This is a genomic window from Myxococcus dinghuensis (assembly GCF_024198235.1).
Taxonomy (GTDB): domain Bacteria; phylum Myxococcota; class Myxococcia; order Myxococcales; family Myxococcaceae; genus Myxococcus; species Myxococcus dinghuensis.
The window spans coordinates 1-57,671 of record NZ_JAKCFB010000010.1 but is presented as its reverse complement, the minus strand read 5'-3'; the positions used below and the strand labels follow the sequence as shown (position 1 = coordinate 57,671).

The following is a 57,671-nucleotide window of genomic DNA, read 5'->3' as shown; positions in this document are numbered from 1 at the left end:
CGTGTTCGACCTGGAGTTCACCCCGGACGACCTGAGGCACGGAGGGACCCGCACGGACATCGCGGGCAACGGCACGTTCTTCAACCACGGGAACCTGCCCACGCTCGGCTACCAGGAAGACGCGGAGTTGGAGAACGACGGCGACCGCAAGGAGTACGGCCTCGCGCCCAAGGAGCGCCTGCCGGACCGCGACGACCCGAAGGCCCGGGAGAAGAACTACATCGCCACGGACGCGGACTTCGTCTCGTTCCAGGCCACCGTGAGCACGTCGGCGGATCAGATCGCCGTGGCGCCGGGCTACCTGGAGAAGGAGTGGACGGAGAACGGGCGGCGCTTCTTCCGCTACAAGATGGACCAGCCCATCCTCAAGTTCTTCTCCGTGCTGTCCGCCCGCTACGAGGTGAAGCGCGACCAGTGGAACGACGTCCGGCTGGAGATCTACCACCACCCCACGCACACGTTCGCGCTGGACCGGATGATGCGGGGCATGAAGGACGCGCTGACGTACTGCTCGGAGAACTTCGGTCCCTACCAGCACCGCCAGGCGCGCATCCTGGAGTTCCCCCGCTACGCGACGTTCGCGCAGGCGTTCCCCAACACCATCCCGTACTCGGAGGCCCTGGGCTTCATCGCGCGCGTGCGTGACGACAAGCCCGACGACGTGGACTACCCCTACTACGTCACCGCGCACGAGATCGCCCACCAGTGGTGGGCCCACCAGGTCGTCGGCGCGCGGGCCCAGGGCGGCACCATGACGTCGGAGACGATGGCGCAGTACTCCGCGTTGATGGTGCTGAAGCACACCTATGGGGCGACGAAGATGAAGCGCTTCCTGCGCTTCGAGCTGGACCGCTACCTCATGGGCCGCGCGATGGAGCGCAAGAAGGAGGTCCCCCTGTCGCGCGTGGAGAACCAGCCGTACATCCACTACAACAAGGGCAGCCTCGCGATGTACGCGCTCCAGGACTTCATCGGCGAGGACCGCGTCAACCACGCGCTGAAGCGCTACGTGGAGAAGGTGCGCTTCCAGGGGCCGCCGTACACCGGCTCCGCGGAGCTGCTCGGCTTCCTGCGGGAGGAGACGCCTCCGGAGTACCAGTACCTGCTCGAGGACCTCTTCGAGACCATCACCCTCTACGACAACCGCGCCGTGTCGGCGACCGTGCGGGACGACGGCAAGGGCGCCTGGGAGGTCACGCTCGAGGTCCTCGCCAAGAAGTACCGCAGCGACGACAAGGGCAACCAGACGGAGCTGGAGTTCGACGACTGGATGGACGTCGGGGCGCTCGACGAGCAGGGCGAGGCCGTGTTCCTGGAGAAGCGCCGCATCCCCAAGGGCGAGTCCAAGGTCACCTTCACGGTGCCGACGAAGCCCGCCCAGGTGGGGATCGATCCGCTCAACAAGCTCATCGACCGCACGCCCCAGGACAACGTGACGTCCCCCTCGACGGAGGCGCCGCTCGCGCTGGGGACGCCCACCCAGCCCTGAGGCGTCCGCGAGCTACCAGCGGATGCGCAGGTCGAAGTCCTCCGCCGAGGTGGAGCGCTCCACTTCGACGGAAGGGTTCTCCGCGCCCGCCTGGCGAAGGGCGCCCTCGCAGGTGCCCGCCGCGGACTCATGCGGGAAGGGGTAGTTGCGGAACTCGACGCGCCAATCGCTCGGCGCCAGCATGAGGGTCTGGATGTAGACCGGCTCGAACACGGACTTGAAGCTGAGCGCGACCCGCTTCATCGCCCGCTCCGGTCCCGCCACCTTGAGCGCCATGCCCACCACGCGCCCCACCAGCGTCTCGAAGTACGAGCGCACCAGGTCCCGCCCCATCTGACGCTGGGCGGCCTTCGGCCCGAGGTGCGAGTACGCCGCGCGCTGCACCACCGTCTGGCAGGCGATGAACACGGAGCCCGGATAGAGCGCGCGCGGCCGGTCCACGTCGTATCCCGCGGCGAGGAGGTCGGCACGGAGCGCACCATCCATGGGCGCGCAGCGGACCAACGAGTCGAACAGGGTGGCCTGCACGATGACTTCGGTTGCCATGTGGAGGGCCACCCTAGGAGGTTCGTCGTCATGAGGGAAGCTGGCGAGCGCGACAGCCCATGACGCACCTGCTCACTCGCCCTCCCCCATCGTTCGTCGAGCCGGGAATGAAACAAATTTCCGTCCCGTCTGCGCCCAGGCGACCTCGGTCGCCCTCGACTCCCGTGAGACATCTGTACTCATGTCTCACGGGCCGTCACGTGTCGACGCGCTCCTCGACGTCGAAGCGCCCGGCCGTCACCTGGTGCTTGTCGACCACGAGCGAGTCCGCGCGCAGCGTGCCGCGAACCTCCAGTCCATAGTCGTTGCCGGACGCCTCGACCCGTGTGGCCTGGAGGTCGCCACCGATGACGACCGGGCCCACCGTCTTGAAGGTCTCGCACGTGAAGTGGCCCCCGACGAACAGCGGCGCCCCCTCGAAGTTGGTCGCGAGGCCCTTCACCGTCAGGTTGCCCGTCACCAGCAGCGAGCCGACGGTCAGCTTGCCGTCGAGCTCCAGGTTGCCGTGGTGGCACAGCATGGGGTTGGAGAGCTTCTTGACCTTCTTGTCCTTGGGCGCGCGCGTGGACACGGCCTGGATGAGGCCCACGGCGGCGAACACGAGGTCCGGGTGGAACGAGGCATGCTCGTGGATGCCCTCGTAGAACTCGTCGAGGTTGACCGAGTGCGCCTCCACGAAGACGCCCTCCATGAGCAACCGGAGCTTGTCCCACGACTGGGCGCGCACTCCCGCGGGGGGCTCGGCGGAGAGGTAGCGCAGGACGGCCTCCTCCGAAAGGTCCTTCGCCTTCTTGGGTGGGGGCGGACGCTGGGACTTGGTCGGCTTGAGCAATTCCACCAACAGCGACACCACTCTCCGGCTGTGCCGCGAACCGCGCGCGGTGGAGAGGACGGTGCGGCCCCCCGGGAGAGGCACACGTGGGTCCACGCCCTGCTCGATGAGGAAGCGGACGACGCGGTCCGCGCCGAACTCGGCGGCGCGGTGCAGCGGGGTGTCGTAGTGGTGGGGCGCGCGGATGTCCGCGCCATGCGCCATCAGGAGCTGGATCAGCTCGACGTTGTTGTGGGTGACGGCGTTGAGCAGCGGCGTGTGGTGGTTCATGTCCTCGAAGTCCAATTGCACGCCCGAGTCCAGGAGCTGGCGGATGCTGGCCAGCGTCACCGCGTTCTCCGCCTGTTCCTCCGTCAGGCGCTCGACGTACTCCGCCTCGCGCACCGGCTTGACGTAGGTCTCGATGAAATGATGGCTCTGGATCTTGCGGATCAGCGTGAGCAGGTCGTCTTGCTGCTGGGTCATGGGTGGCCGCGCTCCGAGTGCATCGCGAGACATCTCTCGGCCCCACCACGGATGCAACCGCTTCCCTGCCCGGCACGTGGTGAGAACCGCAGCCCCCGCCCCGACGGACGCACCGGCTTGTTGGCAGGCCTCTCCTCCCCGCCGCGCCCCCGCCCCCACCCTCCTCCGAAAGAGGGCCCCGGGCTTATTGGCAGGGCTGGGTGGCGTGCGCACCACGTTTACCGCCATCTCGCCATTGCCCCGACGCCTCTTTACGCCTAAGGGAACGGGAAAACGGCCCGCCCCTGGCGGCGCCTCCCCCATTCGCGAGGACACAGCATGTCGCAGGTGCCTCTTCACATCGCCCAGGAGTTCAAGGCCCCCTCGGTGGACGAGTGGCGCCGGCTCGTGGACAAGGACCTGAAGGGCAAGCCCTTCACGGTGCTCCAGTCCGCTCTCGAGGGCGGGCTGACGCTCCAGCCGCTCTACACGCAGGCCGACGCCGCCCAGGCGACCCCGGAGTCCCCGGGTGTCGCGCCGTATGTGCGGGGCACGCAGCCGCTCGGACAGACCGAGGGTGGCTGGCTCGTCTGCCAGGAGTACGCCGAGCCCGACGTCGTCGCCGCCGCGGAGGCGCTCCGCGTGGACCTGGACAAGGGCGCCCTCGCCGTCTGGCTGTGCCTGGGTGAGGCCCAGGGCATCCCCGTGCGGAGCCAGGGCGACCTGGAGCGACTGCTCGCCCCCGTCCGGCTCGCGGAGACGCCGGTCCACCTGGAGCCGGAGGCGACGCCCCTCGTGTTCGCCCCGCAGTTGCTGGCGGTCGCCGAGAAGGTGGGCGTCCCGCGCAAGGCGCTCCAGGGGTCGCTCGGCATCGACCCGCTCGGCATCCTCGCGCGCTCCGGCGCGCTGCCGGGCGGGGCCGCCACCACGCTCGCGGAGGCGGCGCCCCTGGTGACGAGCCTGCGGGAGACCGCTCCGAACCTGCGCCCCGTGCTCGTGTCCACGCGCGCCTACGCGGACGCGGGCGCCACGTCGGTGCACGAGCTCGCATGGGCCATGGCCACGGGCGTGGAGTATCTGCGTGGCCTGGAGCGCGCGGGCGTGGCGCCGGAGACCGGAGCGCGCGCCATCCAGTTCGCCCTGTCGGTGGGAGGCCAGTTCTTCCCGGAGATCGCCAAGCTGCGCGCGGCGCGGCTCCTGTGGTCCAAGGTCGTCGCGGCGTCGGGCGGCTCGCCCGAGGCGCAGGCCATGGTGCTGCACGCGCGGACCGCGAGCGCGACGAAGACGCAGCGCGACCCGTGGGTCAACATCCTGCGCGCCACCTCGGAGTCGTTCGCCGCCGTCGTCGCGGGCGCGGACAGCGTCAGCACGTCCCCTTTCGACGCGCCCCTGGGGACACCGGACGAGATGGGGCGTCGGCTCGCGCGCAACACGCAGCTCATCCTGCGCGACGAGTCCAGCCTCAACCGCGTCGCGGACCCGGCGGGCGGCAGCTACTACCTGGAGCAGCTCACCTCCGACATCGCCCGCGCGGCGTGGACGGAGCTGCGCCGCATCGAAGCGCTCGGGGGCATGGAGAAGGCCCTGGCCCAGGGTGACATCGCCCGGGTCCTCGCGGAGACGCGCGCCGCGCGCGACAAGGCGGTGCGCTCGCGCAGGCAGCCCATCGTCGGCGTCAGTGAGTTCCCCCACCTGGGCGAGGCGCCGGTGAAGCGGCCCTCCCGCCCGGCGGCGCCCTCCGGCGCGGGCCTCGCACCCACGCGCGTGGCCGAGGCCTTCGAGTCGCTGCGCGACGCGAGCGACCGCTACCTCGCGGCGAAGGGCACCCGCCCGTTCGCCTTCATGGCGAGCCTGGGCACCGTGGCCGAGCACACCGCCCGCTCCACGTGGGTCGTCAACGCGCTCGCCTCCGGCGGCATCGAGGCGCGCGAGCAGCACGGCTTCGCGGACGTGGCGGAGACGGCCCAGCGCTTCGCCGAGTCCGGCGCCTCGCTCGCGGTCATCTCCGGCCCGGACGCGCTCTATCCGGAGTGGGTGCCCGCGCTGACCGCGGCGCTCGAGGCGAAGGGCGCGCGCGCCGTCGTGGTGGCGGGCCGCCCCGGCGACCAGGAGGCCGCGTTCCGCGCGGCCGGAGTGGACCTGTTCATCTTCGCGGGCGCGGACCTGTTCGCGCTCCTGTCCTCGCTGCACGCGCAGCTCGGAGTGGCCTGATGCGCACGCACGTTCCCGACTTCGCCGGACTCGACTTCGACGCCCCCCAGACGCAGCCCACCGCCGCCACGCGCGACACCCAGCGCGCGAGCGCCACCGCCAGCACGCGCCAGGCCGAGCGCTGGGACACGCCGGAGGGCATCCCCGTCAAGCCGGTGTACACGGCCGAGGACCTGGCGGACGTCGAGCACCTGGGCTCGCTGCCGGGCCTGCCGCCCTTCGTGCGCGGCCCCTACGCCACCATGTACGTGCAGCAGCCGTGGACGGTGCGCCAGTACGCGGGCTTCTCCACGGCCGAGGCCTCCAACGCCTTCTACCGCCGCAACCTCGCGGCCGGACAGAAGGGCCTGTCCATCGCGTTCGATCTGGCCACGCACCGGGGCTACGACAGCGACCACCCGCGTGTCGCGGGCGACGTGGGCATGGCGGGCGTGGCGATCGACTCCATCAAGGACATGCGCATCCTGTTCGACCGCATCCCGCTCGACCAGATGAGCGTGTCGATGACGATGAACGGCGCGGTGCTCCCCGTGCTCGCGCTCTACGTGGTCGCGGCCGAGGAGCAGGGCGTGCGCCCCGAGCAGCTCAGCGGGACCATCCAGAACGACATCCTCAAGGAGTTCATGGTCCGCAACACGTACATCTACCCGCCGGGCCCGTCGATGCGCATCATCGGCGACATCTTCCGCTTCACGGCGGAGAAGATGCCGCGCTTCAACAGCATCAGCATCAGCGGCTACCACATGCAGGAGGCGGGGGCGACGCAGGACCTGGAGCTGGGCTACACGCTCGCGGACGGCGTGGAGTACGTGCGCGCGGGGCTCGCGGCGGGGCTGGGCGTGGACGCGTTCGCGCCCCGGCTGTCGTTCTTCTGGGCCATCGGCATGAACTTCTTCATGGAGGTGGCGAAGATGCGCGCGGCCCGGATGATCTGGGCCCGGCTCATCAAGGGGTTCAACCCCAAGAGCGACAAGAGCCTGGCGCTGCGCACCCACTCCCAGACGTCCGGGTGGAGCCTCACCGCGCAGGACGTGTTCAACAACGTGGTGCGCACGTGCGTGGAGGCGATGGCCGCCACCCAGGGCCACACGCAGAGCCTGCACACCAACTCGCTCGACGAGGCGATCGCCCTGCCCACGGACTTCTCCGCGCGCATCGCCCGCAACACCCAGCTCTACCTCCAGTTGGAGAGCGGCACCACGCGCGTCATCGACCCGTGGGGCGGCAGCTACTACGTGGAGCGCCTCACCCACGAGCTGGCCCAGAAGGCCTGGGGCCACATCCAGGAGGTGGAGGCGCTGGGCGGCATGACGAAGGCCATCGAGGCGGGCCTGCCCAAGCTGCGCATCGAGGAGGCCTCCGCGCGCACCCAGGCGCGCATCGACTCGGGCCGGCAGGCCATCATCGGCGTGAACAAGTACCCGCCCGAGCGAGAGGACCAGATCGACATCCTCAAGGTGGACAACACCGCGGTGCGCGAGGCGCAGATCGCCCGGCTCAAGCAGCTTCGCGCCGAGCGCGACGCGGCCGAGGTGCGCCGGCGGCTGGACGCGCTCACGGAGGCGGGCCGCCGCAACGAGGGCAACCTGCTGGCGCTGGCCATCGACGCGGCGCGGGCGAAGGCCACGGTGGGGGAGATCAGCGACGCGCTCGAGAAGGTGTTCGGGCGCTACGAGGCCACGGTGCGAAGCGTCTCCGGCGTGTATTCGAGCGAGGCGGGCAAGGACGCCCAGGGCATCACCGAGGCGCGCGCGGCGGCGGACGACTTCCTCGCCCGCTTCGGCCGCCGGCCCCGCATCCTCATCGCGAAGATGGGCCAGGACGGACATGACCGCGGGCAGAAGGTCATCGCCACGGCGTTCGCGGACCTGGGCTTCGACGTGGACATCGGGCCGCTGTTCCAGACGCCCGAGGAGTCCGCGCGGCAGGCGGTGGAGAACGACGTCCACGTGGTGGGCGCCAGCTCGCTCGCGGCCGGCCACCTCACCCTGGTGCCCCAGCTCAAGCAGGCCCTGCGCGAGCTGGGCCGCGAGGACATCATGGTCGTCGTGGGCGGCGTCATCCCCCCGCAGGACTACGACGCGCTGCGCGCCGCGGGCGCCGCCGCCATCTTCGGCCCCGGCACCGTCATCTCCAAGGCGGCCATCGAGCTGCTCGGCAAGCTGGCCGCCGCGCAGGAGGAGGAGGCGTGAAGCTGCTGACGGCGGACGCCTACGTCGACGGCGTCCGCGCGGGAGACCGGGCCGTGCTCGCCCGGGCCATCACCCTGGTGGAGAGTGGCCACCCGCGCCACCAGGCGTTGGCCCAGGAGGTGCTCACGCGCCTGCTCCCCCACACGGGCGGCAGCCGGCGCGTGGGCATCAGCGGCGTGCCGGGCGTGGGCAAGAGCACGTTCATCGACGCGCTGGGCATGCACCTGGTGGGCGCGGGACGGCGCGTCGCGGTGCTCGCCATCGACCCGTCGAGCACCGTGTCCGGCGGCAGCATCCTGGGGGACAAGACGCGCATGGCGCGGCTGTCCCGTGAGGAGGCCGCGTACATCCGGCCGAGCCCCTCCAGCGGCACGCTGGGCGGGGTCGCGCGCAAGACGCGCGAGACGCTGCTGTTGTGCGAGGCCGCGGGCTTCGACGTGGTGCTGGTGGAGACGGTGGGCGTGGGCCAGTCGGAGACGGTGGTCGCCGACATGGTGGACTTCTACCTGGTGTTGATGCTCGCCGGTGCGGGCGACGAGCTGCAGGGCATCAAGCGCGGCATCCTCGAGGTCGCGGACATGCTCGTCGTCAACAAGGCGGATGGCGACAACCAGACGAAGGCCGAGCGGGCCCGCGCGGAGCTGCGCGCGGCGCTGCACCTGATGCGGCCGGGCTCGGAGCCCGAGGTGACGACCTGCAGCGCGCTCCAGAACCTGGGCATCGACCGGCTGTGGACGTCCGTGGAGGCCCAGTTGGGCAAGCGCGAGGCGTCCGGCGTGTTGACGCGTCGACGCACGGAGCAGCAGATCGGCTGGATGTGGGCCATGGTGCAGGACGGCCTGCGGGCGGCCCTGCATGCGAACCCCACCGTGGCCGCCCTCGTCCCCACGCTGGAGGCGGAAGTGCGCGCCGGACGCGCCACGCCGACGTCCGCCGCACTGCGCGTGCTGGGCGCATTCCTCCCGGAATCGAGGGCTTGACAGCCCGCGTCGTGTGACGGGCGGGCCCGCTTCAATCGCTTGCCCGTCCCCCACCGCGCTCCTACTGTACGCGGCGTGCGAAACGTCCAGTTGACCTCCGTTCCCATGCCCTACAAGCCGCGATTCCACGTGCGAATCGTGACGGCCGCCTCCCTGTTCGACGGGCACGACGCGGCCATCAACGTCATGCGCCGCCTGATGCAGGCCTCTGGCGCGGAGATCATCCACCTGGGGCACAACCGCTCCGTGGCGGAGATCGTCGACTGCGCCATCCAGGAGGATGCCCAGGGCATCGCCATCACCTCCTACCAGGGCGGCCACGTCGAGTTCTTCAAGTACATGATCGACCTGCTGAAGCAGCGCGGGGCGAACATCAAGGTCTTCGGCGGTGGTGGCGGCACCATCCTCCCGAGCGAGATTGAAGAGCTGCACGCGTACGGCGTCACGCGCATCTACTCCCCGGACGACGGGCGGGCCATGGGCCTGCAGGGGATGATCGACCACCTCATCGCCGAGTGCGACTTCGAGAAGCGCCCCGCGGACTTCGCGCAGGCGCTCGCGGCCCGGCCGGCGCGCGAGCCCTCGCGCATCGCGTCGCTCATCACCGTCGCGGAGAACTTCTCCGCCGTGGGTGATGCCCTGCGCGACGCGCTCCAGAAGGCGCGCGCCCAGGGACCGCGCGTCCCCGTGCTCGGCATCACCGGCACCGGCGGCGCGGGCAAGTCCAGCCTCGTCGACGAGCTGGTGCGCCGCTTCCTGGCGGACTTCCCGGACAAGACGCTCGCGGTGCTGTCCGTGGACCCGTCCAAGCGCAAGTCGGGCGGCGCGCTCCTGGGCGACCGCATCCGCATGAACGCCATCGACAACTCGCGCGTGTACATGCGCTCCATGGCGACCCGACAGAGCAACCTCGCCCTGTCCAAGCACGTGGGTGAGTCCATCGAGGTCTGCAAGGCCGCGGGCTTCGACCTCATCATCGTGGAGACCTCCGGTATCGGTCAGTCCGACACGGAGATCACCGAGCACTCGGACGCCTCGCTCTACGTGATGACGGCGGAGTACGGCGCCGCCACGCAGCTCGAGAAGATCGACATGCTCGACTTCGCGGACATCATCGCCATCAACAAGTTCGACAAGCGCGGCTCGCTGGACGCGCTGCGCGACGTGCGCAAGCAGTGGAAGCGCAACCACAACGCCTTCACCACCGCGGATGACGCGGTGCCCGTGTTCGGGACCATCGCGTCGCAGTTCAACGACCCGGGGATGAACCAGCTCTACCGGTCCATCATGGACACCGTGGCGCGCAAGACGGGCGCCCCGCTCGAGTCGAAGCTGGCCGCCACGCCCGGCATGAGCGAGAAGAAGTGGATCATCCCGCCCGAGCGCACCCGCTACCTGGCGGAGATCGTCGAGACGTGCGAGGCGTACGACAAGTTCGCCCGCGCGCAGGCGGCCATCGCCCGGCGGATGTACCAGTTGCACGGCACCATCGAGGCGCTGCGCGCCAACGTGGGGAAGAAGCGGCTGGAGATCGTCGAGCCCAAGGACACGTCGGACGTGGTGCACGTCACCGAGCGCGTCGAGGGCGAGCCCGCGTACCTCACCGAGCTGGTGGAGCTGTACAAGGACCTGGAGACGCGGCTCGACCCGGAGTGCCGGCGGCTGCTGGCCGAGTGGCCGGCGACGAAGCGCCGCTACGCGGCGGCGAAGTACCAGTATCAGGTTCGCGACAAGGTCATCGAGCTGGACCTCTTCACGGAGTCGCTCTCCCACCTGCGCATCCCGAAGATCGCCCTGCCCCGCTACGAGGACTGGGGCGACATCCTCCTGTGGTTGCTGCGTGAGAATGCCCCGGGCGCCTTCCCGTTCACCGCGGGCGTCTTCCCGCTCAAGCGCGAGGGAGAGGACCCCGCGCGCATGTTCGCCGGCGAGGGCGGCCCGGAGCGCACCAACAAGCGCTTCCACTACGTCTCGCGCGGGCTGCCCGCCAAGCGCCTGTCCACGGCGTTCGACTCCGTGACGCTGTACGGCGAGGACCCGGACCACCGGCCGGACATCTACGGCAAGGTGGGCAACTCGGGCGTGTCCATCGCCAACGTGGACGACGCGAAGAAGCTCTACTCCGGCTTCGACCTGGCGGACCCGTCCACGTCGGTGTCGATGACCATCAACGGCCCCGCGCCGATGCTGCTGGGCTTCTTCCTCAACGCCGCGGTGGACCAGCAGTGCGAGAAGTGGATCCGCGCCAACGGCAAGGTGGAGGAGGTCGAGAAGAAGATCGACGCGCTCTACCAGGAGCGGGGCCTGCCGCGTCCGCGCTACCAGGGTGACCTGCCGCAGGGCAACGACGGGCTGGGCCTGCTGCTGCTGGGCGTGTCCGGCGACGAGGTGCTGCCCCGGGACGTGTACGAGAAGATCCGCGCGTCGACGCTGCAGCAGGTGCGCGGCACGGTGCAGGCGGACATCCTCAAGGAGGACCAGGCGCAGAACACCTGCATCTTCTCCACCGAGTTCGCCCTGCGGCTGATGGGCGACATCCAGCAGTACTTCACCGACAAGAAGGTGCGGAACTTCTACTCGGTGTCCATCTCCGGCTACCACATCGCGGAGGCCGGGGCGAACCCCATCTCCCAGCTGGCCTTCACGCTGGCCAACGGCTTCACCTTCGTCGAGTACTACCTGTCGCGCGGGATGCACATCGACGACTTCGCGCCCAACCTCTCGTTCTTCTTCTCGAACGGGATGGACCCCGAGTACACGGTGCTCGGCCGCGTGGCGCGCCGCATCTGGGCGAAGACCCTCCGCGACAAGTACGGCGCCAACGACCGCTCGCAGAAGTTGAAGTACCACATCCAGACGTCGGGCCGGTCCCTGCACGCGCAGGAGATCGCCTTCAACGACATCCGGACCACGCTCCAGGCGCTGCTGGCGCTCAACGACAACTGCAACTCGTTGCACACCAACGCGTACGACGAGGCCATCACCACGCCGACGGAGGAGAGCGTGCGGCGTGCGCTCGCCATCCAGCTCATCATCAACAAGGAGTTCGGCCTCTCCAAGAACGAGAACCCCAACCAGGGCTCGTTCATCGTGGAGGAGCTGACGGACCTGGTGGAGGCGGCGGTGCTGGCGGAGTTCCGCGCCATCTCCGAGCGCGGCGGCGTGCTGGGCGCCATGGAGCGCATGTACCAGCGGTCGAAGATCCAGGAGGAGTCGCTCTACTACGAGACGCTCAAGCACGATGGCTCGCTGCCCATCATCGGCGTGAACACCTTCCTCGACCCGAAGGGCTCGCCCACGGTGCAGCCGCCCGAGGTGATTCGCGCCACGACGGAGGAGAAGGACTACGCCATCTCCGCGCGCGACGCCTTCTGGAAGCGCAACGCCCAGACGACGCCGGCGGCGCTGGAGGCCGTCAAGCGCGCGGCGCTGGACAACGGCAACATCTTCGCCGCGCTGATGGACGCCTGTAAGGTCTGCACGCTCGGCCAGCTCTCCCGCGCCCTGTACGAGGTGGGCGGGCAGTACCGTCGCAACATGTAGTGCGGCGACGAGGCCCTTCGCGCGCCACCGCGCGGAGGGCCCGCGTCACTTCCCCGGGCGCGGAGCCCCGCCGCGCTCCACGCCTCGCCAGGCGGCGCGCGACAGCACGGAGATGGACGCCTTCGGGTCCGACTTCGCGCGCCCGGTGAGCCACTCGCGCAGCAGCTCCTGCGCGGGCGAGTAGACGATGGCCAGGAAGACGTCGAGCGACATCGGCTCGATGGCCCCGGCCTGGACGTGCCCTTGCAGCCACTCACGAAGCCGCCCGAAGGTGCCGCGGTTCTGGTCGCGGATGCCGGGCTCGGAGCCGGAGATGGCGGAGATGCGGCGCGCGACCAACAGGAAGCGGGCCTGCTTCGGGTGTGCGAGCGCCCACTCCAGGTGGAAGCGGACGAGCGCCTCGACACCCTCCTTCGCGCCCGGCAGCCGCTGCAGCTCCCGCAACGCCCCCTCGTGGTACTCCTCCAGGACCTCCAGGTAGAGCGCCGTGGCGATGGCGTCCTTGCTCTCGAACAGGTGGTAGATGCTCCCCGTGCTGGCTCCGGAACGGGCGCGGATGGCCGCCATCGTCGTGCCCTCGAAGCCCGCCTCCAGGAAGCACTCGAGCGCGGCCTTGAGGACGTCTTCCTTCCGGCTCCCCGGGTTGCGCATGCCCTCACCCTACTATAGAACGTCATTCTAGAACGATGTTCTAATCATGATGGGAGGAGCCATGGAGTCCTTCATGGAGCTGGGCAACGCGGTGCTGGCGCAGCAGTCCTTCAGCCAGATGATGGGGACGAAGCTGACACGCCTGACGCTGAGCGAGGCGGTGCTGGAGCTGCCCTTGCGCGAGGACATGAAGCAGCAGCACGGCTTCGCCCACGGGGGCGTGCTGAGCTACATGGCGGACAACGCCCTCACCTTCGCCGGTGGCATCGCGATGAAGGGGGCGCCGGTGGTGACGTCGGAGTTCAAGATCAACTACGTGCGCCCCGCCGTCGGCACGCGCCTCATCGCCCGGGCGCGCCCCGTCCACGTGGGGCGGCGCCAGGCGGTGTGCCAGTGCGACGTGTTCGCCGTGGATTCCGAACGGGAGACGCTGGTCGCCGTGGCCCAGGGCACCATCAGCGCCATGGGCGGCCGGGAGGAGTGAGCCTCCCGGTCAGCGGATCAGCGTCACATTGCCGTACGGCAGACTGCCACCCGACGAGCCGTTGATGATGTTGTCGTGGCAGTCGCTGAGCTGCACGCGCCAGACATACGTACCAACGGGCTGGTGTTCGCCCTGGTAGGTGCCGTCCCACGAGAAGTCCAGGAGCGTGCGTCCCTCGGAGTAGAAGATGTTCTCGCCCCATCGGTTGAAGACCCAGAACCTGGACCCGGGATAGTCCTCGATGTTGAGGGGCCTGAAGAGGTCGTTGATGCCATTGCCGTCCGGCGAGAACGCGCTGGGAACGGCGACCTTGCGCGGGTTGCGCTGCTCGATGATCTGCGGCGCAGCGCCAGAGCACCCCGAGACGCTGTCCGCCACCGTCAACATGTACTCGTGGACGACGGCGGGGGCGGGAGGGTCGGTCGGTGCAGGCGGGGCACCGAGCGCTGGCAGGGAGAGGGTCGGCACCTGCGCCGTCGTCGAGCTGAGGTACGTCCCCGGCGACCAGTTGAAGCTCGGGCTCTGGGGGCGGAACGGGTCCGCGAATTCCAAGGAGAACTTCGGGATGAGGAGGCGGGAGATGCTGCTGCCATTGCAGGAGAGCCACGGCTCCCGCATGGGCTCCACCACCATCCGCTGTACGAAGTGGGTCAGCGAATTCGACACCATGGACTGGTACGGATTCGCGGCCTCGAACGCCTTCAATCGATACTGGAAGATGCCCGCCGACGGCTCCGAGTACGAAGCCGCGAGTGACGTGGCACCAGGGATGTCGTGCCAGCTGTCACCCTTGTCGTAGCTCCGTTGCCATTGAAAGGCTGGAGAGGAATACGGGCTGGAGGATGGCCACCATCCGTGGAGACTCACCGAGCCACGCGTGCAGACGTGCGCCTTGTCCACCACGATGCCGCTCTGGAATGACGCGACGATGGGCGGCAAGCACGGCGCGAAGGCGATGTCATCGAGCACCAGGTCGTTGCCGTTGTGTTCTCCGTGGCGATTCACGACCACGACGTCAAGCGACGTCACGCCGACCGGGAGGTCGAACATGAAGCCCACCTTCCGCCACGCGAACTGCGAGGTGAACGGCACGGTGATGTTCGCGCTGCTCGCGATGACGGTTCCTCCGCTGTGCAGCTCGAATTGAATGGAGGGGTCTTGCCAATCAGCCACCTCCACGTTGACCAGGTTTCCCACCCAGGCGGAGAACTCATACCGGAACGAAGAGGTCAGCCCCTGGACCGTGGTCCGATAGAACTCCCCCAGGGACTCGTTCGCGTCGACCATCAGGAAGTAGCCGTTCGAATCGCCCGGCGTGTGGTCGCTCGGGATTCCGTGCCAGTTGGCCCTGCACGCCACGGAGCTGTTGGTGCGCGTGTACTCGTTCGGACTGATCGCGCAACTCGGGTTGTAGAGATACGTGGTGGCCCCCACAGGCAACGCAGGCCCTGGATTGGGGCCACTGCCGAAGTCCACCAAGGCGGCAGGCTGTCCGAGCGCGCCCTCGCAGAACTTCGACGAACTGGCGTTGGGGTTCACGACGTCCAGCGCGGCGGAGCCGGACTGTCCACCCAGGTCCTCGTAGACTTCGATGCCCCCGACGATGTCCTGGTTGTTGGGGGCCGTGTCCCACAGGATGACCACGGAGTGCTTGTCCGCGCCGACGAGCGTCCCGCCCGCGACGCTCCAGCTGACGTTGGCGTAGTTGTCGTGGGCCTGGGTCCACGACTCCCATTCGACGAGATAGGTCTCGATGGAGCCCTGCACGGGTCGCAGGTTTCCGACGATGGCGTTGTCCGCGAGCGCCACGAGGGGCAGCAGACACGCCACCAACGACACGAGCTTTTTCATGGGTCAGGCACCGGCATGGGGTGGCACTCGAGAGACTGCACGCGGCGGCGCGCTCACGGACTCGAGCACACGGCACCGCGCCATGGAGTCACCCGACTCCATGAGCCTTCGATACACCCACACGCTACGCCTGATTTACTTGAATTACAACACTCGCACGTTCACAGCCGCCCGGTGACGACCGATGTGTCACCGGGCGGGGATGTACACGCGAGCTACAGCCACTTCGGCGCCTGACGGCGCGCGGGAGGCGGCTCGGCGCGAGGTGGCACGGAGGCCTGCGGCGCCGCATTGGCACCCGCCGGACGTGGCGCGGCGCTCGGACCGCGAGGGGCCTGTGCGTTGCCGCGACCCGCCCCCGACCCACCCGGACGCGCCGAGCGGTTCCCCTCGGAGCGCCCCTGGCCGCCGGGGCCGCGGCCGCCACGACGACGCCGGGAGCCGTTCCCCGGGGCGTTGCCACGACCACCACCACCGTCCTGCTGGCCCTGTCGCCCGCCGCGAGCCTGGGCCGCGGGCGCCGGCCCCCGCGAGGGCGCCTGCACCGAGGCAGAGGCCGCGGGACGCGGCGCCGGGCTACCGGAGCGGTACGGATGCTCCTCGACCACCGGCACGGACCGACGGATGGTCTTCTCGATGTCGCGCAGGTACGCGCGCTCCTCGGCGTCGCAGAAGGACACGGCCGTCCCGGTCGCGCCCGCGCGGCCCGTGCGGCCGATGCGGTGCACGTACTGCTCCGGCACGTTGGGCAGGTCGTAGTTGATGACGAAGCTCAGCCCGTCGATGTCGATGCCGCGCGCCGCGATGTCCGTGGCGACCAGGACGCGGATGTCCCCCGAGCGGAAGTCATCCAGCGCGCGCTCGCGCGCGTTCTGGCTCTTGTTGCCGTGAATCGCGGCGGCGTACACCCCGGCCTGCTCGAGCTGCTTCGCCACGCGGTTGGCGCCGTGCTTGGTGCGCGTGAAGACCAGCGCGCGCGGAATCCGCGCCTCGTCCTTCAGCAGGTGCGTCAACAGGCCGCGCTTCTGCTCGCGCTCCACGAAGTACACCTGCTGCGTCACCGTCTCCGCCGTGCTGGAGACGGGCGTCACCTCCACGCGGATGGGGTCCGTGAGGATGTTGCGCGACAGGTCGACGATCTCCGGCGGCATCGTCGCGCTGAAGAAGAGCGTCTGACGCTTGAGCGGCAGCGCCTTGATGACCTTGCGCACGTCGTGGATGAACCCCATGTCCAGCATGCGGTCCGCCTCGTCGAGCACGAACACCTCGAGCGAGCGCAGCGACACGAAGCCCTGGTCCATCAAGTCCAGCAGACGACCCGGCGTCGCCACCAGCACGTCCACGCCGTTGCGCAGCGACTGCACCTGCGCCGCCTGCCCCACGCCGCCGAAAATCACCGCGTGCCGCAGCGGCAGGTTCCGGCCGTAGGTCATGAAGCTCTCCCCCACCTGCCCGGCCAGCTCGCGCGTCGGCGTGAGCACCAGGCAGCGCACCGGCCGCGCCCCGCCCGCCGGCGCCTTCGCCGACAACCGCTGGAGGATGGGCAGCGCGAACGCCGCCGTCTTGCCCGTGCCCGTCTGGGCCACGCCCAGCACGTCCTTGCCCAGCAGGGCGTGGGGAATCGCCTTCTCCTGGATGGGCGTGGGGGTGGTGTAGCCCTCTGCATTGACGGCTCGCAGAAGGGTCTCGTGAAGCTGAAGTTCGTCGAAAGTCATGTCGTCCTGGGAAACGGTAAGCCCGCCTCCTCGCCACGAGGAGGCCCGCGCAGCGCGCTCTTCCGACTCGAAGCCGGAGGCGCCTGGCGGTGCGCGGCCAGACCCGAATGGCCGAACCGCTTGGGAACGTGAAGGAACAGGAGGGCCCCCCCGCCCATTCCGGAATCACGGCGGGAGACCCTGCCCGCTCCTCGCCCCAAAGTCCCGCGGAATCAACGGGGTGCCGTACGTTTTACCCCACGGCCGTGCCACCGGGAGCCTGCCCGCCTACTCCTCGACCCGGGACACCGCGGGCGACTCCACGACGCTCGCGTGCAGATACACGGTGCGTGCGTTGAGCGGCTGGATGGCCCGGTTGTTGGGGTTGATGTGGGGCAGCCGCTGGAAGCTGGCCAGTTGGACATCCGACAACGTGACCGGGTGCTTCATCACGTACCACTCGACGCCCTCCGTGCAAGGCGGCGTGGTCAACGAGCCCTGGTAGTGGAAATACGTCGGGTCCTTGGGGAGCAGCGCGGAGGCCTGGATGAGCGCGCCCTGGGGGTCGCTGTGCTCGCCCTCGCCCCAGGGCAGGTGGCTGAAGGCCGTGTCGAGCACCGCGTTGTGGGCCCCGACCTCGAAGAACACGCCCATCACCACGAGCCGGCCCTTCGCGTCCTTGTGCACCAGGTGCATCTCCAAGGGGAAGTGCTTGCCGTCCTCGGTGTGCTCACTGGGGGTGTGGAAGTGGAACTGCGCGAGCGTGTAGTCCTTCCCGTTCACCCGCAGCGTGCTGCCACCGTCGTACTGGAACTCCACGGTGTGGCCATTGTTCACCATCCGCACACGGCTGGAGGCGTAACGGAAGACCGGCGCCGGCTGCGGGTCGACGGCCGCGGAGGACGTCACCAACGCGACGGGCGTCTCCTCCTTGCCGTTCGCGCAGGTGCGGGCGCCGGGCAGCTCGCCCCAGTGCGTGGGCCCGAGCGTGTCGACGTAGCCCCAGTGAGGACTCCCCTCCGGAGCATGTGCCGGAGGAGGCGCCTTCGCCTCCGAGCGCGCCTCATCGGCGAGTGACAGGGACGAGGAGACCACGAAACCAGTCAGGAGCGCGCGACGAAGCCCCTGGGAGAACGAGCGAGGAGGATGGGCCATGGCGATATGGGGAGGCTCCGGAGGGGCCTCGGATGTCGCCTCCGTTCTAGCGCGTCGCCCGGGGGCGCGCACGTCACGCGCGTCCCCGCCGGACGGAGGGGGCCCCGTGGCCAACCGGGGCCCCCCACCTCCTACCTCACCTCACGCACGCGCCTCCGTCAGGGCGGCCTGGAGGGCCTCCGACAGCGGCTCGTACGTCCCCAGGCGCATGCTCGCCTGGGCCCTGCCCTGCGTGCGGCCGCGCAGGCCCGTCACGTAGCCGAAGAGGCTGGCCATGGGCACGCGCGCCGACACCAGCCGCGCGTTGCCCCGGGTCTCCATCCCCAGCACCCGCCCCCGCCGCGCCGCGAGGTCCCCCAGGACGTCGCCCAGGTACTCCTCCGGCGTGGTGACCTCCACGTCCATCACGGGCTCCAACACCTGCACGCCCGCGGCCTTCACCGCCTCCTGCAGCGCGAGCGAGCCCGCCATGGCGAACGCCTGGGGGGTCGAGTCACGCACGTGCGTGTCCCCGTCCACCAGCCGCACCTCCACGTCGACCAACGCCACGCCGTCCCGCACGCCGCGCGCCATGGCGCCCGTCACGCCCTTCTGGATGGCCGGCACCAGCTCCTTCGGGATGGAGCCACCCTTGGTGTCGTCCACGAAGACGAGCCCCGCGCCGCGCGCCGCCGGAGCCACGTCCAGCACCACGCGCGCATACTGTCCGGGCCCGCCCGACTGGCGGGCGTGGCGGTACTCCTGGCGCACCGCGCGCTTGAGCGTGTCGCGGTAGGCCACCTCGGGCTGCCCCACGCGCGCCTCCACGCCGTACTCCGTCCTCAGTCGATCCACGACGACCTCCAGGTGCAGCTCACCCATGCCGGACAGCAGCACCTGGCCGCTCTCCGGATCCACCCCCACCTTCAGCGACGGATCCTCCGCCGCCAGCCGGTGCAGGCCCTCCTCCAACTTCGGCAGCTCCGCGGTCGAGCGCGCCTCCACGGCGAGCTGCACCACGGGCTCCGGGACGCCGAGCGACTCGAGCACCAGCGGTGCCTCCGGGTCGCTCAGTGTGTCGCCGGTGCGCACGCCCTTGAGGCCGAGCGCCGCCGCGATGTCTCCCGCATGGACTTCCGAGACCTCCTCCCTGCGATTGGCATGCATGAACATCAGCCGTCCCACCCGCTCGCGCTTGCCGGTGGCCGCGTTGACCAGCACCGTGCCCGCGCGCAGCGTGCCCGAATAGACGCGCAGGAAGACGATGCTCCCCACGGACTTGTCGCTCATCAGCTTGAAGACGAGCGCGGTCGGCGTCTCCTCGTCGGAGGGGACGCGCGAGGCGCGCCGCTGCGTGCCGGGCACGAGCCCCTCGACCGCCGGCAGGTCCGACGGCGCGGGGAGGTAGTCGACGATGGCGTCCAGCAGCATCTGCACTCCCTTCTTCTTGAACGCCGAGCCGGCCAGCACCGGCACCAACGTCCGGGCCAGCGTCCCCGCGCGCAGCGCACGCACGAGGTCCTCCTCGGTGATGTCCTCCAACCGCCCGTCCACGAACTTCTCCAGCACCCGTTCGTCCACGTCCGCCGCCGCCTCGATGAGTCGTTGGCGCATCGCCTCCGCCAGCTCACGCGCCTGCGGCGCGATGGGCAGGCCTTCGCGATACACCCCGTCCTCGCCGTCGAAGAGGACCGTCTTCATGCGGACCAGATCCACGAGCCCGTGGAAGTCCGCGCCGTCGCCCAGCGGGAGCTGGACCGCCACGGGCCGCGCCCCGAGCCGCTCCTCGATGGACTCCACGCTCATCGCGAAGTCGGCCCCCACCTTGTCCATCTTGTTGATGAACGCGATGCGGGGCACGCCGTACCGGTCCGCCTGCCGCCACACGGCCTCCGACTGGGGCTCCACGCCCTGGCTCGCGTCGAACACGGCCACCGCGCCGTCGAGGACGCGCAGGGAGCGCTCCACCTCGATGGTGAAGTCCACGTGTCCCGGCGTGTCCAGGATGTTGATGCGGTGGGCCGCGCCCGCGTTGGGGCCCTGCCTGGGCGTCCAGAACGCCGTCGTGGCCGCGGAGGTGATGGTGATGCCACGCTGCTTCTCCTGCGGCAGCCAGTCCATCTCCGTGTCGCCCGCGTGCACCTCGCCCGTGGAGTGGATGCGACCGGTGAAGAACAGGACGCGCTCGGTGAGCGTCGTCTTGCCCGCGTCGATGTGCGCCATGATGCCGATGTTGCGATACCGCTCGATACGCGTGCTGCGGGACATAGGAACTCCGTTCCCGTCGGGCAGCGAGGCCCACGGGTTGGAATGGGTGAAGGCGCGGGTTGAGAGGGATTGCCGACACGGGACGCCCCAGGCACACGCACGCGCGACACGCCGGAGGAGCGCGGAAGGCTCGCTCAGGGACGCATGCGGGCACACGAGGGCTCCCTCGGAGCCTGGGCGGAACCGGACTTCACGGCACACGGGAACCAGCGGACCCGCGCGCCGGAAGGACTCCGGCCCGCCTGCTCAAATGTCGAGCAGAACCTCGTGACGGGGGGCGAGGCACACGTCCGCCGCCGGCGCGGACGGGCGCGCAATCAGCAGGGCTGTGAAGGAGACGGTCCTCATGATGCGGAATAGATAAGACAGACACCCGCCATTGTCAACACGGCGCCCGCCCCGCGAGCCCTTGCGCGCGACGCGCAACGCCCCGGGGCCCCGCGCATCACCGCAGCTCGGCGGCGAATTCTTCACGGTAGCGCGTCTGGAGCTGCTTCAGCGCCTCCGCCATCCCCACGGCGCGGTACTGGTCCGCCAGGAGCCGCCAGGCCTCCATGTGACGGGGCTCGAGCGTGACGACGCGCTCCAGGTGCTCGCGGGCCTCCGCGCGCCGGCCCGCGTTGGTCGCCAACCACCCCAGGATGAAGTGCGCCTGCACCGCCTCGTCATGCGCGGCCACGGCCTCCCGACACGCGGCGCGCGCCGGTCCCAGGCGCCCCGCGCGCAGATGCACCTCACAGTCGAACACGTGCAGGATCGCCGCGCGTGGGAACTCCCGCTTCATCCAAGCCAGGCGCGACTGGACCTTCGACGTGGGCCCCTTGTCGAAAGCCACCTCCACCTCCTTGGCGGCGCGCACCAGCTCCCCTTCGCGCTCCATCGCCACGCCGCTCCGCGACACATCCGTCGGAAGTGCCAACCACCGCCGCGTCTGCGAGGTCCAGCTCCGCAGCGCCTCGAAGTCCCGGCCACCGGCGGCCCGCTCCAGGGCCTGCTCGGTGTACGTCACCGCGCCGGTCTCCTTGAAGAACGCGGCCAGGTCGTTCCACAGCGCCGCGGGCGTCGCGGGCTGGGCCGCCATGCGCTGACGGGCGCGGAGCAGTTGCGCCTGCGCCTCGAGGGGACGCCCCCCCCGGAGGTCCAACGCCGCCAGATGCAAGGGCGCCTGCGGCGCGTCCCGGAAGTGCTCCGCGGTGGCCTCGCACTGCTCGCGCGTGGCGGGCAGCGTGGGCGCCGCGCGCGTGCCCAGGTAGCAGACGATGCCCTGCACACGCGCGTCCTCCGGGTAGCGCCGCGCGAGGGGCTCCACCTGCTGCGCGGCCATCTCGACGCGCCCCTGCTGGTCCAGCGAGAGGATCTCCTCCAATCGCTTCTGGTCATCTCTCGCCATGGGCGGAGCCTGGTGGCGCGGCCCCAGCGGGACCTTGCCCTCGCGCACCTTCGCGAGCCAGTCGACGACGGCGTCTTTCTCCGGGCCCTCCCAGTCCGGCCACGTGGTGGAGCTGATCCACGTCCCCAGTTCGGTGGCCCAGGCCTTCGCCGCCGCCGCGTCGCGGCGTCCATTCGAAGCATGCCGGAGGCTGGTGGCCAGCAGCTCCATCGTCTGGGGCGCGAACGCGCCCTGGTTGGGCGCATAGGAGGGGAACATCATCCAGTGCGAGTTGCCGACATGGAACGCCCCGAGCGTGTGGGCCCACTCGTGCAGCAACACGGAGGTCTCCTTGTGCAGCTTGCGCTCGTGATAGAGCGACTCCCGCTCCGCCTCCGGCAGGTGCGTCAGCACGCCCATGATGGCGCGGACCTCCTCCGGATTGCCCATCTCCCGCAGCACGCAGTGGCGCCCGAACATCCGCGCCATGCCCAGCTCGTGCTGCGACGAGGAGAAGAACTTGAGCGACGACACGAAGCCGATGACGAGGTCCACGTCCTCGCCCGGGTCGAGGGTCTCCAGCTCCACGAGGGACTTCTCCAGCTCCCCCTCGACACCGCGATGCGCCCACTCCCGGGTCGATTCGAGCTCGAAGACGACGCCGAGCGGGCCCCGGACCACCGCGCTCGCGCGCTGGAGCTGGGCGACGACGGTGCTGCGCCAGCGCAGCACCTGGTCTCGATAGTCCGAGTCGGCATAGACCCGGACCCGGAGCGGCCTGAGGGATTGGGAGGCCGAAGGCGTCTGCGTCTCCAGCTTCGTCGGCGCGAGGGTCCGCGCGAACTCCCGTTCGTAGTCCACGGGGCGCTTCACGCACGACACCACGGCCCCCAACAACACGGACAGCGCCACCCAACAGGTGACGCTCCGCAACTCCAGACGGCCGTTCATGGCTTCCCCCACGCGCGTCGAGGCTCCGTGGCAGGCCGCACTCGACCGAAGGCTCGAGCATCTCATGCCCCGGCGACAGGAAGCCAACCGGAGCCGACGACCGCCGACGCGAGAGCCGAGGCCCGCCTGACGACCGAAGTACGCCGAGCGCTAGATGCTCAGGGCCCGCACCCGCGCCGCGAGGTTCTGGGTGAACAGCCGGTAGATGCGCAGCGCCGCGGCCTCGTGCGTGTCCAGGTAGTGCTGGAACCCCGCGCGGGTGATGCGCAGCGCCCGCACCGTCGTGCGCGCCTTCGCCCGGGCGGACACGGGCGCGTCCTGGACGAGGGAGATCTCCCCCAGGTAGGCCCCCGGCCCCAGGGTGTTCAGGTGCCGGGCGTCCGGCTCCGCGCCGCTGAACACGTCGACGCTGCCCTCCAGGAGCACGAAGAGGCCCACGCCCAGCGTCCCCTTCTCCAGCAGGACACTCCCCGCGGGGAGGAGCACCTGCCGTGCCACGCGGTGGAGGTCCTTCATGTCCGCCAGCGACAGCTCGCCGAAGATGGGGATGGCCTTGAGGTAGTCGTAGCCACTCGCGTCCTGCTCGGGGGTGGGCGCGGGGAGGCGCGCGATGACGGCCTCCGCCTCCGCGTCCATGCCCATGCGCCGCAAGAGCCTCGCCTTCTCCGCGACCAGCGCCGGGTCCCCCCGGGCGCCCTCCGAGCCACGCACCGTGTCCGCCAGGAGCGCCAGAGCCCGGCGCGTGTACCCCTCCGCGTCGAGCAGCTTGCACATGCGCAGCACGGACTCCACGTGCCGCACGTCGCCCACGGGGACACACCCCAGCGCGTCCACCTCCGCGTGGAGCTGCCCCAGCTCTCGGTAGAGCTGCGCGCCCTCGAAGGGCCTCCCCAGGCGGACCAGGCAGTTCGCCACCGACTCACGCGCGCCCAGGCCCCGGTACACCTCCAGCGCCCGCTCCAGCGCGCCGCCGCGCTCGAAGGCCGCCGCCGCGCGCTCCACGTCACCCGCGCGCAGGAACGCCTCCGCCGCCTCCACGTATTGCCCGTCCAGGAGGTAGAGCTCCGCGACACGCGCGTCCATGTCGCAGCCCTGCAGGAGCGACGCGGCCCCGGAGAAGTCCCGCGCCCACCGCAGCACCTCCGCGAGCCGCTGGCGATCCCTCGGCGACACCTGCGCGGCGTCCCGCAGGAGCCGCTCCCGCTGCGCCGCGCTCAGCTCCTCGTAGAACCGCGCCGCCATGTCGGGCGACTCCATCAGCAACAGCGCCTGGAGCGCCTGGAGCGTCCCCCCGCCCTCCTCCACCACTTCCGGCTCGGCCCGTGACATCGCGCGTCTCCCCCGTTCCGGGCCGTGGGGCTGTCCCACGCGAGGCACTCGAGACGGGCCCCTGGGTCCCGGAAGACGTGACTCCCCGTATATCATCCCTCTCCCCACATCGAAGGCGAGGAAGCCGCTACGGGGCGGGCCGTGCGCTCAGCGGACCGACACCAGCTCCGTGTCGAAGATGAGCACCGAGTACGCGGGGATGGCGCCCGGGACGCCGGACGCTCCGTACGCCAGCGACGAGGGGATGACGAGGCGGCGCTTGCCCCCCACGCGCATGCCGGCGATGCCCTGGTCCCACCCCTTGATGACCGAACCCCGCCCGAGCACGAAGGACAGCGCCGGTCCGTCGCCGGAGCCGTCGAACTCCGCGCCGTCCGGGAGCCACCCCGTGTAACGGACCGCGACGACGGTCCCGTTCGTCGCCTCCGCCCCCGTCCCCGGCTCGCCCAGGTCCTGGATGTAGAGGCCGCTGGACAGCCGGTTCATCGCCGCCAGGTCGACGCCCAGGCTCTCCGCGTACGTCACCTTCGTCGGATCTCCATTGTCCGGGTTGCCCGACGAGGGGCCGTTGGAGTCATCTCCACATCCCACCAGGGGCAGGAGGAAGGCGCAGAGCAGCAGGGTGCGAAGCATGGTGAGGACCTCTTGGGAAGGATGGCCGGAGACCGGTGATGAACGAGGGCCACAGCCTGCCCCGACGGGGCATCCCACGAAAGCGGAAGCGTGATCGCCTGCCTGCCGACATGAACCACCCCGTCCGGCCGAATGGGCGGGCGCCCCACCCCGGCATCCGCTATTCAGGGAAGTGCCATGCCCCGCTGGCTCAGCCTCCTCCTCTTCCTCGTCCCGGTCCTCTCCCTGCTGGCTGTGGCGCACGTCTACCTCTACCGGCGCCTCGTCCGCGACGTGACGCCCCGCGCTGGGCTCCGGCGGTTCGCCCAGGTCGTGTTCGCGCTGGGGTTCGGCGGCACCGTGGGCTTCCGGGTGCTCGACTGGATGCTGCCGGCGGAGGCGAGCCGGGTGCTGGGCATCGGCCTGCTGTCGTGGACGGGCGTGGTGATGTACGTGCTGTTCTTCACGCTCGCGCTGGACCTGCCCCGGCGCTTCGTCGCGTGGCGTGCCCGGCGACGCCACCCGCCCGAGCCCGAGGCGCCGACCTCTCCGGAGCGCCGCGCCCTGCTCTCCCAGGGGCTGGCGCTGGGCGCGGGGCTCGCGGGCATCTCCGTCAGCGGCTACGGCGCGTGGCGCGCCTTCCATCCGCCCGACGTGCGCGACATCCCCGTGCCCCTGCCCCGCCTGCCGCGGACGCTGGATGGCTTCACCCTGGTGCAACTGACGGACATCCACGTGGGCGACCTGCTCGAGCGCCGCTTCGTGGACGAGCTGGTGGCGCGCACCAACGCGCTCTCCCCCGACCTCATCGCCATCACCGGCGACCTGGTGGACGGCTCGGTGGAGCGCCTGGGGGCCTTCGTCGCCGGGCTCGGTGCGCTGCGCGCGCGCCACGGCGTGTACTTCGTCACCGGCAATCACGACTACTACTCCGGAGCGGACGCGTGGGTGGCCTTCCTGGAGCGGATGGGCATCAACGTCCTGCGCAACCGGAGCGTCTCCATCGGCGACGCGGGCGGGTCCTTCGACCTGGCGGGCGTGGACGACTGGAGCGCCGTGCGCATGGGCGAGCCCGGGTACGACCTGGACGCGGCGCTGCGCGGCGTGAGACCGGACCGGGCCAGCGTGCTGCTGGCGCACCAGCCCTCCAACTTCGACGAGGTCGCCCTGCGGGGCGTGGGGCTCCAGCTCTCCGGCCATACCCACGGCGGACAGATGTTCCCCGGCAACCTCGTGGGGGACGTCATCTGGGGCGACCGCAACGCCGGACTGAGCCGGACCGGGGGCTCCCTGCTCTACGTCAGCCGGGGCTGCGGCTTCGTCGGCCCGCCGATGCGGGTGGCCGCGCCGCCGGAGATCGCCCGCCTGGTGCTGACGGCCACCTGAGCCCCCGGGACACGCGGCGGACCGCCTCCTTCTCCGCCACCTCCCGACCCGACCCTCGTCAAATCAATGAGTTGGCGGAGTACCCCACCGGGGAAACTCCGCCGGAAACACTTTTCGGAGCAGGCCGTCCATGAGCCGGGTGATGGGGAGTCCCTCGGACGAAGAGCTCATGGAACGGTTCTGCGACGGAGCACCAGACGCCTTCGAGGCGCTGTTCGCGCGCCATGCCGCGCGCGTGCAGGGCTTCCTGACGCGCATGGTGCGCGACGCGCCGCTCGCCGAGGACCTCTTGCAGACCACCTTCCTGTCCGTCATCCGAGCCCGGGGGCGTTATGACCCGGGAACACGGTTCGTGCCCTGGCTCATGACCATCGCGGCCAACGCCGCCCGGGACTCGCTGCGCCACCAACGCCACGTGGACGCGCATGCGTCCGATGAAGGGAGCGCGGAACCCACCTCCGCGTCCCCGCCCTCCGGGGACCCCTCCCTCCGCCGACACCTGCTCGACGCGCTCCAACAACTTCCACCGGACCACCGCGAGGCGGTGGTGCTCAGCAAGGTGGAGGGTTGGTCGTTCGACGAGATCGCCGCCCTGCGGGGCATCAGCGCGGGCGCGGCGCGCCTGCGCGCGCACCGGGGCTACGAGCGGCTCCGGGAGTTGCTGGATGGGCTGGAGGCGGAGGCATGAAGCCGCCCGTCGACATCGACGCCCTGCTCACCGAGGCGCCTCGTCCGCAGGCGGCCTCGCTGGAACGAGCCCTGGCCGCCGCGCGTGGAGAGCTCGCGCAGGACCGGCCCGTGCGCCGCTGGCGGACACAGGTGGCGTGGCTGGTGGCCTCCTCGGGAGGACTGGCGCTGGTGGCCGCCCTCGTGATGGTGCTGGGCGGCGCGCTGAGCCTCGGGACGCTGCTGGGCCGGGCGCCGCTGCTCGCCCTCCTCCTGGGGACGAGCACCGTCTGCGCCTGGGCGGCCCTGTCTCCGCGAGGGCGCGTCCTGCGTCGCTGGGGCGTGGGGCTCGCCATGGCTTGCGCGGCCACGCTCGTGCTCGCGCGAGGCACGCCGAATACGGCGCCGACCTTGCCCGCGTGGGTCTGCACCGCCAGCCACCTCGCGCTCGGCCTCATTCCGTTGGTGGTCGCCCTGGTCGCCCTGCGAGGCGCCGTGTTCCAGCCCCTGCGCGCGCTGTGCGCGGGATTGTCCGTGGGCACGACCGGTGCGTTCGTTGGCGAACTGGCCTGCGAGCAGGACTGGCGCCACGTCGCCTCCTATCACCTCATTGCCTGGGCGCTGCTCGCGCTCATGGCCCTCGTGTCGTCACGCTCCCTCAAACCCCGCTCCTATGCCCCATGAACCAGGATCCTTCTCTCATCGTGAGCAGTGACGTGGACGGCGCGCCCGTGAGGATCGGCGAGCACGTCAAGGTCGTCAGCGCCTCCAACGACGGCACCATCACCCCGGGCTTCCTCGGGCGCATGGGCGTGGTCGTGGCGCTCGTCTACGACGACCCCATCCACCAGTACCCCACCGACCCGCTCATCCAGGTCCGCGTCGACGGGCTCGGCGAGGACCTGTTCTTCCCCGAGGAGTTGGAGCTGGTGCCGGAGTGGGCCCGCCACCGCATCGCCCAGCAACGCCGCGACGCGCGCGAGCCGCGCAAGCCCGCGCCCCGCGCGCAATAGCAGACATCCGGGCCCCGAGGCCCACCGCCGTCCCCCGCCATCCAGCTCCGAGAGTTCCCGCGTCATCTGGCGCCATGGCCCACGACTGCCTTCATCTCGGGCATCACGCCCACGTCGGCAGGGGCGACGGACAATTCCTCTCACAGCGAATCAAGCTGTGATTCGAGCAATGCCATCCCATACTCGCGGGCCACATCCGCGCCGCCCCACCGGGTGGAAGGAATTGGCACGGGGCTCGAACGGACACGGGGGGAGGTCCTGAGCAGGAAGCGCTGGAAGTGGGCGGCATTGGCGACGTGTCTCCAGGCAGGAGCCGCGCTGGCGGAGGACCCCGCCACCCTCGCGGTGTGGCACGCGCTCGGAGGAATGCCCGAGGTGGCCTTCGGCAACGCGGCCCAGCGTCATGAATCCCAGACGGGAAATACCGTGGTGGTCTCCCAGTTCGACGACGAAGCGCAGTTGCGTGACGCCCTGCGCGTCGCCGTCGCCTCCGGCAACGCGCCGGACGTCGTGGTGATGAACCACACCCTGGCCCCGGAGTTCCGGGACGCGGGCGCGTTGCAGGCGTATTGCCTGCCCGGCGAGCGCCCCGAGTGCGAGGGAGGAGACCCACCCCGCTGGTGCGCCTCTGCGTCCAACGGCCGCTACGGAAGCCCCTATGGAACGTTCGCCTCGACGATGATTCCGGACTTCCCGATGGATGCCAGCCGCTGCCTCGAGGAGGGCTGCGGAGAATGCGTCACGGAGGGCGCCCGGCCCGCCTACTGCGACTCCGTCTCGAGGGGGTTCTCACGGCGTGCTCGCGCCCCCGCGGCGTCGTTCTGAGTCGAGACGTGGGGATGCGCCCCGTCGGTCGGGGAGCGGTGTTACCCTCGCGAGCGTGACACCGCTTCCCCCTCCCGACTTCCGCCCGCTGGGACGTCGGGCCTACGGCTCGATTCCACACCTGCCCGGCTCACGCACGGGCCCCGCGGACCGACACCTGTCACCCGCCCTGGCGCGAGTCCTCACCGACCGCGCACGCGACGCGCGCGACCACGTCGTCGTCCTGGAGAAGCTGGACGGCTCGTGTGTCGCCGCCGCCCGCGTGGGGGACTCGCTGTTCGCGCTGGGACGGGAGGGCACGCTGGCGGCCCACTCTCCGAACGAGGCACGGCGACTGTGGGCCACGTGGGTCGACCGGAACGCGCGCCGCCTCCTGGACGTCCTCCAGCCAGGGGAGCGGGTGGTCGGCGAGTGGCTGGCCCTCGCCCATGGCACCCGCTACGCGCTGACGCACGAGCCCTTCGTCGCCTTCGACCTGCTGCGCGAGGAGGGACGCGCGCCCTGGAGCGAAGTCACCGCTCGACTGGGCGCCGTCGGCATCCCCGTTCCCGGGCTCGTCCACGAGGGCTCGCCCCTGGGCGTCGGGGCCGCGATGGCGCGACTGGACGCGGGCGGCTTCCACGGTGCGCGCGACCCGGTGGAGGGGGCCGTGTGGCGGCTCGAACGGCGCCTGCCCGAGGGCGTCAGGGTGGAGCTGCTGGCCAAGTATGTACGCCCCGGCAAGGTGGACGGGTGGCTGCTGCCAGACCACTCCGGCCAGCCGCCCCACTGGAACTGGCGCCCGGAAGACTCCTCGCCCTAGACATCGGGAGATGTCGTCGTGACACGCGCGACCTTCATCACTGGCAATCGCTACAAGGGCGAGGAAGTCGCCCGGCTGCTCGCGGGCATCGACATCGCGTGGCGGAAGCTCGCCTTGCCCGGCCAGGAGCCCGAGCCCGCTCCGGTCGACCTGGGCACGCTCGCGACGCGGAAGGTGCTCGCGGCGTACCAGGTGCTCGGCGCGCCGTGCTTCGTGGAGGCCACCGCGCTGGAGCTGGAGGGCGGCCCCACCTTCACCGGCGCCGCGTTCAAGAAGGCGTTGCTCGAGCAGGGAGAGTCCGCGTTCCTCGCCCGGTACGGCGGACGCCGGGGGCGCACCCGCGTGACCGTGGCGCTCTCGGAGGACGGCCGTCCCGACCACGTCGCCCTCTTCGAGGATGCCCTGGAGGGCACGCTGCTCTCGGCGCCGCGCGGCGAGGGCGGCTACGGGTGGGATCGCGCGTGGCTGCCGGATGGCTACCAACGCACGCTCGGGGAGATGCCGCGCAACAAGTTCATCCTCAACATGCGCCAGCGGCCCTACCTGGAGCTGGCGGACCGGCTGCGCCCACCGTCCCAGGGTGGCGCCTACGAGGCCCACGTCACCGTGTCCGCGCGCTCGGAGGAGGAGCTGCAGCGCTTCCGGGCGTGCTGCGACACGGCGGGCGTGAAGTGCCTCTTCATCGAGCTGGGCCGCGGCGCCGAGCCCTTCCAGCCCATGACGTCCTCGTACCACCACGGCACGCGGCGACAGGCGCTGGTGGAGGTGAGGGAGCTGGCCCGAGGACTCGCGGCCCAGGGGTTCGACGTCACGCGCATGAAGCTCGAGGCCCTGGGGAAGAACCGGGACATGCCGGAGGACGACGCGACGGCGCGCGCCCAGCCGACGAACTACTTCGAGTTCCACGTGAAGGTCGTCATCCCCGCGAGCGGCACGGACCTGGAGACCTTGCGCGCCCGCTGTGAGCGCCATGGCGCGCACCTGTCCCGCAACGCGCGCAAGCTCCGCGCGGACGGCAGCGGGGAGCGCTTCGTCACGCTGCGCGTCCACGGCCTGGGCAAGGCGAACGCCGACGCGCGCTTCCAGTCCCTGGTCGAGGACCTCGCCTCGCAAGGGCACACGCTGACGCAGCGGCTGCGCGAGTTCACCGTGTACGACTCCAACCACGCGCTCGACCGGGGCTGGCTGGAGGACGCGCCATGAACGCGCACGACGTGCCCCTGCGCGCATCCGTCGCGGTGCTGCGCCGGCTCGCCCGCATGCCGGACGCCCCCGCGCTCGTGCTCCGCGGCGGGTTGATGATGCGCCTGTGGAGCGGCGCGGTGCCGCGTCCCATCGAGGACCTCGACTTCCTGGCCCGCTTCCCCTTCCACGAAGGGGCCACCGTCGCGCGCCTGGAGGCCCTCTTCCGCGTGGACGCCGGGGACGGTTTCTCCTTCGGAGACTCACGCTCCGAGGTCATCTGGGCGGAGACCCCCTTCCCGGGGGTCCGCATCCACGTGCGCACCCTCCTGCCGGGCGTGGAGACCCCCTTCGAGCTGCGCATCGACACGGGCTTCGGCGACCCCATGGAGCCCGCGCCCGCCTGGGTCGACTACACCTCCGAGGACGGCGCGCCCGCGCGCGTGCTCGCGTGCCGACCGGAGACGCTGCTCGCGTGGAAGGTCCACAGCCTCTTCGAGCGAGGCAAGGGCCGCTTCCGCCCGAAGGATCTGTTCGATGCCTGCCTGCTGCTGCGCCACGCGCCGCTGGAGCTCGACGCGCTGCCCCGCGCCCTGCGGCTGGCGTTCGACTCGCGTGGGGACTCGCTGGAGCTGATGGAGCGGCTCGTCTCGGGTGAGTTCGGCCAGAGCCCGTGGAGCCTGGAGAAGTGGGCCCGCTACCGGCGGGCCGAACCCGAGGGACGCCCCGAGCAGCTCTCGGAGGTGGTGAGCGAGACGGGCCAAGCGCTGCGCCCCGTCTGGGAGGCCGCGCGCGCCCTGCCCTCGTCCCGCGTCAGTACGACGCGGTGATGCCCCAGTGGATGCTGGAGTACGTGTCCTCGGCGACGCCGCCGTTCTCCCAGCCCAAGCGCGCGCCGGCGCCGGTGAAGGTGTCCTTGAACCGCGACAGCTTGAAGCGGACCGAATAGCCGAACGGGCCCCAGATTTCACCGGACGCGCCCAGCTCTGCCTCCCAGCCGAAGGTGGACACCGCCGTGCCGTAGTCGCTGACCTCCAGCTTCAGCTCGCCGCCCTCGTCACTGAAGCCCGTCCCGGGCTTGGGGCTGATGAAGATCTGCCCCGCGCCCTCCAGGCGGACCCACCGCATCAGCGGCACGGAGACCTCCAGGCCCGCGGACGGGAACAGCCGGTGCGTGCCCGACAGCGGGCTCTCCGCGGACTCGTCCACGTCGAACGAGCGGGTCAGGAGCCCCGCCCTCACGCCCGCGTAGCCGAGCGAGGCGCGCGAGTCGCCGCGGCCGAAGTAGTAGCGGTACATCGCCTGCGCCGTGAGCACGGAGTCGGTGGCCACCACCTCGTGCGTGCCCCCCTGACCGACCTCGTTGTAGAGCGTCACGTTCGTGGACGCGTAACCGCGGCGGTAGCCGAGCACCGCGCCCAGGCCCCGCACGGCCGACGTGCTCCGGGCCAACGGCAGCAGCTCCAGCTCCGCGGAGATGCCCAGATAGGGCACCGACGAGTCGTAGTCGGAGCGGTCACCGAGCTGCTCCGCCTCCGGCTTCTTGTCGAACTCACCGCACGACTTCACGCCGGGACGCGCGCAGTACCTCCGCCACGTGGTGGTGCCGCCCACCGTCAACCGGGCGATCGGCGGACGCACGGGCTCGCTGCCCACCGTGCCACCCGACCCCGTGTCCACGCCCACCGCGAGGAAGGGGTCCGTGGTGGTGTGCGACTCCGGCTCCTCCTCCATGGGCGGAGGGCCGTCCTTCGGCTGGGGCGCGATCGCCAGCGCCTCCGACGGGCGCGGCTTCGGCGGCTCCTTCACGGGCTCGACGGGCTTGGGCGGCTCCGGAGGCAGCGGGCGCGGGGCCTCCGCCGGGCGCTCCGCCACCGTCGTGGGAGCCTGGGGCTTGGGGGCCTCGACGGAAGGCGGCGCGGGCGGCGCGGGGACCGGCTTCACCGGGGCCTCGGCCACGGGCGTCGCGGGCTCCAGCGGCTCCGACGGCGTCACGCTCGACGGCGACTCGAAGACCGTCGGCGGCGGCGCGCGCAGCGCGTTCGAGATGGCGAGCGCGGCGGCGTTGGCGTCTGCCGTGGACAGCTTGCCGCGGGTCAGTTGGAACGACTCGTCCGAGACCACCGCGCCGCTCGCGTCCAGGACGCGCAGCGACAGCGACGCGCCCTCCACCCGGCCGGTGACGGCGCCGTCCAGCTTCATCTTGGGAGCGGCCTTGGCGAGCGGGGCCTCCGTGAAGACGACGGGGCCCTTGAGGCCGCCCTGCTTGCCGATGGCGCCGTACTGCTTCAGCGAGGCCACCTTCGCCTGTCGCGAGCGCCGCAGCGAGGACTCCAACTGCGCGCGCAGCTTGCCGCCCTTGTCGCCCTCCACCGTCAACACCACGACGCTCGGGGGAGCCTCCTTCGGGGCCGCCGTCTCCGCCTTGCGTGGCGTCGTCGCCTTCACCTTCGCCTTGGCCTTGCTGACCTGGGCGGGGCTCGCGCGCTTCTTCTTGACGACCGCCGCTGCTGCCTGCGGAGCCGCCAACGACGCGGCCAGGAGGAGGATGAGGCCCCAGCGGGCCCTCGCGTGTTGGATGTTCATTCCGGACTGGAAGGTTCACCCAGCCCGCACGCGAAGTCCAGGCTCCCCAGAGGACGGCTCAGGCATTGAGGTGCGCGGCCCCGCCCACCACCGTCGCTGACACGGACGGTGCGGCCGGGACGAGGTCCGAGCCCTCGGCCCCGTCCCCCGGCTCGCCCATCTCCGCCGCCACGTGCCCCGCCCGGCCGATGCCCAGGAAGTCCCGCCGGTAGATGCGCACCATGGCCATGAAGATGGAGGCGATGAGCGGGCCCACCAGCAGCCCCATCATCCCGAACACGGCCAGGCCGCCGAACATGGACAGGAAGACGAGCAGCGGGTGCAGGGCCATGCGCGCCCCGCACAGCCGGGGGCGGATGACGTTGTCGATGGTCCCCACGAGGAAGGCCCCCCACGCCAGCAGGAAGACACCCTCGCTCACCCGGTCGACGGCGATGAGCACCACGCCGATGGGCCCCCACACCAACGCCGTGCCGCCGACCGGGACCAGCGCCACCAGCACCATGGCCGCGCCCCACACGCCCGCGTGGGGGACTCCCGCGATGAGCAGCCCCACGAAGCCCACCGCCCCCTGGACGAGCGCGGTGACGGTGTTGCCGTAGACGATGGCGTAGGCCACGTCCGTGAATTCACGGGAGAACGCGTCGAAGTAGCGGCGATCCAACGGCACCAGCCGCGTCACCTCCCGCACCAGCCGACGACCATCCAGGAAGAAGTAGTACATGGACACGGTCATCAGGAACATGTTGACGAGCAGCTCCGTGCCCGCGCCCACCAGGTCCTTGAGCAGCGCCGCGCCGCCCGTCACCGCCGCCATCAGCGAGCGCTCGGCCTCCGCGCTCTCCGGGTCGAACCGCACGTAGCGGGCGAGGCTCCGGGGCAGGCTGGAGAGGAAGTGGTGCCGCAGGTCCACCCGCTCCAGCAGGTCCTGCGCCTGGCCCACGAACTGGAGCACCTCGCGGGCGACCATCCAACCCACCAGCGCCAGCGGCACCAGGATGAGCAGGAACACGGTCGACGTGGACAGGCCCGCGCACAGCGGCCGGCGCCCCGGGAACCGCTGACACAGGAAGTCCTGGACCGGCTGGAAAAGGACCACCAGGAAGCCGCCCAGCAGCACGGGCATCAGGAACGGCAACAGGATCCTGGAGAACAGAATCAACGCGAGCGCGAACAGCCCCGCGAACACGAAGTTCGACCACCGCCGTGAATCAGCCACCGCCCCACCCCGCCCCGCCCGACGAGCCCACCGACCGCCAGCAACCTATGGCTCGTACTTCCCTCCGGGAAGTCCGGCCCTGGTACCTGGGGTGACGCGCTCGTGACTAGTGGACGTTCGGGGGCCCTCCCCGGCGATGCGGCCGGCATCGAGGAGGCGTGTCCTACCCTTGTCCGTCACGGCGACCCGGGATTCACCACGGGTCGCCAGCACGGGGCGCTGCCTACTTCTTCTTGCCCTCGGCGGCGGCCTTGGCCTCCGCCTTGTTCTTCTTGGCCCGCTTCTTCCAGGCCTGCTTGATCTTCATCTGCACGCGGCGGTGCTTGCTCTTGCTGCGGGCCATCGCTGACTCCTGTGCTCCGGAAAGGGAGCCTCTATGAAAAAGGGGGCCTTAACTATCAGAACCGGAAGGGCTCCCGGAAGAGGAACCCTCCGGAGTCGTTCCGGGGGGGCTGTCGGAGGCCTCCGGAGCCGTCCCGGCGCCCTCGTCGTCCTCCGGGGCGGGCCGGGTGGGGAACGGGATGCCCTCCGCGCCCCGGACCTGGGTGGGGCGGGCGGAGGACACCGTCACCTCCCCCTCGCGGTCCTCGTCGGGGGGGCGGTCCTTGGAGGCCGGGGCGCTGCTCTGCTGGGGGCGCTTCTTCACCGCGGCGAAGATGGGCTTGCAGGCGTCCACGAACTTGCGGACCTCGTCCAGGGGGAGCGCCGGGCAGTGGTTGCCGTTCACCCCCGTCATCGAGGTGGCCATGCACATGGCGTTGAGGATGGCCTCCTCCGTCGCCTCCATCACCGCCTCGTAGAGGGGGTCCAGGCGCTGATCCAGCAGGAGCTTCAGCTTGTAGACCATCTTCTGGGTGCGGCGCGGGATGATGTTCGCGGTGGAGAAGCCGACCACGATCTCGCCCGATCCGTGCGCCGCGTAGCTGCCCACCCGGCCGATGCCCAGGCCCACGCGCTTGCACAGGCGGTTGATCTGATGGCTCAGCAGGGGCGCGTCCGTGGCGACGACGGCGATGATGGAGCCGTACGTCATGCCGCGCTTGGGCGTGCCCTTGAACTTCTCCGCCAGCACCTCGCCCACGGGCAGGCCGCCCACCCGCAGGTTGTGCATCTTCCCGAAGTTGGACATCACCAGCACGCCCAGCGTGTAGCCCCCCAGCACCTCCGGGAGCTTGCGCGACGCGGTGCCGATGCCGCCCTTGAAGTCACACGTCACCATGCCGGTGCCGCCGCCCACGTTGCCCTCCTGCACGGGGCCGCTGGTGGCGTTGCGGATGGCCTCGAAGACGTGCTCCTCCCGGACGTGGCGGCCGGAGATGTCGTTGAGCCACGAGTCGTCGCACTCGCCCACCACGGGGATGATGACGTCGTGCTCGTCGCCGATGCCCGGGTAGCGCTCCACCAGGTGGCGCGCCACGCCGTCCGACACCGCGCCCACCGCCATGGTGTTCGTCAGGAGGATGGGCGTCTCGATGAGGCCCCACTCCATGAGCTGCGTCATGCCGGAGACCTCGCCCGCGCCGTTGAGCACGAAGCCGCCGCCCGTCATCCGCTCCATGAAGATGTTGCCCTTGTTGGGCATGATGGCCGTGACACCCGTGCGCACGGGGCCATGACCGGGCCTGAGCGGGCCCTCGCCCTGGATGAGCGTGCAGTGCCCGACGAGCACCCCCTCCACGTCCGTGATGGCGTTGTACTTCCCGGGCTTGAAGCGCCCCAGCGGGAGGCCCAGCTCACGAGCCCTGACGCGCGGTCCGTTGTACTCGGGGATGTGCACCATGCCGGGCACACTAGCGGACCATCACCTACCGTCAACCACTCCGGACGGTGAAGGCCCGCCTGGCACCGGCCCGGGCAACAGAGCCCGGGCCCGCCCGGGCGTCAGGACTTGAGCTCCAGGCGCGGCATCACCTCGCCGTTCACCGGGCCATGGCCGTTGGGCGCGCCGCCGGGGGTGGCCACGACGGAGGGCAGCACGGGCGACGGAGCGGGCGTGCCGGGCTCCTCGGGCAGCGAGGGCACCTTGTGGAGCACGGGCACCACCGAGTGCTCGGAGGCGGCGCGGCGCGCCTCGCGCTCCTTGTAGCGGCGGATGGCGGGGGCCATGATCTCCCCGATGAGCGTGCGGTAGTCCATGCCCGCGCCCTGCGCGATGAGGACCAGGTCGCTCCACCCCGGCGTGAGGCCCGGCAGCGGGTTGCACTCGATGAAGTAGATGCGCCCCTTGTCGTCCATGCGGAAGTCGATGCGCGCCACGTCGCGGCACCCCAGCGCCATGAACGAGCTGCGCGCCGCCGTGCGCAGCTTCTCCAGCAGCGCGGGCTCCAGCTTGGCCGGCGCGTCGTAGCGGATGCGGTCGGTCCAGTCGAGCTTGTGCTGGAAGCTGTAGACGGGGTTCTTCTCCTCCTTGTCGAGGAAGACGATCTCCATGGGCGGCAGCACGCGCGGGCGCCGCTCGCCGAGCAGGCCCACCGTGAACTCGCGCCCGCCCACGTACTCCTCGATGAGCGCCGGCTGCTGGTACTTGCCGGCGATCTCCCGCACCACCTCGCGCAGCTCCGCCTCGCTGTGGCAGACGCTCTTGGTGACGACGCCCTTGGAGCTGCCCTCCGCCACCGGCTTCACGATGAGCGGGAAGGAGGTGAACTCCTTGTTGAGCCGCTCCTTGCCCGTGGCCATCAACTGGAAGTTGGGCGTGAGGATGCCCGCCTGGCGGACGATCTTCTTCGCCAGCGCCTTGTCCAACGCGATGGAGAGCGTGGCCGGATCGCTGCCCGTGTACGGGATGTCCAGCAGCTCCAGCATGGCCGGGACCTGGCTCTCGCGGTTGCGGCCCTTGAAGCCCTCGGCGATGTTGAAGACGATGTCGAGCGGCGTGCTCGACAGCACCGTGGGCAGCTCCGCGGTGGCCTCCAGGTCGATGACCTCGTGCCCCCACGAGGCGATGGCCTCGCGGATGGCCTGGAGCGTGTTGGGCGAGTCGTACTCGGCCTCGCTGTCCTCCACCGACTCGCCGTGGGCGCTCGGCTTGACGCGCTTGACGTTGTACGTGAAGCCCACGCGCAGCGGGCCCGTCTTGCGCGCCGGCTTGCCCTGGCGCCGCGCGGAGTCCTTGATCTTGTAGCGCTTCGCCGCGCTCTGGATGATGGAGTTGATGACGCCGTCCAGGTGCAGCCCGTCCAGCTCCGCGGACGCGTAGATGCCCGCGCCCGGCTCCAGGCTGGGCAGCGCGTTGATCTCGAGGAAGTACGGCACGCCCGCGTCGCTGAGCCGGAAGTCGATGCGCCCCAGGTCGCGGCAGTCGAGCGCCTGGTAGATGCGCTGGGCCATCTTCCGCACGTCCTCCGCCGTCCGGGGCGGGATCTGCGCGGGCGCGCGCACGCTGACGGCGTTCTCCTTCTTCGTCTTCAGCTCGTAGTCGTAGATGGCGTAGCGCCGGCCCGCCGTCACGGTCGGGTCCACCACGTACTCCACGGGCGTGAGCACGCCGTCGTAGTCGTTGTCCACGGCGGCCAGGAACGGCACCGTCAGGTCGCGGCCGGAGATGTACTCCTCCACCAGCACGCCCGCGGGGTACTTCTCCAGCGCGGCGGCGACCTTGACGCGCACCTCGTCCAGCGTCTCCGCGATGGAGTCCTGGGTGATGCCCTTCGAGGAGCCCTCGAAGTTGGGCTTCACGATGACGGGGAAGCGCAGGTCCTGCGCCGTCAGCTCGCTGAGCTTCTCCACGTACTGCCAGCCCGGCGTGCGGATGCCGTGCTTGGTGAGGATGAGCTTGGTGAGCTGCTTGTCCAACGTCACCGCGAGCGCGTACGCGTCCGAGCCCGTGTACGGGAAGCCCAGCTCGTCGAAGAGCGCGGGATAGAACGCCTCGCGGAAGCGGCCGCGGCGGCCCTCGGCGGTGTTGAAGATGAGGTCGGGGCTGTACGCCTCCAGCCGCGCCACGGTGCGCGAGGCGGGACCGCTGACCTCGAAGCGCTCCAGCCGGTGGCCCAGCCGTTCGATCGCCGCGGCGAGCGCGTTGACCGTCTCCTGGGTGTCGAACTCCGCTTCCTCTTCCGAATCAGACAGCCTGAGGTTGTGGGTCAGCGCGATGCGCACGGTAGCCCCCTTCTCTTCTTGAGCGAGCGACCGCGGCGCACTTTTGCCGCGGACATGAGTCTGCCCGGAGCGCGCTGATGCGCCACGGGGTCGCGAGCTGCAACGGTTGCGCCCGCCACAACCTTCCCATCCACCACCTGCGTCTGCGCCCACGTGTCGCCCAGCCGCCAGCCGAGCGGATCCTTCAACACGCGCCACGCCTCGACGCCGCCGATGACGAAGAGCCCCGCCACCGCGGCCACGTTGCCCAGCGGCGCGGGCATCATCCCCAGCAACACGACGAGCGCCAGGGGCGCGTTGCGCAGCGTGCTGTCGCGGTGACGCGCCGCCGAGCGCGTCGGCAGGTGCATCACCTTCACGCCGAAGATGCGCTTGCCCACGCTCTGCCCCTGGAGCATCCCGTCCGCGAGCAGCAGGAACAGCAGCGCCACCACCATGCCGGCGGCGCCGCACACGACGTACAGGCCCCACGCCACGCCCACGTCGACGAGGCGCGCGCCCAGGCGCAGCAGCAGGGAAGCCTTGGGATACGGAGACACCGGCGCGGTGTCCTCCACCACGAGCCTCAGCGCCCTGCCGCCACCGCGACTGGCCGCCATGAGGACCCGCTCTCGCTGGGCACTCACTCCTCGGGCTCCAATGTCAGACCCTCCTCGAGGGGTTCCGGCTCGTCCAGCCCCGCCAGCTTCGCCAGGCGCTCGCGCGCGCTCAGCTGGAACGGCGGTGGAGAACCGGCGTCCGTCTCCCAGTCATTCCCCCCCACCGGCGCCACGAAGGGCTCCGGCTGCGCCAGGCGCACCAGCTTCTCCCGGGCCGTGTGGACATCCGGCTCGGCGGCGGCGGCTCCTGGGCGGGTGAAGAAGATGAACGCCATGGCCGGCCGCTTGGAGGCATCGCGCATCGCGAACTGCACGCCATCCAGGTTCCAGCCCTTCGCCGTCCACTCGTTCAGGGCCCGCTCCAGCGCGCCCTCGTCCACCGTGGACAGCTCTACCACTTTGTACTGCAACGGTTCGGGGGTACGAACCACGGGGGCGCGCCCGCTTCCGGGGCGCCGTCCCGACTGCCCTCGCCGGCGTTGGGGCGGGGGCTTCTCCGACCTGCGTCTGGGACGCTTCTTGGTGGGCATCGTGCGCGAGCTATTTGGACGCAACGCCCGCGGCGGATCAAGCGGCAACCCGCGCGCGACGCGTCGGGATGTTGCCTACAGGAGCTTCGCGGCTTCCAGCGCGTGGTAGGTGATGATGAGGTCGGCGCCGGCGCGCTTGATGCCGGTGAGCGTCTCCAGCATGACCCGCTCGTAGTCGACCCAGCCGTTCATCCCGGCGGCCTTGAGCATGGAGTACTCGCCGGAGACGTTGTAGGCGGCCAGCGGCAGGTCGAAGCGCTCGCGCACGGCGCGGATGACGTCCAGGTACGCCAGCGCGGGCTTGACCATGAGCATGTCCGCGCCCTCCTCCACGTCCAGGGCGACCTCCTTGAGGGCCTCGCGCAGGTTGCCGGGGTCCATCTGGTAGCCGCGGCGGTCGCCGGACTTGGGGGTGCTCTGGGCGGCCTCGCGGAAGGGCCCGTAGTAGCCGGAGGCGTACTTGGCGGCGTAGGAGAGGATGGGCACGTCCGTCAGGCGCACCTCGTCCAGCGCGCGGCGGATGGCGCCCACCCGGCCGTCCATCATGTCGGAGGGGGCGATGATGTCCGCGCCGGCCTGGGCGCAGGTGACGGACATCTGCGCGAGCAGGGGCAGCGTGGCGTCGTTGACGACGTGGCCCTCCTCCAGGATGCCGCAGTGGCCGTGGTCGGTGTACTCGCACAGGCACACGTCGGCGATGACCTGGAGGTCGGGCTCGGCGTTCTTGATCTCCCGGATGGCGCGCTGGACGATTCCGTCACGCGCGTACGCCTGGGAGCCCTGCGCGTCCTTGTGGTCGGGGATTCCGAACAGGATGACGGAGGGGACGCCCAGCGACCTCGCCTGGCGGGCCTCGGCCACGGCGTGCTCGAGGGACAGGTTGAAGATGCCCGGCATGGAGGAGATGGGGCGGCGCACGTCACGCCCCTCGACCACGAACAGGGGATAGATGAAGTCCCCCGGATCGAGGCGCGTCTCACGCACCATCTCACGCAGGACGGGAGAACGACGCAGGCGGCGGGGGCGGTGGACGGGATGGGCCATGGGTCGGCGGTATAAACCGCCGACGCCCGGCCTTCATCGTTTCCGTGTGGCCGCCCGGCCGCTCAGCCTGCGGCGAGCCGCCAGCTGGACTGATGCCGGTGGCGCTCCCGGGCGTGGCGCTGGGCCCGCACCTCCGCGATGTCCGCCTCGTGCAGCGCCCTGGCGTAGCGCACGCGGGCCGCCTCCGTGCCAGCGGCCAGCCCCTGCTCCGCCGCGGCCAGCTCCCGACGGGCCTCTTCACGCTGCTGCTCGACGCGATCCTCGGACGTCATCCCGCTTCTCCTACGTTGGGGTGTGCCCGGAGGAGATTGCAGGAGCCGGACCAGCGAACCGTTGTCGCCAAGATGGCGAAAGGACGGGGTATCGCGGCGCGGCAGGGACGGCAGGCGTGCGAAAGGGGTTTCCCAGCGCCGCGAAGAGGGCGTCGCGGGAATCCTCACGCGCGCCCGGCCGCCCGGCTCCTCCGCGAGGCCTCTCGGAGGCAATCATCGGCTGGCCCGCTCGTCTACAGTCCTGACCGTGACAGACAGCATGCCTGCCATCGAAGTGACGGACCTGCGCAAGACGTACCACCGCCCGTTCCGGAAGACGGGGAACATCGCCCTGCGGGGCATGACCCTGACGGTGCCCCGGGGGAGCGCGTTCGGCCTCATCGGCCCCAACGGGGCCGGGAAGACGACGTTCATCAAGAGCATCCTCGGCATCGTCCAGCCCTCGCACGGGACGATACGGGTGCTGGGGGGCTCCCCGGAGGACACCGCCGTCCGCGCCCGCATCGGCTACCTGCCCGAGCGGCTCCACCTGCCCAACGCGTGGCTGCCCACCGCGTTCCTCGGCACCGTCGTCCAGCTCAAGGGCCTCCCGCCCGACCCGGCCGGCAACCTGCGCATGCTCGAGCGCGTGGGGCTGGGGGACGCGGTGACGCGCAAGATTGGTGGGTACTCCAAGGGAATGAGGCAGCGGCTGGGGCTTGCGGCGGCCCTGCTGGGGAAGCCGGACCTCTTGATCCTCGACGAGCCGACGGACGGCATCGACCCCATGGGGCGCATGGAGGTGCGCCGCATCCTCCAGGAGGAGGTGCAGCGGGGCGCGACGCTCTTCCTGAACTCGCACCTGCTGGCGGAGACGGAGCGCGTGTGTGATCGCGTGGCCATCCTCGCGGACGGGCAGGTGGTGCGCGAGGGGCGGATGGAGGACCTGGTGCGCGGGGACTCGCGCTGGGTGGCGCGCTTCGCGCCGGGGGTGGACGCGCCCAGGCTGGCGGAGGCGGGCTTCGTCGCCGGGGGCGCGGACGGGGTGTTCCACGTCGAGGCCACGGACCCGGGGGCGCTCAACGCGGCGTTGGACCGGGCCCGCGCGACGGGGGCGTTGCTGGTGGAGCTGCGCCGGGACGGCATGGACCTGGAGTCGGTGTTGCTGGGGACGGTGCGCGCGCGGACGGGGGTGGCGGCATGAGGCCGGTGTTCGGAATCGCGGGCTACGTGCTGCGCGAGGCAATCTCACGGAAGTTCATCCTGGCGTTCCTGGTGGGCATCACCCTGGTGCTCGCGGTGGTGGCCATGAGCCTGCGCCTGGACGTCATCGACGGGGCGCTGGCGGCGTCGCGGCTGTTCGGCAACGAGCTGCGCTCGAGCATCCAGTCGGTCGACGTGGCCTTGCGGCCCGTGTACCAGGGCGCGGCGTTCATCGTGTTCTACGGCGGCATCCTCTTCGGCATCGTGGCGTGCTCGGACTTCGCGCCGGGGCTGATGTCCCCCGGGCGCATCGAGCACCTGCTGGCGCTGCCGATCCAACGCTGGCAGTTGATGGCGGGCACGTTCCTCGGGGTGATGACGCTCGCGCTGGGCGGCACGCTGTATGGCACCACGGGGCTGGTGGTCATCTTCGGCGTGAAGGCGGGATACTGGACGGCGGGGCCGCTCATCGCGGGGTTGATGGCGTGCGTGGGCTTCGCGGCGGTGTACGCGGTGATGCTGACGACGGCGACGCTGGTGCGCAGCGCGGCGCTGTGCGCGGCGGCGGGCTTCGCGCTGCTGGTGGGGGGCATCGTCGCCGGGCACCGGCAGGACATCTCGACGTTCTTCGAGGAGGGCGTGAGCCGGACCCTCTTCATGGCGGTGACGGTGATGCTGCCGCGACTGTCCGCGCTGGCCGAGGCGGCGGGCCACATCTCCGCGTCCACGCCCCTGGAGGTCCGCTCGTTGGGGACCCTGCTGCTGGGGGTCTTCGTGTTCGGGCTGGGAGCGCTCGCGGTGGGATTCTGGCGGTTCGAGGGAAAGGACTACTGACGTGGAGAAGCGCCAGAAGCGGAAGCTGTGGCTGGGGGTGGCGGGGCTCTTGTTCGCGCTCGCCGCGCTGCTGATGTTCACGGGCCAGGGCGAGGAGTCGCGCCCGGAGGCCCCCAAGGTGGAGTTCCCCCGGCGGATGCGCGCCCCGGAGCGCGAGCGCGCCGAGCGCCGCAGGACCCAGGTCGCGCCGCCACCGGTGGACGCGGGCACCGCGGAGAAGGAGCCGGCGCGGCCGAGGGATCCGCTGCTCGCCGCCCTCCCCCGGGGCAAGGGCAAGACGGCGGTGGTCATCGAGGCGAACGCGCTGAGGCACTCGCCCATCGGCGCGTTGCTGCTGGACTGCCTCATGCGGGACGGCGGCAAGCAGCTGGACGAGTTCCGCAAGGCGAGCGGCGTGGACCCGCTCCAGGACCTGGACCGGCTGGTCGTCACCGACGAGGGGATGATGCTGTCGGGCAACTTCGAGAACGCGAAGTTCAAGGAGCTCCTGGGCGAGCGCACGTCGTTCGACTACGGCGAGAGCGCCCGGGTGTACGAGCCCGGTGACACGACCGTGCCCCAGAAGGACGGCACCACCGTGCGCCGGCGCGGAGGCGGCTCCATCGGGACGTGGAACAACCAACTGCTCGTCGTGGGTGAGTCACCGGACGAGGTGAAGGCGGCCATCGACCGGGTGGAGGGGCGCGGCGGCGACGAGCCGCCCCTGCTCACCGAGAACAGCACCTACGGCGAGATGTACGGCGTGCTGTCCGTGGAGCACATCGCGCGCCTGTTCCCGCCCGAGCAGGCGCAGTTGGCCGAGCGGCTGCGCGCCGTGGCGCAGAACGTGGAACTGCACATGGACGCCAGCTCGGACGTCGCGCTGGTCGCCGAGGTGACGGGCGCCAACTCGAGCGAGGTGGAGGACCTGGGCAAGTCGCTCGGCGCCGCCCTGTCCCTGGCGCGCCTGCAGGCCCAGGCGGGTGGAGACAAGAAGGACAAGGACCTGGCCCAGTTGCTCGACTTCGCCAAGGTGCGACCGGACGGGGACTCGTTCACGCTGGAGATGGCGGTGCCGTTGTCCATCATCCAGGAGCGCCTGGCCTTCTGTCGTGAGGGGCGGAAGGAGGAGGCGGCCGCCCAGGCACCGAGCGAGGAGCCCGCTCCCCCGGCGGCCTCCGACGCCTCCACGCAAGGCGCCGCGGCGGCGCCATCGGGCGAATAGACCCGCAAGCAAGGAGGGTAGGGATTGACCCTGCCCCGATCTGCGCCCGGCCCGTGTGTCGCCCTGGCGGTTGTCCGCAGAGCGAGGAACGTGGCTGGTCCCAGGAGGTTTCTGTCAGACTCACGGGGGTTCACTGGCCCTCCCCCAGGGCCTCCCTCGCGAGATCCACTTTGACGCGTTCCCGCCTGTCGAAAGTCGCGCCCCTCCTGTTCGGCTCGGGGCTGTGTGCCCTGATCTATCAGACGGTCTGGCTCCGGGAGTTCCGGCTCATCTTCGGCGCGAGCACCGCAGCCTCAGCGGCGGTCCTCGCCATCTTCATGGCGGGACTCGGACTCGGCAGCGCGTTGCTCGGGGGGCGCGCGGATCGACAGACGAAGCCGCTGGGGTTCTACGCGAACCTGGAGCTGCTCATCGCTGCGAGCGCGGCCGTCAGCCCGTTCCTCGTCGCGCTGGTGCGCTCGGCCTATCTCGGTCTGGGCGGCACCGTGAGCCTGGGCATGTTCTTCGGGACGAGCGCGCGGCTGCTGCTGTCCGCGCTCGTCCTCGCCGCGCCCACGATCCTCATGGGCGGCACGCTCCCTGCGGCTGCGCGGGCCGTCCAGTCGGATGACGACCCGCACCGGCGCAACCTCGCCATCCTGTATGGCGTGAACACGCTGGGGGCGGTCACCGGCGCAGTCCTTTCGACCTTCTTCCTCCTCGAGGTGTTCGGCAACCGGAACACCCTCTGGCTGGCCTGCCTTCTCAACGCACTGGTCGCCATCGTCGCGCGCAGCACCAGCCGCTCGATGGAGGCGACGCCCACGGCCTCGAGAGAGCCCGTCCCCACGACCCCGGACGCGCCAGCCGCGGCACCATCCACCGTGGGCTCCCTTCCGCCACAGCCCTTCGTCCTGCTCGCGGCGGCGATCACGGGGTTCACCTTCCTGCTGATGGAGCTGGTCTGGTACCGGATGCTCGGGCCCATCCTCGGCGGGACGACCTTCACCTTCGGCCTCATCCTCGCGATGGCCCTGTTCGGCATCGGGCTCGGCGGCGCGGCCTACGCCTTCGGGTTCCGCTTCCGCCAACCCACGCTGACGGGGTTCGCACTGAGCTGCGCCGCCGAGGCGGCGTTCATCGCCCTGCCGTTCGCGCTAGGGGATCGGCTCGCCGTCACCGCGGCGCTCCTTCGGCCGCTCGGCAACGTCGGCTTCAGCGGCATGGTGCTGGGCTGGGTGCTCATCGCGACGGTCGTCGTGCTACCGGCCGCGTTCATCTCGGGAGTCCAGTTCCCGCTGCTGCTCGCGCTTATGGGACGGGGCGGACAGAACGTCGGCAAGCAGGTGGGGCAGATCTACGTGTGGAACACAGCGGGCTCCATCACGGGCTCGCTTGCGGGGGGCTTCGGCGTGCTGCCCCTGCTGACCGCGCCTGGGACGTGGCAGCTCGTGGCGGGCCTCCTCGCCACCCTCGGACTGGCGTCCGCGGTCGTGTCACTACGGAGCGAACGACGCTACGGGGCAGTCCTGGGGCCCGTACTCGTCGCCGGACTCGCGTTCCTGCTCCTGACCGCCGAAGGCCCGACGTCCGCCTGGCGACACGGCGGCGTCGGCGCGGGCCGCTCGGGCCTGGAGATCTCGAACCTCAATCAGATCGAGGCGTGGCGGCAGTACCACAAGAGCATCATCACCTGGGAGACGGAGGGAGTCGAAAGCAGCGTGGGCCTCTCCGCGACCAGCGGCCTGGCGTTCATCGTGAACGGCAAGTCGGACGGCAACACCATTGGTGATGCGCCGACGCAGGTGATGAGCGGATTGCTCGGCACCCTGCTCCACCCCAACCCCCGCAACGGCCTCGTCATCGGTCTAGGAACGGGAAGTACGGCGGGCTGGATCGGTCAGGTCCCGCAGGTAGAACGCGTGGACGTGGTGGAGATCGAGCCCGCCATCCTCGAGGTCGCCCGCCGCAGCGCCAGCGTCAACGCGAACGTCCTCGACAACCCCAAGGTCCACGTCTTCAGCGGCGACGCACGCGAGGTGCTGCTGGCCAGCAAGCAGACCTACGACATCATCTTCTCCGAACCGTCCAATCCCTATCGCGCTGGCATCGCCAGCCTCTTCACACGGGACTTCTACCAGGCGGTCAAGGGACGGCTGGCCGAAGGGGGAATCTTCATCCAGTGGCTCCAGGCCTACGAGGTGGACGCGATGACCATCCACAGCGCCTACGCCACGCTCGCCAGCGAATTCGAATACGTCGAGACGTGGCAGAGCCACAGCGTTGATCTCCTGCTCGTCGCGACGCGCAAGCCGCTGGTCCATGACATCGCCCGGATCCGCTCGCGCCTGACCGAAGTCCCCTATCAGTCCGCGTTGCGTGACGTGTGGCGCACCGACGAGGCGGAGGGCGTGCTCGCACGCTTCGTCGCCAATCCGGGGCTGACGGCCCAGGCCGCCGAGGCGGGCGCAGACTTCGTCAACACCGACGACCTCTCGTTCATCGAGTTCGCCTTCCCGCGAAGCCTCGGGCGCACGACGGGATTCTCCGTCGAGGCCTTGTGGGCATCCTCGCGAACCCTGGGGACCGACCACCCGTTGAATGTAGAAGGCGCCGTGGACTGGGACCGCGTGGAGCAGCTCCGCGCATGGAACGGCTTCGCGCCGAACGCGAAGCCCCCCCGACCGAGCCCCGCCTTCGTGGAACGCCAGACCTTCATCGACACCTGGCGCCGTGGGGCGGTGCCCGCGGCGCTCGCGAGGTGGCGCGAGAAGCCATGGGAGCCCCGAGGCCCCAAGGAGACGATGACGCTGGCCTTCGGCCTGGCGGACCTCGGGGACGAGGCCGCGCTCCCGCTCATCACAGCCGTGCGCCCCACCCTCCCGGTGGAGGCCGACCTGTGCGAGGGCATGCTGCGACTGCGCCAGAAGCGCGCGGCGGATGCCGCGCAGCTCTTCGAACGCGCTTTCGTGACGATGAGGAAGCATCCCTGGTCCCCGCTCGATTTCACCCGCAGCGTCCTCAAGCAACTCCCCTTGATCGCCCGCGCGGACAAGGCCCTCGGACGCAAGCTCTTCGACCTCCTCGCCCAGCCCTTCGCGGCAGAGGCCCTGACCCAGCCCCGCCAGGATGCCCGAATGGACCTGGCCCTCGCGTTGGACTGGAAGGGGCTGTGCGTGGAGCTGCTTGCAGCTCAGGAACCACATGTGTCCTGGGATGGGCGGACGCTCACGCTTCGCCGCCGCTGCTACCAAGAGAACGGGCACCCGCTCGCGGCGACCGCGGAGGCGGACCTCGCGCGCTTCATCGATCTATCCGCCGCCGTGCTCCTCCCGCAGGTCTCCAACGGGTCCACTCCCGCCCCGGCAAGCGCGCCCGCGACGCCCCAGGATCAGGCGGACGCGTCGCTACAATGAACCAACGATGAAGGCTGGGGCCTGGTGCCGCGGAGCATTCGCGGCCCCCACCCCGAGCCTCGGGCTACCGCGCTCACACCACCATCGCGCGGACCTCCGCCGTGAAGGCGTGCTCGTCGTCGGCATGGACGACGAGCGGCGGCAACACCATCAAGTCCGCCCGGCCTCCCTTCACCGCGTGCAGCAGGACCAGCTTCGCGGGCCGGTCCCCGCGGGGATGAATCCAACGCACCGTGCGCGGCTCCAGTTCGTGCGCGCGCAGCACCGACACCAGCTCGCTGAAGCGTGACGACGGGTACACCAGGAAGAGTCCACCGCGCGGCTCCAGCAGGTGTGCCGCCGCGCGCGGCACGTCCTTCAACTCACAGGTGATTTCATGCCGGGCGAGCGCCTTCTCCTCGGACGCGCTCGTGCGCCCGGTGGCGCGCGCCCGGTACGGCGGATTGCAGACCACGTGCGAGAAGCGGCCCCCGGGGAACTGCTCCTCCACGCGGCGCAGGTCACCATGCACCAGCGTCACCGCGCGCTCGCAGCTGTTCAGGTACACGTTGCGCTCGGCCAGCGAGAACAGCCCGGGTTGCAGCTCCAGCGCGGTGATGTCCTCCAATCCCAGCCGCCGCGCGAGCACGAGGGGGATGATGCCGCAGCCCGTCCCCAGGTCCATCAGCCGGCCCCGCGGCGCCCCACCCTCCTGGACCGTGAAGTGCGCCAGCATCAGCGGGTCCAGCGTGAAGCGATACCCCAGCCGCCGCTGGAGCACCTGCACCGCGCCCCCGCAAATCGAATCGAGGGTCTCCCCGGGCCCCGCTTGGAGCTCGAGCCGCACGCGCCGGGGCCACTCCTCCGGCAGGCCTCGTGTCAGCAGCCTCACAAGGCAAAGCTAGGCTTCCGTGTCGAGGAACAGAAGGCCGGCGGGCGGCAGGGGTTCCACACGCAACGTCCGCGGGGGCAACGTCGCCTGCGCCTCCATCACCGCGCGCACCTCCCACACCGGAGGCGGATTGAGCGCGAAGCCCGCCTGGAACGTCCCCGACTCCACCCCCTGCACCAGCGCCTCCAACCCCTGCACCGGGAACACCTGGGGATGTCCCGGAGCCTCCGGGTCCTGGATGCCCAGCACCGTCCTCAACACCAGCGCGTTGAGCAGCGCCAGGTCCAGGCTCCGCAGCGTCGGGTTGCGCGGCGCGCCCTTGAGGTGCGCCAGGTCCAGCCCCTGCCGGAAACGCAGGATGCGCCCCCGACCTCCAGGCAGCACCAGCAGCACCGCGTGCTGGCCCGAAATCATCGTCGCCAACCGCTCGCGCGCGGCCACCTGCCCCCGCGGCGTGTCCAGCGGCGCGTCCAGTTCGTAGACCCGCGCATACGCCGTCACCAGCGTGAGGAACGTCTCCTCCTTGAACGTGTCCACGCCCTTCAACGCGCGGTGGATGGGCCGCAACTCCAACCCCGGGTCCGCCAGCGGCACCACCGCGGCGAGCGTCGGCCCGCGCTCGTTCAGCGCGGTCAGCGGGCGCATGGGCGCCTCGTCCAGCACCGCCTGGATGCGCTTGGACACGGGCGAAGGCTCGATGCGCCGCAGCGACAGGGAGTGCCCGTCGTATTGCCCCTCCCACACCACCACCGAGCGCTCGCTCGCCTCGGCGAGCAGCCCACGGAAGACGCCATGGTCATCCGCCGTCAGCGTGACGGCCGGCTCGGCCTCCCAGGCCCGGGGGCGGTACGGGTCGTGCTCCAACGGGGCGCCCGCATCCGGCTGGAGCGCGCAGAGCAGGTACCGCACCGGCGGACCCGCCAGCTTCCCGGCGGGGCTGTGCACCTCCACCAGGTACAGCGCGGGCCGGGTGTCGCGCAGCAGGGCCCCCGAGTCCCGCTGGCGCCGCAGCTCGGCGCTGGGGTTGGCCGCCTCGAGCAGCGGCCGGACATGCGACGGCTGGGGCACCGCGTTGCTGCGCGGCACGTAGCCGCTGGGCTCCAGCGAGTGCCCAAGTGAGGTCAACAAGGCCGGGAACGGATGGACGCGCGCCATGGCGGGGAAGGTGGTGCTGGATGCCCCGCCGTGCCATGGCGCGTGCCCGCCTGCTCCCCGGGCCGTCTACCACCAGACGTTCTTGTACTGCCGATCCCTCGCCGACTTCAGCGACGAGCGGTCCACGCTCTCCTCCCACAGCAGGCTCACCGTGGTGATGGCGCCCGCGGAGCCGAGGAACGACAGCACGTAGGGCGTGGACTGGTTGAAGCCGCCCAGCACCAGGCCGGAGATGAGCAGCACCGCGCCGCCCACGCCCGCGCCGAACAGGTCCGCGCGGAGGATCTGCGACGGCGTCGGGTCATACCGCATGGTCGCCAACGCCAGCGCGCCGGCGCCGATGCCAGGCGCCAGCAGGAGCGCGTCCCGCCACGTCTTCGAGGAGATGTCCGTCCCTGAGAAGTGGACGACCGCGAGCAGCAGGGCCGCGTACGCCGCGCCCCAGCCCGCGCCCGAGGACACCAGCAGGCCGTCGTTGAGCGGCAACTGCCCGCCACCCAGGCCCGCGGTGAGCCACGCGCCCAGCTCCGCCCCCAGGAAGGCCGACCAGGTCAGCACGCCCGCGTCCTGGGAGAACAGGTCCATGAAGCCCGCCATGAACATGCCCCCCACCACCGAGTTGCCGATGGTGAAGGACGCCATCGGCCGGTCCACCCAGTTGTTGAATTGCCACCACGAGGACGCGCCGAAGCCCAGGCCCGCGCCGATGAGCGTGCCCGCCAGCATCGCCTCGCGCGAGCTCTTGTCGAAGCTGAAGTCGTTGGCGAACGCCTGGGTGAAGAAGCCACCCAGCGCGCCGAGTGTCGTGTGGTGGGCAATGAACTTGAAGCTGCCCGGGCCCGACAGGAACGGTCCCTGGCGGCGCTGTCCGTCGAGGATCGCCCCGTTGTCCACCGACACCGGCTGGAGCGGCGAGCCCACGCGCTTCTCCTCCGTGGCGAACGTCGTCGAGGGCGCGGTGCGCAGGGGCGTCGGCTCCGGACGGAGGACGGGCGCATCGCTCGTGGTGGCCGGGCCCTCGCCCGCCTCCGACATCCCCTGCGGCTGAGCCGTCACTGGCGGGGCGTCCAGGGGCTGCTGCGCGGAGGGCGGCGCGAGGCTCGGGTCCTCGTCCATCCGCGAGGTGGAGGGCTCGACCGGGTCCTCACCCTGCGCGGACGGATACGCGGGCTGCGCCGGCGCGGGCTCCGGGTAGCCCTGCGACGGATAGGTCTGGGCGCGCGCGGCCTGCGGCAGCGCGAACGCGAGGGTGACGGCGGAGAGGTGGATCCAGCTTCTCAGAAATGACACGCAAGGACTCCTTGGGTCCACCATGCAGAAGACCACAACCGGCGCGGGCGTGCTGGTTTTTGCATGACCCTTCCCCCACCCCGCGGGCAGGACGTTCGCCCCCGAGCGTCGGCAGGCGACCATTTGTCCGAGCGCACTACAATTCTCTCGCGACGCGCTCCGGGCTCGGGCATCCCTGGGCATCATGCCCAACGGGTTCTCGTGGTCCGAGCTCGGTGTCGACTCCGCTCGTCTGCTGGTCATCAAGGACGTCCCCCTCCCCGACGAGGGTCGGGACTTCGTCCTCTACTGGTGCATGGTGAACCATCGCGTGGAGGAGAACCACGCGCTCGACGTGGCCATCGCGCTGGGCAACCACCTGGCGCTGCCCGTCGTCGTCTACCAGGCCATCCGCCCGGACTATCCCCACGCGTCGGACCGGCTCCATGCGTGGGCCCTCGAGGGCATGGCGGACATGGCCACGGCCTGTGCATCCCGCGGCCTGCCCTACTGGCTGGAGCTGCCGCGCACGTCGCGCCAGCATCATCCACGCATCGGCCAGTTGGGGCGGCGCGCCGCCGCCATCGTCTCCGACTTCTTCCCCACGTACATCATCCCCGGCCACCTGCGCGGCGCCGCCCGGGCCTTGAACGTGCCGCTGTTCGCGGTGGACGCGTCCTGCGTGGTGCCCATGCAGCGCATCCCCTCGCTGCAGGCCGGGGCCTATACGTTGCGCCCCAAGCTGCAGAAGCTGTGGCCCGAGTACCTCGGCCGCACCCTCGCGGCGCGGCCACTCGAGGCGGCCTCGGCGGGGCGCAAGCTGGAGCCGGGCTTCGAGCTGGCCGATGCCAAGCACGCGCGCGCGAACCTCGACGGCTTCCACATCGACCACGCGGTGACACCGCTGGCGGAGCGCGGCGGGCGCAAGGCGGCGCTCAAGGCGCTCGACGCCTTCCTGCACGAGAAGCTCCAGGGCTACGACACCGGCCGCAACGACCCCGGCCTCGCGCACCAGTCGGGCCTGTCTCCCTTCTTCCACTGGGGAAACCTCTTCGCCGGCGAGGCGGCCCGCGCCGCCATCCGCGCGCGTGGCACGGACGACCCCTCCGTGCGCAGCTTCCTCGAGGAGCTGCTGGTGCGCCGGGAGCTGGGCTTCAACTTCTGCTTCCACACGCCGGAGAACCGGCAGCTCTCCGTCGAGTCCCTGCCGGGCTGGGCGCGCGAGACGCTGACCCACCACCAGAAGGATCCCCGCGAACACCTGTACTCGCTGGAGCAGCTCGAGCACGCGACCACCGCGGACGGCTTGTGGAACGCGGCGCAGCGCGAGCTGGTGGCGCGGGGCCGCATCCACAACTACCTGCGCATGTTGTGGGGGAAGAAGATCCTCGAGTGGAGCCGCACGCCGGACGAGGGCCTCCAGCGCATCGCGCACCTCAACGACAAGTACGCGGTGGACGGGAGGGACCCGGCGAGCGTGGCCAACTTCATGTGGGTGCTCGGGCTGCATGATCGCCCGTTCCAGGAGCGCAAGGTGCTGGGGAAGGTGCGGCCCATGAGCTCGCCGCGCACCGCGGAGAAATACGACCTGGCGCCCTACATGGCGCGCTGGGGGCGCCCTGGAGACCCGCCCGTCAAGCTCAAGCGAGCGCGCGGGGCCCCGAAGCCGTGAGCAAGCCTGTTGACATCGAAGCGCCCAGAGGTGACACGACGGTTTCCTTCCCGTCCCATCGCCACTAAACGCAGGGATGGGACACCGACGTCAGGAGCCGTGCCATGGGCATGATGAAGTTCGATATCCCCCACTCCCTCCCGAAGGACGAAGTGAAGAAGCGCGTCGAGCAGCTTCTCCAGTACTGGGGAACCAAGTACGGCGTGAAGGCGGACTGGCAGGGCGAGGGCGCGCGGATCGCCGGCAAGGTGATGGGCATCCAGCTGGATGCGTCCTTCAAGATCACCGACAAGGCCGTCGAGGGCGAGGGCACGGACCCGGGCATGCTGCTGCGCAGCCAGGCCAAGTCCTACCTCCAGAAGAAGTTCGGCTCCGTGCTGGACCCGAGCAAGACGCTGGACCAGGTGAAGGGCTCCCTGGACTGAGGGCGCCCCGCCTCCGGCTCAGTGCGGAGGCTGCTCCTCCAACGCGGCGAGCGCATAGCGCGCCGCGCGGGAGATGGCCTCCGCCGAGTCGGGCATCTCCGGGTAGTGCCCCGCCAGCGTGCGCTGAGGGAAGCGCAGTTGGGCAATCGCGTTGCGGTAGCTGCGGCGGGCGCCGTCCGCGTCCTGGCTGCGCTCCTGGACCTGGGCGAGCAGGTAGTGACCGATGGCCAGCGTGGGCTCGAGGAAGAGCGCCTTGCCCAGCTCGGAGCGCGCCTCCTTCAACTCCCCCGCCTGCAACGCCGCCACGCCGCCGAACACGCGGGCCTCCACGCACAGCGGCTCCCGCTGGATGGCCTGGGCGAACACCTCGCGCGCCTCGGGGATGCGCCCGGTGAGCGAGAAGAGGTTGCCCAGCGTCAGCAGCGCGTCCAGGTCGCTCGGCTCGTCCACCAGCAGGCGCTCCACCCCGGAGATGGCCCCGGCGAAGTCCCCTTGCGTCATCTTCCGCACCGCCATGGCCAGGCGCTCCGCGGGAGGCAGCAACTGCGGCCACGCCGCGGGGACGGGCGCCTCGCCGGTGACGATGCGCGCGGATGCGCCCACGGCGGGAAGCTCCACCGTCGCGCGGGTGGTGCGACCCGCGGCCTCCGCGCCCACGGCCGGCAGCTCGAGGGTGATGCGCGGGCGGCCCAGGTCGTTGGTCCGGGCCTGCGCGGCCGGCGGATGCGTCGCCGCCGGAGCGGCCACGGCGGGCGCGCCCACGGCCGGGAACGTCCCCGTCGCGCCAGACACACGCGCGGGCACCACGGGTGTCCCCACGGCCGGGAACGTCCCCGTCGCGCCGGGCGCGCGCGCGGGCTTCGGCGGCACCGCGGGGAACGTCCCCATGCGCGGCTGACCGGTGCTGAGCGCGGGCAGCGGAGCCACGGCGGGGAAGGAGCCGGTGAGCCCCGCCACGGCGCGAGAAGGCAGCTCGGGCGCCGCCGGACGAGACCGGCCTCCCGCGGGCTCGATGGCCGGACGCGCGTACACCGCGGGCGAGAAGGGCTCTGCCTCCGGCTTGCGCTCGATGGACTCCTGCCCGGGGTACGGGTGGATGCGCAGCGGCGGCGGCCGGTACGCGCGGTCGCTCGGCGGACGGCGGTACACGAACGCGCCGTCCACTTCGATCATCTCGAACCGATCGAACACCTTGAACAGGCTCTCCGAGTACCCCAGGAACAACAGGCCACCGGGGCGCAGCACGCTCAGGAAGCGGTCCATCAACCCGCGGATGGTGGGCAGGTCGAAGTAGATGATGACGTTGCGGCAGAGGATGAGGTCCAGCGACGACAGCGCCACCTTGTCGAAGACGGGCACCGCGAGGTTCTGCCCGTCGAAGCGGATGTACTCACGCAGGGTGGGCAGGGCCTCGTGTCCGTCCTCGGTGGGCCGGAAGAAGCGCGCCAGGCGCTCGGGCTGGATGCCCGCGCTGCGCCGGAAGTTGAAGCGCCCCTGCCGCGCGGCCTCCACCGCGGCCAGGTTCAGGTCGGTGGCCCACAGGTCCACCTCCACCGCGAGCGCGCCCAGCTCCGCCAGCACCATGGCCACGCTGTAGGGCTCCTCGCCCGTGGCGCAGCCCGCGGACCACACGGAGACCTTGCGCATCTCCCGCCGCGCGCGCGCCAGCAGGTCCGGCAGCACGCTCTTCTCCAGCGCGCGGAACTGCTTCCCGTCGCGGAAGAACTCCGTGTGCCCCACCGTGACGAGCGGCAGCAGCGCGCGCAGCTCCTCCTCGCCACCGGGGCCCGTCAGCCGCTGCAGGTACTTCTCCGGCTCCTCCACGCCCAACACCGGCATGCGCGTCGACAGCGCCAGCCGGAGGCTGTGGAACCCGTCCGGGGTGATCTTCAGCCCCGCGTTCTCCAGGAGGAGCGCGGCGAGCTGCTGAAGCACCTTGTTGCTCACATTCAGCACGCGTCCACCCACTGCAGCAGCGTGGGGCCGATCTGCCCGAGCGGCAGCACCTCCTGCGCCGCTCCGAGCAACACCGCCTCGCGAGGCATGCCCCACACCGCGGAGGTCTCCTCGTCCTGCGCGATGGTCCGCCCACCCTGCTCCCGGATCTCCTTCAAGCCTCGCGCCCCGTCACGCCCCATCCCCGTCAGGATGACGCCGATACACCGCGGGCCGAAGGCTTCACCCGCCGAAGTGAGCAGCATGTCACACGATGGGCGGAAGCCCCTCAGCGGCGGACCGGAGTCCAGCTCCAGCCGGCCCTCGGGTCGCACCAACAGGTGACTTCCCGACGGAGCGATGTACACCGCCCCCGGCACCATCACCATGCCGTGCTCCGCTTCCTTCACCGCCAGCTCCGTCTCCATCGTCAGCCAGTGCGCGAGCCCCTCCGTGAAGCCCTCGCTGATGTGCTGGCAGTAGGCGATGGGCGCGGGAAAGTCTCGTGGAATCTTTCCAAGGACACGGGCAACGGCCTTGGGGCCGCCGAGCGACGCGGCGATGGCCACGAGCGGATACGGAGCCTGCGGCGGCTCCTCACGCGGCGTCCGGGTCCCGGACCGCGTCTGTGTCTGGCGCACGGCCTTCACCTGGGCCAGCAGCACCAGCTTGCGGGCCACGTGGGCCCAGAACTCCGGCCCCGGGTTCGCGGGGCGCTCGATGACGTCCAGGGCCCCCAGCGCCACGGCCTGGAACGCCTCCTGACCGGAGAGCGCGCCCGGATGCAGCGCGAGCACCGGCACCGGCCGGCCCTCCATCACCTGGGCGATGGCCTCCAGCGCCTCCAGGCCCGTCAGGTCGATGAGGAGCACGTCCGGGAAGTGGCGCTGCGTGGCGACGAGCGCGTTGGCGAAGTCCACCTCCGCGGGCCCCACCGGGACGAGCGAGTCCCCGTCGAACAGGCCCCGGGCCGCGAGCGCGCGCAGCCCCTTGCCCACCATGAGCACCCGGAACGCCATGACCACCGCAGCCGTGCCGCCCAAACGTGGCTCCTCAGGTCAGCCGGTCGATGGCCTGCGCGAGGACTTCCACGCCCAGCTCCCCCTTGACGAGGTACGCATCCGCGCCCGCGTCCAGCCCGCGCCGCTTGTCCTCCGGCGACGCGAGCGAGGACAGGATGATGACCGGGATGCGCGCCACCGCGGGCGTCGACTTGAGCCGCCGCGCCAGGGAGAAGCCGTCCATCTTCGGCATCTGCACGTCGGTGAGGATGAGGTCGTACGTGTTGTTCTGCACCTTGCCGTAGGCCTCCTCGCCGTCCTGCGCCTCCTCCACGGTGTGGCCGAGCGCCTTGACCAGCGCGCCCTCCGTGGCCCGGGCGATGGGGGAGTCGTCCACCAGCAGCACCCGCAGGCGCTTGGCCGCGGGGGCCTGGGTGACGGGGCGGGCCATGCGGCGCACCTCCGCCATGATGTCCGGCACGTGCAGCAGCACCGCGATGCGGCCGTCCTCCAGCGCGGCCGTGCCCGCGATGAACGGCGCGCCCTTGAGGAACTCGCCGCCGCAGGGCTTCACCGCCACCTCGCGCTCGTCCACGAAGCCATCCACGACGAGCGCCGCGTGGTCCTCGCCGTGGCGCACCACCACCGCCGGCGGGCGGTCGAAGCGGTTGCCGCCGTTGAGGCCCAGCAGCGGCCCCAGCGCCACGAGCGCCGTGGGCTTGCCCCGGTGCCGCACCGCCAGGGTGCCGAAGATCTCCAGCCGGTCCTCCGGCTTGACGCGCATCACCGCTTCCACGTCCGCGGCGGGCATGCCGTAGACGTCGTCGCCCAGGCGCACCAGCAGCACCTTCATCAACGCGAGCGACTGCGGCAGGCGCAGGGTGATGGTGGTGCCGCGGCCGATGCGGCTGGACACGCCCACGGAACCGCCGAGCGTCTCCACCTTGCGCTTCACCACGTCCATGCCCACGCCGCGGCCGGACAGCTCGCTGACCTGCTCGCGCGTGGAGAAGCCGGGCCGGAAGATGAGCTCGATGGCCTCGCGCTCCGACAGCGCGGCGGCGTGCACCGCGGTGATGAGCCGCTTGTTGATGGCCACCTGGCGCAGGCGCTCCGGGTCGATGCCGCGCCCGTCGTCCTCCACCTCGATGTGGAGCATGTCGCCGTCGACGCGCACGCGGATGCGCACGCGGCCCGTCAGCGGCTTGCCCAGCTGCTGACGCGTGTCCGGCGACTCGAGGCCGTGGTCCACGGCGTTGCGCAGCAGGTGCACCAGCGCGTCGCGCACGTCGCCGAGCATGGACCGGTCCACGCCGATGTCGGCGTTCTCGATGAGCAGGTCCACCTCCTTCGCCTGCGTGCGGGCCATGTCGCGGACCGCGCGCGGGAAGGCGTCGAACACCGTGGACAGCGGCACCAGCCGGGCCTCGGCCACGTGGTCCGCCATCTTCGACAGGTTGCCGTGCAGCGTGTTGATGCCGTCGTCGTTGCGCCGCACGAAGCGGAAGGCGTCGTCGCGCAGCATGTGGAGGTCGCTCTCCACGCGGTCGAGCAGCGAGCGGACCTCCGTGGAGATGTCGATCTGCTCGGCGAGCCGCAGGAAGCGGTCCCCCAGGCGGCTGAAGCGCTCGAACAGCGCCTCCGTCTCCGAGCTGCGCAGCCGTCCCCGCGCGCTCTCCACGAGCAGGTCACCCGCGAGCAACCCGAGCGAGTCGAGCACCTCCACGTTGACGCGGATGGTGCGGTCGGCGATGGCGGACTTGGCCGCGCTGGGCGCCTCCTCCTCCGTCTTCATCGCCGCGTGCGCACCGGGCGCCGCGGCCTCCACCGGCGGAGGCCGGGGAGCGGCGACGGGCGCCACGGGCTCCGCGACCGGCGCGGGCGCCGGGGCCACGGGAGCCGCCACCGCCGGCTTCGGCGGCG

45 protein-coding genes (1 of these 45 running past the window's edge) are annotated in these 57,671 nt (G+C 70.8%); 20 read left to right on the top strand and 25 right to left on the bottom strand.

Going from position 1 to position 57,671, the window contains the following annotated elements; genetic code table 11:
* Positions 1-1,489 carry the end of a M1 family aminopeptidase gene (locus LZ198_RS15995; protein ID WP_253972833.1) on the top strand. Its footprint begins 2,117 nt before the window's first position, so only the last 1,489 of its 3,606 coding nucleotides appear in the window; its start codon lies off the left edge, out of view; its stop codon occupies positions 1,487-1,489.
* A 12-nt stretch (positions 1,490-1,501) separates the two neighbouring features.
* Here the strand turns inward: LZ198_RS15995 and LZ198_RS15990 are convergent, their stop codons facing one another.
* A complete protein-coding gene (locus tag LZ198_RS15990) occupies positions 1,502-2,035 on the bottom strand; it encodes a DUF2378 family protein (protein WP_253972832.1) in 534 nt (177 codons plus the stop codon).
* Between the two features lie 196 nt (positions 2,036-2,231).
* Positions 2,232-3,332 (bottom strand): ankyrin repeat domain-containing protein, encoded by a 1,101-nt coding sequence (locus LZ198_RS15985; RefSeq protein WP_253972831.1) that lies wholly within the window; start codon positions 3,330-3,332, stop codon positions 2,232-2,234.
* 318 nt (positions 3,333-3,650) lie between these two features.
* Here LZ198_RS15985 and LZ198_RS15980 point away from each other — a divergent pair, with 318 nt between their 5' ends.
* From LZ198_RS15980 to LZ198_RS15965, 4 genes are all read left to right on the top strand, one after another.
* A complete protein-coding gene (locus LZ198_RS15980) occupies positions 3,651-5,522 on the top strand; it encodes a methylmalonyl-CoA mutase family protein (RefSeq protein WP_253972830.1) in 1,872 nt (623 codons plus the stop codon).
* Entirely contained in the window at positions 5,522-7,714 is a 2,193-nt protein-coding gene (gene scpA / locus LZ198_RS15975) for a methylmalonyl-CoA mutase (RefSeq protein ID WP_253972829.1), read from the top strand. Before LZ198_RS15980 ends, scpA begins: the two co-directional genes overlap by 1 nt.
* The gene (gene meaB / locus LZ198_RS15970; protein WP_253972828.1) at positions 7,711-8,694 is read left to right on the top strand and encodes a methylmalonyl Co-A mutase-associated GTPase MeaB; all 984 of its coding nucleotides are present in this window, start codon (positions 7,711-7,713) and stop codon (positions 8,692-8,694) included. Before scpA ends, meaB begins: the two co-directional genes overlap by 4 nt.
* Positions 8,695-8,769: 75 nt before the next feature.
* Positions 8,770-12,237: a methylmalonyl-CoA mutase family protein gene (locus LZ198_RS15965; RefSeq protein WP_253972827.1), complete on the top strand. Its 3,468-nt coding sequence runs from the start codon at positions 8,770-8,772 to the stop codon at positions 12,235-12,237.
* A 45-nt stretch (positions 12,238-12,282) separates the two neighbouring features.
* Here the strand turns inward: LZ198_RS15965 and LZ198_RS15960 are convergent, their stop codons facing one another.
* A complete protein-coding gene (locus tag LZ198_RS15960; RefSeq protein WP_253972826.1) occupies positions 12,283-12,888 on the bottom strand; it encodes a TetR/AcrR family transcriptional regulator in 606 nt (201 codons plus the stop codon).
* A gap of 46 nt (positions 12,889-12,934) precedes the next feature.
* Between LZ198_RS15960 and LZ198_RS15955 the strand changes: the two genes are divergently transcribed.
* A complete protein-coding gene (locus LZ198_RS15955) occupies positions 12,935-13,372 on the top strand; it encodes a PaaI family thioesterase (RefSeq protein WP_253972825.1) in 438 nt (145 codons plus the stop codon).
* A 9-nt stretch (positions 13,373-13,381) separates the two neighbouring features.
* On the opposite strand, the gene LZ198_RS15950 is transcribed toward LZ198_RS15955, so the two are convergent.
* From LZ198_RS15950 to LZ198_RS15920, 7 genes are all read right to left on the bottom strand, one after another.
* The gene (locus tag LZ198_RS15950) at positions 13,382-15,223 is read right to left on the bottom strand and encodes a gliding motility-associated C-terminal domain-containing protein (RefSeq protein ID WP_253972824.1); all 1,842 of its coding nucleotides are present in this window, start codon (positions 15,221-15,223) and stop codon (positions 13,382-13,384) included.
* A gap of 215 nt (positions 15,224-15,438) precedes the next feature.
* Positions 15,439-16,938, bottom strand: coding sequence for a DEAD/DEAH box helicase (locus LZ198_RS15945; protein ID WP_253972823.1), 1,500 nt, complete (start codon positions 16,936-16,938; stop codon positions 15,439-15,441).
* Between the two features lie 267 nt (positions 16,939-17,205).
* Positions 17,206-18,072 (bottom strand): carbonic anhydrase, encoded by an 867-nt coding sequence (locus tag LZ198_RS15940; protein WP_253972822.1) that lies wholly within the window; start codon positions 18,070-18,072, stop codon positions 17,206-17,208.
* A gap of 141 nt (positions 18,073-18,213) precedes the next feature.
* Positions 18,214-20,319: an elongation factor G gene (gene fusA, locus LZ198_RS15935; RefSeq protein ID WP_253972821.1), complete on the bottom strand. Its 2,106-nt coding sequence runs from the start codon at positions 20,317-20,319 to the stop codon at positions 18,214-18,216.
* Between the two features lie 445 nt (positions 20,320-20,764).
* A complete protein-coding gene (locus LZ198_RS15930) occupies positions 20,765-22,639 on the bottom strand; it encodes a tetratricopeptide repeat protein (RefSeq protein ID WP_253972820.1) in 1,875 nt (624 codons plus the stop codon).
* Between the two features lie 150 nt (positions 22,640-22,789).
* Complete coding sequence (locus tag LZ198_RS15925) at positions 22,790-23,968, bottom strand: cyclic nucleotide-binding domain-containing protein (RefSeq protein WP_253972819.1); 1,179 nt, start codon at positions 23,966-23,968, stop codon at positions 22,790-22,792.
* Between the two features lie 147 nt (positions 23,969-24,115).
* Complete coding sequence (locus LZ198_RS15920; protein WP_253972818.1) at positions 24,116-24,601, bottom strand: FKBP-type peptidyl-prolyl cis-trans isomerase; 486 nt, start codon at positions 24,599-24,601, stop codon at positions 24,116-24,118.
* Positions 24,602-24,778: 177 nt separating this feature from the next.
* Between LZ198_RS15920 and LZ198_RS15915 the strand changes: the two genes are divergently transcribed.
* The 8 genes from LZ198_RS15915 (at position 24,779) to LZ198_RS15880 (ending at position 31,284) form a co-directional block, all read left to right on the top strand.
* Positions 24,779-25,966 (top strand): metallophosphoesterase, encoded by a 1,188-nt coding sequence (locus LZ198_RS15915; RefSeq protein WP_253972817.1) that lies wholly within the window; start codon positions 24,779-24,781, stop codon positions 25,964-25,966.
* A 142-nt stretch (positions 25,967-26,108) separates the two neighbouring features.
* Positions 26,109-26,654: an RNA polymerase sigma factor gene (locus LZ198_RS15910; protein WP_253972974.1), complete on the top strand. Its 546-nt coding sequence runs from the start codon at positions 26,109-26,111 to the stop codon at positions 26,652-26,654.
* A complete protein-coding gene (locus tag LZ198_RS15905) occupies positions 26,651-27,316 on the top strand; it encodes a DUF1109 domain-containing protein (RefSeq protein ID WP_253972816.1) in 666 nt (221 codons plus the stop codon). Before LZ198_RS15910 ends, LZ198_RS15905 begins: the two co-directional genes overlap by 4 nt.
* The gene (locus LZ198_RS15900; RefSeq protein WP_253972815.1) at positions 27,313-27,645 is read left to right on the top strand and encodes a Carotenogenesis protein CarS; all 333 of its coding nucleotides are present in this window, start codon (positions 27,313-27,315) and stop codon (positions 27,643-27,645) included. Before LZ198_RS15905 ends, LZ198_RS15900 begins: the two co-directional genes overlap by 4 nt.
* 288 nt (positions 27,646-27,933) lie before the next feature.
* Complete coding sequence (locus LZ198_RS15895) at positions 27,934-28,470, top strand: type 2 periplasmic-binding domain-containing protein (RefSeq protein WP_253972814.1); 537 nt, start codon at positions 27,934-27,936, stop codon at positions 28,468-28,470.
* 55 nt (positions 28,471-28,525) lie between these two features.
* The gene (locus LZ198_RS15890) at positions 28,526-29,272 is read left to right on the top strand and encodes an RNA ligase family protein (protein WP_253972813.1); all 747 of its coding nucleotides are present in this window, start codon (positions 28,526-28,528) and stop codon (positions 29,270-29,272) included.
* Positions 29,273-29,290: 18 nt separating this feature from the next.
* Positions 29,291-30,475 carry a non-canonical purine NTP pyrophosphatase gene (locus LZ198_RS15885; RefSeq protein ID WP_253972812.1) on the top strand — a complete coding sequence of 395 codons (1,185 nt, stop codon included), beginning with the start codon at positions 29,291-29,293 and terminating at the stop codon, positions 30,473-30,475.
* Positions 30,472-31,284: a nucleotidyl transferase AbiEii/AbiGii toxin family protein gene (locus LZ198_RS15880; protein ID WP_253972811.1), complete on the top strand. Its 813-nt coding sequence runs from the start codon at positions 30,472-30,474 to the stop codon at positions 31,282-31,284. The genes LZ198_RS15885 and LZ198_RS15880 overlap by 4 nt, the downstream gene beginning before the upstream one ends.
* Here LZ198_RS15880 and LZ198_RS15875 read toward each other — a convergent pair.
* The 9 genes from LZ198_RS15875 to LZ198_RS15835 form a co-directional block, all read right to left on the bottom strand.
* Positions 31,268-33,040: a hypothetical protein gene (locus LZ198_RS15875; RefSeq protein WP_253972810.1), complete on the bottom strand. Its 1,773-nt coding sequence runs from the start codon at positions 33,038-33,040 to the stop codon at positions 31,268-31,270. The two genes, LZ198_RS15880 and LZ198_RS15875, sit on opposite strands and share 17 nt — an antisense overlap.
* A gap of 58 nt (positions 33,041-33,098) precedes the next feature.
* A complete protein-coding gene (locus tag LZ198_RS15870) occupies positions 33,099-34,259 on the bottom strand; it encodes an AI-2E family transporter (RefSeq protein WP_253972809.1) in 1,161 nt (386 codons plus the stop codon).
* A 223-nt stretch (positions 34,260-34,482) separates the two neighbouring features.
* Positions 34,483-34,602: an aminopeptidase gene (locus LZ198_RS15865; protein WP_234067460.1), complete on the bottom strand. Its 120-nt coding sequence runs from the start codon at positions 34,600-34,602 to the stop codon at positions 34,483-34,485.
* A gap of 48 nt (positions 34,603-34,650) precedes the next feature.
* Entirely contained in the window at positions 34,651-36,039 is a 1,389-nt protein-coding gene (locus tag LZ198_RS15860; RefSeq protein WP_253972808.1) for a DmpA family aminopeptidase, read from the bottom strand.
* Positions 36,040-36,140: 101 nt separating this feature from the next.
* Complete coding sequence (locus LZ198_RS15855) at positions 36,141-38,360, bottom strand: D-alanine--D-alanine ligase family protein (protein ID WP_253972807.1); 2,220 nt, start codon at positions 38,358-38,360, stop codon at positions 36,141-36,143.
* A complete protein-coding gene (locus LZ198_RS15850; protein WP_253972806.1) occupies positions 38,345-38,986 on the bottom strand; it encodes an RDD family protein in 642 nt (213 codons plus the stop codon). Before LZ198_RS15850 ends, LZ198_RS15855 begins: the two co-directional genes overlap by 16 nt.
* Complete coding sequence (locus tag LZ198_RS15845) at positions 38,983-39,357, bottom strand: hypothetical protein (RefSeq protein ID WP_253972805.1); 375 nt, start codon at positions 39,355-39,357, stop codon at positions 38,983-38,985. Before LZ198_RS15845 ends, LZ198_RS15850 begins: the two co-directional genes overlap by 4 nt.
* 207 nt (positions 39,358-39,564) lie before the next feature.
* Positions 39,565-40,533, bottom strand: coding sequence for a porphobilinogen synthase (gene hemB / locus LZ198_RS15840; RefSeq protein WP_253972804.1), 969 nt, complete (start codon positions 40,531-40,533; stop codon positions 39,565-39,567).
* A gap of 62 nt (positions 40,534-40,595) precedes the next feature.
* A complete protein-coding gene (locus LZ198_RS15835) occupies positions 40,596-40,805 on the bottom strand; it encodes a hypothetical protein (RefSeq protein WP_253972803.1) in 210 nt (69 codons plus the stop codon).
* 259 nt (positions 40,806-41,064) lie between these two features.
* On the opposite strand from LZ198_RS15835, the gene LZ198_RS15830 reads away from it, so the two are divergent.
* The 4 genes from LZ198_RS15830 to LZ198_RS15815 all read left to right on the top strand — a co-directional run bounded on the left by LZ198_RS15830 (position 41,065) and on the right by LZ198_RS15815 (position 47,420).
* Positions 41,065-41,988 carry an ABC transporter ATP-binding protein gene (locus tag LZ198_RS15830; RefSeq protein WP_253972802.1) on the top strand — a complete coding sequence of 308 codons (924 nt, stop codon included), beginning with the start codon at positions 41,065-41,067 and terminating at the stop codon, positions 41,986-41,988.
* Entirely contained in the window at positions 41,985-42,821 is an 837-nt protein-coding gene (locus LZ198_RS15825) for an ABC transporter permease (protein ID WP_253972801.1), read from the top strand. Before LZ198_RS15830 ends, LZ198_RS15825 begins: the two co-directional genes overlap by 4 nt.
* Before the next feature lies 1 nt (position 42,822).
* Complete coding sequence (locus LZ198_RS15820; protein WP_253972800.1) at positions 42,823-44,025, top strand: hypothetical protein; 1,203 nt, start codon at positions 42,823-42,825, stop codon at positions 44,023-44,025.
* Between the two features lie 170 nt (positions 44,026-44,195).
* The gene (locus tag LZ198_RS15815; RefSeq protein WP_253972799.1) at positions 44,196-47,420 is read left to right on the top strand and encodes a fused MFS/spermidine synthase; all 3,225 of its coding nucleotides are present in this window, start codon (positions 44,196-44,198) and stop codon (positions 47,418-47,420) included.
* Positions 47,421-47,493: 73 nt separating this feature from the next.
* On the opposite strand, the gene LZ198_RS43220 is transcribed toward LZ198_RS15815, so the two are convergent.
* The 3 genes from LZ198_RS43220 to LZ198_RS15800 all read right to left on the bottom strand — a co-directional run bounded on the left by LZ198_RS43220 (position 47,494) and on the right by LZ198_RS15800 (position 50,736).
* On the bottom strand, positions 47,494-48,246 hold the full coding sequence (locus LZ198_RS43220) for a tRNA1(Val) (adenine(37)-N6)-methyltransferase (protein WP_323382659.1): 753 nt from the start codon (positions 48,244-48,246) through the stop codon (positions 47,494-47,496).
* 54 nt (positions 48,247-48,300) lie between these two features.
* On the bottom strand, positions 48,301-49,446 hold the full coding sequence (locus LZ198_RS15805; RefSeq protein WP_253972798.1) for a DUF1015 family protein: 1,146 nt from the start codon (positions 49,444-49,446) through the stop codon (positions 48,301-48,303).
* A gap of 66 nt (positions 49,447-49,512) precedes the next feature.
* Positions 49,513-50,736, bottom strand: a complete 1,224-nt coding sequence (locus tag LZ198_RS15800; protein WP_253972797.1) for a hypothetical protein — start codon at positions 50,734-50,736, stop codon at positions 49,513-49,515.
* A 184-nt stretch (positions 50,737-50,920) separates the two neighbouring features.
* Between LZ198_RS15800 and LZ198_RS15795 the strand changes: the two genes are divergently transcribed.
* Together LZ198_RS15795 and LZ198_RS15790 are read left to right on the top strand one after the other, a co-directional pair.
* On the top strand, positions 50,921-52,387 hold the full coding sequence (locus LZ198_RS15795) for a deoxyribodipyrimidine photo-lyase (RefSeq protein WP_253972796.1): 1,467 nt from the start codon (positions 50,921-50,923) through the stop codon (positions 52,385-52,387).
* Positions 52,388-52,491: 104 nt separating this feature from the next.
* Complete coding sequence (locus LZ198_RS15790) at positions 52,492-52,812, top strand: polyhydroxyalkanoic acid system family protein (RefSeq protein WP_253972795.1); 321 nt, start codon at positions 52,492-52,494, stop codon at positions 52,810-52,812.
* A gap of 18 nt (positions 52,813-52,830) precedes the next feature.
* Here LZ198_RS15790 and LZ198_RS15785 read toward each other — a convergent pair whose 3' ends face one another.
* The 3 genes from LZ198_RS15785 to LZ198_RS15775 all read right to left on the bottom strand — a co-directional run.
* Positions 52,831-54,768: a CheR family methyltransferase gene (locus LZ198_RS15785; RefSeq protein ID WP_253972794.1), complete on the bottom strand. Its 1,938-nt coding sequence runs from the start codon at positions 54,766-54,768 to the stop codon at positions 52,831-52,833.
* A complete protein-coding gene (locus LZ198_RS15780) occupies positions 54,762-55,766 on the bottom strand; it encodes a chemotaxis protein CheB (RefSeq protein ID WP_253972973.1) in 1,005 nt (334 codons plus the stop codon). Before LZ198_RS15780 ends, LZ198_RS15785 begins: the two co-directional genes overlap by 7 nt.
* Before the next feature lie 34 nt (positions 55,767-55,800).
* Positions 55,801-57,671, bottom strand: a 1,871-nt coding sequence (locus tag LZ198_RS15775; protein ID WP_253972793.1) for a hybrid sensor histidine kinase/response regulator, incomplete at its 5' end; no start/stop codon positions are given.

Bases quoted from the DNA above. Each gene is read 5' to 3' on its own strand.
- LZ198_RS15910 (WP_253972974.1), top strand. From the start codon at position 26,109: ATGGGGAGTCCCTCGGACGAAGAGCTCATGGAACGGTTCTGCGACGGA.
- LZ198_RS15985 (WP_253972831.1), bottom strand. From the start codon at position 3,332: ATGACCCAGCAGCAAGACGACCTGCTCACGCTGATCCGCAAGATCCAG.
- LZ198_RS15780 (WP_253972973.1), bottom strand. From the start codon at position 55,766: ATGGCGTTCCGGGTGCTCATGGTGGGCAAGGGGCTGCGCGCGCTCGCG.
- LZ198_RS15900 (WP_253972815.1), top strand. From the start codon at position 27,313: ATGAACCAGGATCCTTCTCTCATCGTGAGCAGTGACGTGGACGGCGCG.
- LZ198_RS15805 (WP_253972798.1), bottom strand. From the start codon at position 49,446: ATGGCGCGCGTCCATCCGTTCCCGGCCTTGTTGACCTCACTTGGGCAC.
- LZ198_RS15865 (WP_234067460.1), bottom strand. From the start codon at position 34,602: ATGGCCCGCAGCAAGAGCAAGCACCGCCGCGTGCAGATGAAGATCAAG.
- LZ198_RS15790 (WP_253972795.1), top strand. From the start codon at position 52,492: ATGGGCATGATGAAGTTCGATATCCCCCACTCCCTCCCGAAGGACGAA.
- LZ198_RS15955 (WP_253972825.1), top strand. From the start codon at position 12,935: ATGATGGGAGGAGCCATGGAGTCCTTCATGGAGCTGGGCAACGCGGTG.
- LZ198_RS15990 (WP_253972832.1), bottom strand. From the start codon at position 2,035: ATGGCAACCGAAGTCATCGTGCAGGCCACCCTGTTCGACTCGTTGGTC.
- LZ198_RS15875 (WP_253972810.1), bottom strand. From the start codon at position 33,040: ATGAACATCCAACACGCGAGGGCCCGCTGGGGCCTCATCCTCCTCCTG.
- LZ198_RS15860 (WP_253972808.1), bottom strand. From the start codon at position 36,039: ATGGTGCACATCCCCGAGTACAACGGACCGCGCGTCAGGGCTCGTGAG.
- LZ198_RS15980 (WP_253972830.1), top strand. From the start codon at position 3,651: ATGTCGCAGGTGCCTCTTCACATCGCCCAGGAGTTCAAGGCCCCCTCG.
- LZ198_RS15880 (WP_253972811.1), top strand. From the start codon at position 30,472: ATGAACGCGCACGACGTGCCCCTGCGCGCATCCGTCGCGGTGCTGCGC.
- scpA (WP_253972829.1), top strand. From the start codon at position 5,522: ATGCGCACGCACGTTCCCGACTTCGCCGGACTCGACTTCGACGCCCCC.
- LZ198_RS15920 (WP_253972818.1), bottom strand. From the start codon at position 24,601: ATGCTTCGCACCCTGCTGCTCTGCGCCTTCCTCCTGCCCCTGGTGGGA.
- LZ198_RS15905 (WP_253972816.1), top strand. From the start codon at position 26,651: ATGAAGCCGCCCGTCGACATCGACGCCCTGCTCACCGAGGCGCCTCGT.
- LZ198_RS15830 (WP_253972802.1), top strand. From the start codon at position 41,065: ATGCCTGCCATCGAAGTGACGGACCTGCGCAAGACGTACCACCGCCCG.
- LZ198_RS15960 (WP_253972826.1), bottom strand. From the start codon at position 12,888: ATGCGCAACCCGGGGAGCCGGAAGGAAGACGTCCTCAAGGCCGCGCTC.
- LZ198_RS15950 (WP_253972824.1), bottom strand. From the start codon at position 15,223: ATGAAAAAGCTCGTGTCGTTGGTGGCGTGTCTGCTGCCCCTCGTGGCG.
- LZ198_RS15925 (WP_253972819.1), bottom strand. From the start codon at position 23,968: ATGTCACGGGCCGAGCCGGAAGTGGTGGAGGAGGGCGGGGGGACGCTC.
- LZ198_RS15795 (WP_253972796.1), top strand. From the start codon at position 50,921: ATGCCCAACGGGTTCTCGTGGTCCGAGCTCGGTGTCGACTCCGCTCGT.
- LZ198_RS15825 (WP_253972801.1), top strand. From the start codon at position 41,985: ATGAGGCCGGTGTTCGGAATCGCGGGCTACGTGCTGCGCGAGGCAATC.
- LZ198_RS15945 (WP_253972823.1), bottom strand. From the start codon at position 16,938: ATGACTTTCGACGAACTTCAGCTTCACGAGACCCTTCTGCGAGCCGTC.
- LZ198_RS15835 (WP_253972803.1), bottom strand. From the start codon at position 40,805: ATGACGTCCGAGGATCGCGTCGAGCAGCAGCGTGAAGAGGCCCGTCGG.
- LZ198_RS15930 (WP_253972820.1), bottom strand. From the start codon at position 22,639: ATGAACGGCCGTCTGGAGTTGCGGAGCGTCACCTGTTGGGTGGCGCTG.
- LZ198_RS15940 (WP_253972822.1), bottom strand. From the start codon at position 18,072: ATGGCCCATCCTCCTCGCTCGTTCTCCCAGGGGCTTCGTCGCGCGCTC.
- fusA (WP_253972821.1), bottom strand. From the start codon at position 20,319: ATGTCCCGCAGCACGCGTATCGAGCGGTATCGCAACATCGGCATCATG.
- LZ198_RS15915 (WP_253972817.1), top strand. From the start codon at position 24,779: ATGCCCCGCTGGCTCAGCCTCCTCCTCTTCCTCGTCCCGGTCCTCTCC.
- hemB (WP_253972804.1), bottom strand. From the start codon at position 40,533: ATGGCCCATCCCGTCCACCGCCCCCGCCGCCTGCGTCGTTCTCCCGTC.